Annotated in this window: 55 protein-coding genes, 2 tRNA genes and 1 rRNA gene; 1 reads left to right on the top strand and 57 read right to left on the bottom strand. The window is 41.5% G+C overall.

The window, feature by feature from the left end; all coding sequences use genetic code 11:
* Window positions 1-494 precede the first annotated feature (494 nt).
* The 46 genes from lysS to metG all read right to left on the bottom strand — a co-directional run bounded on the left by lysS (window position 495) and on the right by metG (window position 47,668).
* Window positions 495-1,988 (bottom strand): lysine--tRNA ligase, encoded by a 1,494-nt coding sequence (gene lysS, locus ACOT8F_RS19650; protein WP_421653631.1) that lies wholly within the window; start codon window positions 1,986-1,988, stop codon window positions 495-497.
* A 93-nt stretch (window positions 1,989-2,081) separates the two neighbouring features.
* On the bottom strand, window positions 2,082-3,083 hold the full coding sequence (dusB, locus tag ACOT8F_RS19645; protein WP_421653630.1) for a tRNA dihydrouridine synthase DusB: 1,002 nt from the start codon (window positions 3,081-3,083) through the stop codon (window positions 2,082-2,084).
* 114 nt (window positions 3,084-3,197) lie between these two features.
* Complete coding sequence (locus ACOT8F_RS19640) at window positions 3,198-3,407, bottom strand: helix-turn-helix domain-containing protein (RefSeq protein ID WP_421653629.1); 210 nt, start codon at window positions 3,405-3,407, stop codon at window positions 3,198-3,200.
* Window positions 3,359-3,886 (bottom strand): 2-amino-4-hydroxy-6-hydroxymethyldihydropteridine diphosphokinase, encoded by a 528-nt coding sequence (gene folK, locus ACOT8F_RS19635; protein ID WP_421653628.1) that lies wholly within the window; start codon window positions 3,884-3,886, stop codon window positions 3,359-3,361. The genes ACOT8F_RS19640 and folK overlap by 49 nt, the downstream gene beginning before the upstream one ends.
* Window positions 3,883-4,245: a dihydroneopterin aldolase gene (folB, locus tag ACOT8F_RS19630; protein WP_421653627.1), complete on the bottom strand. Its 363-nt coding sequence runs from the start codon at window positions 4,243-4,245 to the stop codon at window positions 3,883-3,885. Before folB ends, folK begins: the two co-directional genes overlap by 4 nt.
* Window positions 4,238-5,095 (bottom strand): dihydropteroate synthase, encoded by an 858-nt coding sequence (folP, locus tag ACOT8F_RS19625; protein WP_421653626.1) that lies wholly within the window; start codon window positions 5,093-5,095, stop codon window positions 4,238-4,240. Before folP ends, folB begins: the two co-directional genes overlap by 8 nt.
* 12 nt (window positions 5,096-5,107) lie before the next feature.
* The gene (pabC, locus tag ACOT8F_RS19620) at window positions 5,108-5,968 is read right to left on the bottom strand and encodes an aminodeoxychorismate lyase (protein WP_421653625.1); all 861 of its coding nucleotides are present in this window, start codon (window positions 5,966-5,968) and stop codon (window positions 5,108-5,110) included.
* 2 nt (window positions 5,969-5,970) lie between these two features.
* Window positions 5,971-6,558 carry an aminodeoxychorismate/anthranilate synthase component II gene (gene pabA, locus ACOT8F_RS19615; RefSeq protein ID WP_421653624.1) on the bottom strand — a complete coding sequence of 196 codons (588 nt, stop codon included), beginning with the start codon at window positions 6,556-6,558 and terminating at the stop codon, window positions 5,971-5,973.
* 18 nt (window positions 6,559-6,576) lie between these two features.
* On the bottom strand, window positions 6,577-7,986 hold the full coding sequence (locus ACOT8F_RS19610; RefSeq protein ID WP_421653623.1) for an anthranilate synthase component I family protein: 1,410 nt from the start codon (window positions 7,984-7,986) through the stop codon (window positions 6,577-6,579).
* Between the two features lie 161 nt (window positions 7,987-8,147).
* Complete coding sequence (cysK, locus tag ACOT8F_RS19605; protein ID WP_421653622.1) at window positions 8,148-9,071, bottom strand: cysteine synthase A; 924 nt, start codon at window positions 9,069-9,071, stop codon at window positions 8,148-8,150.
* Window positions 9,072-9,194: 123 nt separating this feature from the next.
* Window positions 9,195-10,076, bottom strand: coding sequence for an Hsp33 family molecular chaperone HslO (gene hslO / locus ACOT8F_RS19600; RefSeq protein WP_421653621.1), 882 nt, complete (start codon window positions 10,074-10,076; stop codon window positions 9,195-9,197).
* A gap of 17 nt (window positions 10,077-10,093) precedes the next feature.
* Complete coding sequence (locus ACOT8F_RS19595) at window positions 10,094-10,861, bottom strand: type III pantothenate kinase (protein WP_421653620.1); 768 nt, start codon at window positions 10,859-10,861, stop codon at window positions 10,094-10,096.
* A 206-nt stretch (window positions 10,862-11,067) separates the two neighbouring features.
* Window positions 11,068-13,005, bottom strand: coding sequence for an ATP-dependent zinc metalloprotease FtsH (ftsH, locus tag ACOT8F_RS19590; protein WP_421653619.1), 1,938 nt, complete (start codon window positions 13,003-13,005; stop codon window positions 11,068-11,070).
* A 96-nt stretch (window positions 13,006-13,101) separates the two neighbouring features.
* A complete protein-coding gene (gene hpt, locus ACOT8F_RS19585) occupies window positions 13,102-13,647 on the bottom strand; it encodes a hypoxanthine phosphoribosyltransferase (RefSeq protein WP_421653618.1) in 546 nt (181 codons plus the stop codon).
* Window positions 13,631-15,061 carry a tRNA lysidine(34) synthetase TilS gene (gene tilS, locus ACOT8F_RS19580; protein WP_421653617.1) on the bottom strand — a complete coding sequence of 477 codons (1,431 nt, stop codon included), beginning with the start codon at window positions 15,059-15,061 and terminating at the stop codon, window positions 13,631-13,633. The genes hpt and tilS overlap by 17 nt, the downstream gene beginning before the upstream one ends.
* A gap of 455 nt (window positions 15,062-15,516) precedes the next feature.
* On the bottom strand, window positions 15,517-16,536 hold the full coding sequence (locus tag ACOT8F_RS19575; protein WP_421653616.1) for a protein kinase domain-containing protein: 1,020 nt from the start codon (window positions 16,534-16,536) through the stop codon (window positions 15,517-15,519).
* Complete coding sequence (locus ACOT8F_RS19570) at window positions 16,502-17,239, bottom strand: VWA domain-containing protein (protein ID WP_421653615.1); 738 nt, start codon at window positions 17,237-17,239, stop codon at window positions 16,502-16,504. Before ACOT8F_RS19570 ends, ACOT8F_RS19575 begins: the two co-directional genes overlap by 35 nt.
* A gap of 85 nt (window positions 17,240-17,324) precedes the next feature.
* Window positions 17,325-19,811 carry a stage II sporulation protein E gene (gene spoIIE / locus ACOT8F_RS19565; RefSeq protein ID WP_421653614.1) on the bottom strand — a complete coding sequence of 829 codons (2,487 nt, stop codon included), beginning with the start codon at window positions 19,809-19,811 and terminating at the stop codon, window positions 17,325-17,327.
* A gap of 301 nt (window positions 19,812-20,112) precedes the next feature.
* Window positions 20,113-20,184: transfer RNA gene (locus ACOT8F_RS19560), tRNA-Glu, on the bottom strand.
* A 9-nt stretch (window positions 20,185-20,193) separates the two neighbouring features.
* A tRNA-Met gene (locus ACOT8F_RS19555) sits at window positions 20,194-20,270 on the bottom strand.
* 356 nt (window positions 20,271-20,626) lie between these two features.
* Complete coding sequence (locus tag ACOT8F_RS19550) at window positions 20,627-21,046, bottom strand: S1 domain-containing RNA-binding protein (RefSeq protein ID WP_421653613.1); 420 nt, start codon at window positions 21,044-21,046, stop codon at window positions 20,627-20,629.
* Between the two features lie 83 nt (window positions 21,047-21,129).
* On the bottom strand, window positions 21,130-21,504 hold the full coding sequence (locus ACOT8F_RS19545) for an FtsB family cell division protein (RefSeq protein ID WP_421653612.1): 375 nt from the start codon (window positions 21,502-21,504) through the stop codon (window positions 21,130-21,132).
* Window positions 21,505-21,522: 18 nt separating this feature from the next.
* Complete coding sequence (gene yabQ / locus ACOT8F_RS19540; RefSeq protein ID WP_421653611.1) at window positions 21,523-22,158, bottom strand: spore cortex biosynthesis protein YabQ; 636 nt, start codon at window positions 22,156-22,158, stop codon at window positions 21,523-21,525.
* A complete protein-coding gene (yabP, locus tag ACOT8F_RS19535) occupies window positions 22,155-22,457 on the bottom strand; it encodes a sporulation protein YabP (protein ID WP_421653610.1) in 303 nt (100 codons plus the stop codon). The genes yabQ and yabP overlap by 4 nt, the downstream gene beginning before the upstream one ends.
* Window positions 22,458-22,535: 78 nt before the next feature.
* Complete coding sequence (locus tag ACOT8F_RS19530) at window positions 22,536-22,799, bottom strand: RNA-binding S4 domain-containing protein (RefSeq protein WP_421653609.1); 264 nt, start codon at window positions 22,797-22,799, stop codon at window positions 22,536-22,538.
* Between the two features lie 60 nt (window positions 22,800-22,859).
* Window positions 22,860-24,320, bottom strand: coding sequence for a bifunctional methyltransferase/pyrophosphohydrolase YabN (gene yabN, locus ACOT8F_RS19525; protein WP_421653608.1), 1,461 nt, complete (start codon window positions 24,318-24,320; stop codon window positions 22,860-22,862).
* Window positions 24,317-25,930, bottom strand: coding sequence for a putative polysaccharide biosynthesis protein (locus ACOT8F_RS19520; protein WP_421653607.1), 1,614 nt, complete (start codon window positions 25,928-25,930; stop codon window positions 24,317-24,319). The genes yabN and ACOT8F_RS19520 overlap by 4 nt, the downstream gene beginning before the upstream one ends.
* Window positions 25,931-26,297: 367 nt before the next feature.
* Entirely contained in the window at window positions 26,298-26,834 is a 537-nt protein-coding gene (gene spoVT / locus ACOT8F_RS19515) for a stage V sporulation protein T (protein ID WP_421653606.1), read from the bottom strand.
* An 819-nt stretch (window positions 26,835-27,653) separates the two neighbouring features.
* On the bottom strand, window positions 27,654-31,184 hold the full coding sequence (mfd, locus tag ACOT8F_RS19510; RefSeq protein WP_421653605.1) for a transcription-repair coupling factor: 3,531 nt from the start codon (window positions 31,182-31,184) through the stop codon (window positions 27,654-27,656).
* Between the two features lie 58 nt (window positions 31,185-31,242).
* A complete protein-coding gene (gene fin / locus ACOT8F_RS19505; protein ID WP_421653604.1) occupies window positions 31,243-31,473 on the bottom strand; it encodes an anti-sigma-F factor Fin in 231 nt (76 codons plus the stop codon).
* 291 nt (window positions 31,474-31,764) lie between these two features.
* A complete protein-coding gene (pth, locus tag ACOT8F_RS19500; protein WP_421653603.1) occupies window positions 31,765-32,322 on the bottom strand; it encodes an aminoacyl-tRNA hydrolase in 558 nt (185 codons plus the stop codon).
* Between the two features lie 220 nt (window positions 32,323-32,542).
* Complete coding sequence (locus ACOT8F_RS19495; RefSeq protein ID WP_421653602.1) at window positions 32,543-33,178, bottom strand: 50S ribosomal protein L25/general stress protein Ctc; 636 nt, start codon at window positions 33,176-33,178, stop codon at window positions 32,543-32,545.
* Window positions 33,179-33,425: 247 nt separating this feature from the next.
* The gene (locus ACOT8F_RS19490) at window positions 33,426-34,379 is read right to left on the bottom strand and encodes a ribose-phosphate diphosphokinase (protein ID WP_421653601.1); all 954 of its coding nucleotides are present in this window, start codon (window positions 34,377-34,379) and stop codon (window positions 33,426-33,428) included.
* A 17-nt stretch (window positions 34,380-34,396) separates the two neighbouring features.
* Window positions 34,397-35,776, bottom strand: a complete 1,380-nt coding sequence (gene glmU, locus ACOT8F_RS19485) for a bifunctional UDP-N-acetylglucosamine diphosphorylase/glucosamine-1-phosphate N-acetyltransferase GlmU (RefSeq protein WP_421653600.1) — start codon at window positions 35,774-35,776, stop codon at window positions 34,397-34,399.
* Between the two features lie 219 nt (window positions 35,777-35,995).
* Window positions 35,996-36,289: a septation regulator SpoVG gene (spoVG, locus tag ACOT8F_RS19480; protein ID WP_421653599.1), complete on the bottom strand. Its 294-nt coding sequence runs from the start codon at window positions 36,287-36,289 to the stop codon at window positions 35,996-35,998.
* 140 nt (window positions 36,290-36,429) lie between these two features.
* Complete coding sequence (locus ACOT8F_RS19475) at window positions 36,430-36,804, bottom strand: RidA family protein (RefSeq protein ID WP_421653598.1); 375 nt, start codon at window positions 36,802-36,804, stop codon at window positions 36,430-36,432.
* Between the two features lie 372 nt (window positions 36,805-37,176).
* Window positions 37,177-38,004, bottom strand: a complete 828-nt coding sequence (purR, locus tag ACOT8F_RS19470; RefSeq protein ID WP_421653597.1) for a pur operon repressor — start codon at window positions 38,002-38,004, stop codon at window positions 37,177-37,179.
* A gap of 56 nt (window positions 38,005-38,060) precedes the next feature.
* Window positions 38,061-38,930: a 4-(cytidine 5'-diphospho)-2-C-methyl-D-erythritol kinase gene (gene ispE / locus ACOT8F_RS19465; RefSeq protein WP_421653596.1), complete on the bottom strand. Its 870-nt coding sequence runs from the start codon at window positions 38,928-38,930 to the stop codon at window positions 38,061-38,063.
* 294 nt (window positions 38,931-39,224) lie between these two features.
* Window positions 39,225-39,410 (bottom strand): small, acid-soluble spore protein, alpha/beta type, encoded by a 186-nt coding sequence (locus ACOT8F_RS19460; protein WP_421653595.1) that lies wholly within the window; start codon window positions 39,408-39,410, stop codon window positions 39,225-39,227.
* Between the two features lie 199 nt (window positions 39,411-39,609).
* Window positions 39,610-39,882: a biofilm formation stimulator Veg gene (veg, locus tag ACOT8F_RS19455; RefSeq protein WP_421653594.1), complete on the bottom strand. Its 273-nt coding sequence runs from the start codon at window positions 39,880-39,882 to the stop codon at window positions 39,610-39,612.
* A 272-nt stretch (window positions 39,883-40,154) separates the two neighbouring features.
* Complete coding sequence (gene yabG, locus ACOT8F_RS19450) at window positions 40,155-41,039, bottom strand: sporulation peptidase YabG (RefSeq protein ID WP_421653593.1); 885 nt, start codon at window positions 41,037-41,039, stop codon at window positions 40,155-40,157.
* A 298-nt stretch (window positions 41,040-41,337) separates the two neighbouring features.
* Window positions 41,338-42,213: a 16S rRNA (adenine(1518)-N(6)/adenine(1519)-N(6))-dimethyltransferase RsmA gene (gene rsmA, locus ACOT8F_RS19445; RefSeq protein ID WP_421653592.1), complete on the bottom strand. Its 876-nt coding sequence runs from the start codon at window positions 42,211-42,213 to the stop codon at window positions 41,338-41,340.
* Window positions 42,206-42,769: a ribonuclease M5 gene (gene rnmV, locus ACOT8F_RS19440; RefSeq protein ID WP_421653591.1), complete on the bottom strand. Its 564-nt coding sequence runs from the start codon at window positions 42,767-42,769 to the stop codon at window positions 42,206-42,208. The genes rsmA and rnmV overlap by 8 nt, the downstream gene beginning before the upstream one ends.
* 476 nt (window positions 42,770-43,245) lie before the next feature.
* Window positions 43,246-44,472, bottom strand: a complete 1,227-nt coding sequence (locus tag ACOT8F_RS19435; protein WP_421653633.1) for a ubiquitin-like domain-containing protein — start codon at window positions 44,470-44,472, stop codon at window positions 43,246-43,248.
* A 247-nt stretch (window positions 44,473-44,719) separates the two neighbouring features.
* Window positions 44,720-45,487, bottom strand: a complete 768-nt coding sequence (locus ACOT8F_RS19430; protein ID WP_421653590.1) for a TatD family hydrolase — start codon at window positions 45,485-45,487, stop codon at window positions 44,720-44,722.
* 201 nt (window positions 45,488-45,688) lie between these two features.
* Window positions 45,689-47,668, bottom strand: a complete 1,980-nt coding sequence (gene metG / locus ACOT8F_RS19425; protein ID WP_421653589.1) for a methionine--tRNA ligase — start codon at window positions 47,666-47,668, stop codon at window positions 45,689-45,691.
* 515 nt (window positions 47,669-48,183) lie between these two features.
* On the opposite strand from metG, the gene abrB reads away from it, so the two are divergent.
* Window positions 48,184-48,465: a transition state genes transcriptional regulator AbrB gene (abrB, locus tag ACOT8F_RS19420; RefSeq protein WP_421653588.1), complete on the top strand. Its 282-nt coding sequence runs from the start codon at window positions 48,184-48,186 to the stop codon at window positions 48,463-48,465.
* A 72-nt stretch (window positions 48,466-48,537) separates the two neighbouring features.
* Here abrB and rsmI read toward each other — a convergent pair whose 3' ends face one another.
* From rsmI to rrf, 11 genes are all read right to left on the bottom strand, one after another.
* Window positions 48,538-49,410 (bottom strand): 16S rRNA (cytidine(1402)-2'-O)-methyltransferase, encoded by an 873-nt coding sequence (rsmI, locus tag ACOT8F_RS19415; RefSeq protein ID WP_421653587.1) that lies wholly within the window; start codon window positions 49,408-49,410, stop codon window positions 48,538-48,540.
* Between the two features lie 39 nt (window positions 49,411-49,449).
* Complete coding sequence (locus tag ACOT8F_RS19410) at window positions 49,450-50,229, bottom strand: tRNA1(Val) (adenine(37)-N6)-methyltransferase (protein WP_421653586.1); 780 nt, start codon at window positions 50,227-50,229, stop codon at window positions 49,450-49,452.
* A gap of 81 nt (window positions 50,230-50,310) precedes the next feature.
* Complete coding sequence (gene yabA, locus ACOT8F_RS19405) at window positions 50,311-50,679, bottom strand: DNA replication initiation control protein YabA (RefSeq protein WP_421653585.1); 369 nt, start codon at window positions 50,677-50,679, stop codon at window positions 50,311-50,313.
* A gap of 10 nt (window positions 50,680-50,689) precedes the next feature.
* The gene (gene ricT, locus ACOT8F_RS19400; protein WP_421653584.1) at window positions 50,690-51,517 is read right to left on the bottom strand and encodes a competence/sporulation regulator complex protein RicT; all 828 of its coding nucleotides are present in this window, start codon (window positions 51,515-51,517) and stop codon (window positions 50,690-50,692) included.
* 2 nt (window positions 51,518-51,519) lie between these two features.
* The gene (holB, locus tag ACOT8F_RS19395; RefSeq protein ID WP_421653583.1) at window positions 51,520-52,512 is read right to left on the bottom strand and encodes a DNA polymerase III subunit delta'; all 993 of its coding nucleotides are present in this window, start codon (window positions 52,510-52,512) and stop codon (window positions 51,520-51,522) included.
* A gap of 12 nt (window positions 52,513-52,524) precedes the next feature.
* Window positions 52,525-52,962 (bottom strand): YaaR family protein, encoded by a 438-nt coding sequence (locus ACOT8F_RS19390; protein WP_421653582.1) that lies wholly within the window; start codon window positions 52,960-52,962, stop codon window positions 52,525-52,527.
* Between the two features lie 12 nt (window positions 52,963-52,974).
* Window positions 52,975-53,304: a cyclic di-AMP receptor DarA gene (locus tag ACOT8F_RS19385; protein ID WP_421653581.1), complete on the bottom strand. Its 330-nt coding sequence runs from the start codon at window positions 53,302-53,304 to the stop codon at window positions 52,975-52,977.
* A gap of 129 nt (window positions 53,305-53,433) precedes the next feature.
* Window positions 53,434-54,072, bottom strand: coding sequence for a dTMP kinase (tmk, locus tag ACOT8F_RS19380; RefSeq protein ID WP_421653580.1), 639 nt, complete (start codon window positions 54,070-54,072; stop codon window positions 53,434-53,436).
* A gap of 14 nt (window positions 54,073-54,086) precedes the next feature.
* The gene (locus tag ACOT8F_RS19375; RefSeq protein ID WP_421653579.1) at window positions 54,087-55,514 is read right to left on the bottom strand and encodes an aminotransferase class I/II-fold pyridoxal phosphate-dependent enzyme; all 1,428 of its coding nucleotides are present in this window, start codon (window positions 55,512-55,514) and stop codon (window positions 54,087-54,089) included.
* A 293-nt stretch (window positions 55,515-55,807) separates the two neighbouring features.
* Window positions 55,808-56,017, bottom strand: coding sequence for a sigma factor G inhibitor Gin (locus ACOT8F_RS19370; RefSeq protein ID WP_421653632.1), 210 nt, complete (start codon window positions 56,015-56,017; stop codon window positions 55,808-55,810).
* Window positions 56,018-56,215: 198 nt separating this feature from the next.
* Window positions 56,216-56,331: ribosomal RNA gene (rrf, locus tag ACOT8F_RS19365) — 5S ribosomal RNA — on the bottom strand.
* Window positions 56,332-56,500: the final 169 nt, after the last annotated feature.

Below are 56,500 nucleotides of genomic sequence, written 5' to 3'. Positions count from 1 at the left end.
TATTAGGCACGCCGCCAGCGTTCGTCCTGAGCCAGGATCAAACTCTCCAATAAAGTGTTTGATTAGCTCTTAAAAATAAAACTTGAATTAACGTTGGCATTTCGTTCTGTTTAGTTTTCAAAGATCAGTCTCGAAAAGAGAACTTTACTAGTATAACAATTATCAACTTAACTGTCAAGTATTTTTTCTCTTTTTCTTATTTCGTGCGATGCTGTTTTGCAGCAACGAATATTAATATACCACCGCCACAACAGTAAGGCAAGAGTTTTTTTCATTTTTTAAAAGATATTTTAATAAAGGTTCTTTTTTTAAACTTTGGTGCTCCTAACTCTAAATTTCTTTTAAACGGCCCCCGATTTGGCAAACCTTTAAGAAAAGATGCCCCGAAGCAAGTCAAAAGCGTGATTAGAATTTTCACGAATAGCAACAACCTCTGCGAAAACAGCCTGAATAAAATAAAATCTCCTTTCATAATGAAAGGAGATTTTAACAGATTAACGATGTCTCATTTGCGGGAAAAGAAGAACATCGCGGATTGATGGAGAGTTTGTCAAAAGCATAACAAGACGGTCTATGCCAATACCTAGCCCACCAGTGGGAGGCATGCCATATTCTAAAGCTTCTATGAAATCCTCATCCATCATATGCGCTTCATCATTACCCTTCTCACGTTCTTTCAGCTGGGCTTCAAAGCGCTCTTTCTGATCGATTGGATCATTTAGCTCTGTGAAGGCATTTGCATGTTCACGTGCTACGATAAAGAGCTCGAATCGGTCTGTGAAGCGCGGATCCTCTTCGTTCTTTTTCGCAAGCGGAGAGATTTCAACCGGATGGCCATAGATAAAAGTAGGCTGGATTAATTTTTCTTCAATTTTTTGCTCGAAGAATTCATTAATAATATGACCCACTGTCATATGTTCAGTAACTTCTACATTATGCTCTGCAGCAAAAGCTCTAGCTTCTTCTACACTCATTTCTTTCCAGAAGTCAACACCTGTTTCCTGCTTGATTGCATCAACCATATGAAGTCTTGTCCATTCCGGTTCAAGATTAACATGGTAATCCCCGTATTCTATCATTGTTGTTCCAAGTACTTCTTTTGCAATATGAGCAATGACATTTTCAGTCAGTTTCATAATATCATTGAAGTCAGCGTACGCTTCATAAAGCTCAATCATTGTAAATTCGGGGTTATGGCGTGTAGATACCCCTTCATTTCTGAAGACTCGTCCAATTTCATAAACCTTTTCCAAGCCTCCAACAATAAGGCGCTTTAAATGAAGCTCAATCGCAATGCGCATATATAACGGCATATCAAGCGCGTTATGATGAGTAATAAATGGACGGGCAGATGCACCGCCTGGTATGGAATGCATAGTTGGCGTTTCCACTTCAAGATAGCCATGGTCATCAAGATAACGGCGCATAGATTGAATAATTCTGCTGCGGGCGATGAATGTCTGTTTGCTCTCAGGATTCATGATCAAATCCAGATAACGCTGACGGTAGCGCTGTTCAACGTCTTTTAAACCATGATATTTATCAGGAAGCGGACGGAGAGATTTTGTAAGAAGCTCAAAAGAAGATACTTTAATTGATAATTCTCCAACTTTTGTTTTAAAGATATCACCAGTAATTCCGACGATGTCACCTAAATCAGCTGTATTGAAGATATCATATTGCGCTTCCCCTACAGCATCCCGGCGCACATAAATCTGCATTTGGCCAGACAGATCCTGAACGTGGGCAAAACCTGCTTTCCCTTTGCCGCGCTTCGTCATAATTCTTCCCGCTATTTTAACAGTGTTTTTGTTCTCATCTAGCTCTTCTTTTGTTAGAGAATCGTATTTTTTTAGCAAATCAGCTGTTTTGTCAGTTGTTTCAAACCTTTTTCCAAATGGATCAAGGCCCTTTTCTCTTAGAGTATGTAATTTCTCCCGCCTAACCTGCAGCTGGTCATTTAATTCTTCGTGATTTTGTTCACTCATGGTCCATCATCTCCAATTCAGGGTTTAATATAATAGCAGAAAAACTGCCAGCAAAAGCTGGCAGCATGAAATTTTAAAAATCAGCAAAAGTTTTTATCCTACTTGCGCACTTCCATCCTGCTTTGCTTCGATTTCTAAAACAAAGTCGCTTAACAGTTCTACCAATTCAGCTCTCGTATTGCATGTGTTGATTCCGTTGCGCACTTTTGCGTTGCCGCGGATGCTTTTTAGGTACCAGGCTGCATGCTTGCGCATTTCGCGAATCGCTATATTTTCGCCTTTCAATGCAATCAGGCGGTCTAAATGAAGCTTGCATACTTCGATTTTCTCTCTTGCTGTCGGTTCACCTGCAAGCTCTCCTGTTTCAAGATAGTTCACTGTCCGGTAGATCATCCAAGGGTTTCCTAGCGCTGCCCGGCCGATCATAACTCCGTCAACACCAGTTTCATCAAGCATGCGTTTTGCATCTTGGGGAGTTTGCACGTCCCCATTTCCGATAACAGGAATGTTAACTGATTGCTTAACTTCTTTAATGATATCCCAGTTTGCTGTTCCTTCATACATTTGTACACGGGTCCTTCCGTGAAGGGCAACAGCTTTACCGCCAGCCCGTTCTACAGCCTGTGCATTTTTCACCGCATAAATATGGTCTTCATCCCAGCCCATACGCATTTTAACTGTAACAGGCTTGTCTACAGCATCGACTACTGCCGAAACCATTTCGTAGATTTTATTCGGATCCAGCAGCCACTTAGCACCTGCATCACATTTTGTAATTTTAGGGACAGGACATCCCATGTTGATATCGATTATGTCAGCAGTGGTATTTTTTTCAACGAACTTCGCTGCTTCTACAAGAGTATCTTTTTCGCCGCCAAAGATTTGAAGGCTGAGCGGTTTTTCGCGCTCATCGATATATAGCATTCCCATCGTTTTTGCATTCTGATAAAGGATCGCTTTATCACTTACCATTTCAGCACAAACAAGACCTGCACCGAATTCTTTAACTGTCAAACGGAATGCTGCATTACAAACGCCGGCCATTGGTGCTAAAACAACCCGATTCTTTAATTCTATATCACCAATTTTAAACATTCGATATCCTCCTTCCTTTTTTAGGTATTTTCTATAAAAGAGGGCCGGTAAGACCTCCGTGATTCGATCCAAAAAAAGAAGAGTTACATATAGCAATACTGCGGATGGCCGGCTTTAATTTTCCTTTGGCACCAATTCCTCAACACTGATGTCCAATACTTCCGCCACTTCCTGAATAAAGTCCTCACTCGGGAAACGGTTCCCCCGTTCAACCTCTCCAAGCACGGAAACAGAAATGCCAAGGTCTTTGGCAAAGGACTCCTGTGTGTAGCCCTTCAGTTTTCTGTAGGCCCGAATGCGTCTTCCCCATTTTTCAGCTTCCATAGTCGTACCCCTTCTTTATCTGATAGTTGATCTATGATGACCGAAATCGGCTTTGAACAGTTGGGTATATTAACATGAGGATATACTTCTTTTAACGGAATCAGCACAAATGCCCGCTCACTCATTCTAGGGTGCGGAACAATTAGTTGCTCTGTTTCAATATTTTCATGATTATACAATAAAATGTCAAGGTCTAAAGTACGCGGTCCCCACTTTATATCCCTTTTTCTGCCCAATTTTTCTTCAATACTTCGAGTAACATCAAGCAATTCTTCCGGTTTCAAACTGGTAAAAACTTCTGCTGCCATATTTAAAAAAGGCTCTTGGTCCACATACCCCACAGGATCCGTTTCATATATGGAGGACAAACGGCCGACTTTTACGGCTGGCTCATTCTTTAGAGATTCGATGGCCATCTTCAAATAATTTTCCCGGTTTCCTATATTTGAACCAAGCCCCAGATAACAAGTATGTCTCATGCTCTTCCTCTGGTGATTTCAACAGCTACTGATTCATAATGACCCGGGATAGGAGGATCAGGTTTTATAATTTTTATCGTTGTTTGACAGATGTCAGGAAACTGATCAAGGATCGTTGTAGCGATCTTTTCCGCGAGAGATTCGACCAGCTTGTAAGGTTTCCCTTCCATGACCCCTTTGCAAAGGTTATATAACTCTCCGTAGTTAACGGTATATTCAAGTTCATCTGTTTGTCCGGCTTTTATTAAGTCCTTTTCAACAATGAGATTTACTCTGAACCGCTGGCCGAGCTTGTTTTCTTCTTTAAAGACACCATGGTATCCGTAAAATTCCATACCGTTTACAAAAATTTTATCCATGGTGAACTCCTTCTTTTCCAAGCATTGCATCCATCATTTTAGCCATCCTTGCCATCTCCCGAACATCATGGACCCTGATAATTTCGCATCCCTTTTCGATACCCATGCAGACAGTCGCACCAGTACCTTCCATCCTCTCATCAGGCGGAAGATCCAGCACCTTGCCGATGAAAGACTTTCTTGATGTTCCAAGCAGCACAGGATAACCAAGATGTGTGAACAAGTCTAAGTTTCGCATCACTTCAAGGTTGTCATCGAAATTTTTAGCAAAACCGATTCCCGGATCCAGAATAATGTGTTCTTCCGGAACCCCGGCTTCCTTTGCAATCACGATGCTTTCTCTAAGATCTGTAATCATATCAGAAGTCAAATGGGTGTAGCTCCGTTTCTCCCGGTTATGCATGAGAATAATAGGGACATGATATTCAGCTGCAACCTTCGCAATTTCAGGCTCGGCCTTAGCCCCCCATATATCATTAATGATGGTGGCACCAGCTTTTACCGCTTCTCTCGCTACCTTTGCTTTGTATGTATCTATTGAGATTGGCACACCGATTTCTCTGGACAGTCTCGATATTACAGGAACAACCCTTCTCAGCTCTTCTTCTTCTGGAACAAATTCAGCTCCCGGCCTTGTTGATTCCCCGCCTATATCAATAATATCCGCTCCGTCTGCAACCAATTGTCTGGCGTGCTTCAGTGCTTCTTCCACACTATCATACTTGCCGCCGTCAGAAAATGAATCAGGTGTTACATTTAAAATCCCCATAACAAGTGTTTTTTTGGAATAATCCAAATGAAACGGGCCGCATTCTAATGCTTTTTCTTTTTTAAACCCCGTGGCACTCATTGTTATCATCCTTTACAACTCATCCTTTGACCAAAGCTGGGTTCGGCAATTTGAGTAATTTTTCTTTAGCAATTCAGCTATCTCGCCTTCCATTCCTGGAAAGGATACTGACTCTATAATGGAAAACGGTATAATTTCCTGAACAGAATTTACTGCAAATACTTCATCCGCAGAGAGCATTTCAGAAACCTTATACAGTCCTTCCTCACAAGGAATGGACAGGCGATCTAAAAGTGTCAGGATAAATCGCCTTGTAATCCCGTCCAATATTCCTGTTTGAAGGGAGGGTGTGCAGACTTTTCTGTTTTTCACCCAAAAAAGGCTGGATACAATTCCTTCTGCAACATGCCCATCTTGTGTTAAAAATATTCCTTCTGCTCCAGGATGATTGCCGGTTTCTTTTTTTCCCATAAAATTATTCATATAGTGGTGGGATTTCATTCTGAATCGGCCCTCTGGCGTACTTCGCTTTGTTTGAAGCAAAACGCCTTTTTTTGCCTGGTTTGTTCCTGATGACAACTGTCTCATAAAGCAGAAAACAGTCGGATTTCCAAAAATCTGGTCAGCTAATATTTCTCCCCCGGCTCCGGCTGAAACATTAAATCGTATTGAAACATCTTCTTGCTGGAGGGAGTTTCGCTCAAGAAGGCCTTCGATAATTTCTTTAACATCTTCAAGTTTAACTAGATAATCGATCCCGAGTTCATCCAGAGATCGCTGAAGCCTTTTTAAATGATCCTTCAAAAGGAAGGGGTGCCCCTTGTAAACCCGAAACGTTTCAAAGACCCCAAGCCCATAAAGGAAGCCATGATCAAAGATGGAAATCTTGGCATCCTCTGCTTTCACGTACTCAGAATTCAAATAAATATACAAGATCAGATGCTCATTTCTGTTCGTTTATAGTATTGAATAAAGTTCTTTAAAAGATCTTTTCCAAATTCAGTCATAATCGATTCAGGGTGGAACTGAACTCCCTCAATAGGCAGTTCTTTATGGCGAATGGCCATGATTTCCTGTTCTTCTGTCCATGCCGACACTTCAAAGCATTCAGGAAGAGTTTCAGGCTTCACAATAAGTGAGTGATACCTGGTCGCTTCAAATGGCTGCTCCATATTTTCAAAAATCGACTTGCCATCATGGTGGATGTCGGAAACTTTACCGTGCATAAGCCGTTCTGCCCTAACCACATCACCTCCAAAAACCTGAGCAATGGATTGATGGCCGAGGCATACGCCAAATATAGGAATAACTCCAGCAAAAGCCTTGATTGCCTCCATACTGATTCCTGCTTCATTCGGACTGCATGGTCCAGGAGATATCATTAAATATTCAGGGTTCAGCTCTTTAATCTCTGCAATCGTAATTTCGTCATTGCGCTTCACCAGCAGCTCTTCCCCAAGCTCTCCTAAATATTGAACAAGGTTGTACGTAAAAGAATCGTAGTTATCAATCATTAATATCACTCTGCTCACCTCATCTTTTTATTTGCTTTGCTCTGCTTTGCTCACCTCGGCTGCTTTTTTTACAGCCATGGCCTTCTTTAATGATTCCTTATATTCATGCCGTGGATTGGAATCAATCACAATTCCTGCACCTGCTTGAATATAACCCTTCCCCTCTTTTGCAAAAAGAGTCCGGATAATAATATTCAACTCCAAATCTCCGCTAAAATCAATCCATCCGATTGAACCAGTGTAAATTCCTCTTCTTGCAGGTTCTAGTTCTTCAATGATTTCCATCGTCCTTACCTTTGGCGCACCTGTAATGGTTCCGCCTGGGAAGACAGATTCAATTATTTCATCAAAACCTGCTCCTTCCCTCAGCAAGCCTTTGACATTTGAAACGATATGCATGACATGCGAGTATTTTTCAACTGCCATAAATTCATCAACTTCTACAGTCCCGTATTCGCACACTCTTCCAAGATCGTTTCTTTCTAAGTCAACGAGCATAATATGTTCTGCGCGCTCTTTCTCATTCTGAATCAATTCCTGAACAAGAGAAAAGTCCTCTTCATCGTCTTTTCCTCTTGAGCGTGTTCCAGCAATAGGCCTGGTGCTTGCCATATTGCCCTTCTTTTTGACAAGTAGCTCTGGTGAGCCGCACACGATTTGAAAATCCGGAGTCTGCATATAAGCCATATAGGGAGAAGGATTAATTCTCCTTAGCTCTCCGTATATATCAATCGGATGAACCGAAAGAAGAACTTCCTGCCTGACAGACAAATTCACTTGAAAAACATCGCCTTGAGAAATATAATCCCTGATTTTTTCTACTGCTTCCATAAAGGCCTGCTCACTAAAATGCGGCTTTGAAGAATGATAATCTGCGATCTCGAATGAGTATTCAGGATCTGAAGCGTCTTTTGTCCATAGCATTCTCATATGCTCCAGCCTGTCAAAAGCCTCTTGCTGTTCTTCTTTATCCCCAAGATGCGTTATCAGCCAAAGTTCTTTCAATTGATGATCATAAACAGCCACATCATTGAAAATAAGAAAGTATAGTTCTGGTGTTTGAAGATCATCTTCTGCAAATGAAGGAAGCTTTTCAAACATCCGAACTGCATCATAGCTGATAAAACCTATCGCACCTCCCTGATAATCAGGAAGTTCTGGATTTCTCGGTCTTTCAAATCGGTTTAACCATTCCTTGAACATTCGCAGCGGGTGACCTTCCTTTGTTTCAGTCGATCCATTTTCCTCAATGGAAAGCTTGCCATCCTTTCCGGAAATAATGGCCCAAGGATGAATTCCTGCAATGCTGTATCTTCCGCCTTTTCCGCTTTCAAGAAAAATATGGCGCTGTTCATTCTTTGCAATCATTTTGTATACGTGAAAAAAATTCTCGTAATATGGAATTTTTATATAAACAGGCTCGGCTTTTTTGGTCATGGGAATAATTCTCCTAAATAGAATGCTTATCTCTATTTTACATAAAGATGAGCAGATGACCATGTCTATTTCTTTATCAAATATTGGAACTGATGATCAGCCTGCTGCATAACAACCCGAAATAAAAAAACAGTCCGAAGACTGTTTTTAGAATTTCTTTATTATTCGAATTGATAAAGCGGAGTACTTAAATAGCGTTCTCCATTACTTGGAATGATCGCCAGAACTTTTTTGCCTTTGCCAAGCTGTTTCGCAACCTTTAAAGCTGCGCTGATGGCTGCTCCTGAAGAAATACCACCAAGCAATCCTTCTTCTCTAGCAGCTCTGCGAGCATATTCAAAGGCTTCTTCGTTCTGAACCTTAATAATCTCGTCATAAATTTCAGTATCAAGAGTATCAGGCAAAAAACCAGCCCCGATGCCCTGAATTTTATGAGGACCTGGCTTACCTCCCGAAAGAACTGGAGAGTCAGATGGTTCTACCGCATAAATTTTAATATCAGGGTATTTCTCTTTTAAAACTTTTCCTGCCCCTGTGATCGTTCCGCCAGTACCGATTCCTGCGATAAAAGCGTCAAGCTGTTCACCCATTTGACGGACAATTTCAGGCCCTGTTGTTAAACGGTGAATTTCAGGGTTTGCTTCATTTTTAAACTGCTGCGGCATAAAATAGCCATTTTCCTTAGCCAATTCCTCAGCTTTGCGAATCGCGCCGCCCATGCCTTCAGCTCCTGGTGTCAAAACAAGCTCTGCACCATAAGCTTTAAGCAGATTCCTGCGTTCCATACTCATTGTATCAGGCATAACAAGTATAGCTTTTATCCCTTTAGCTGCAGCTACCATCGCAAGCCCGATACCAGTATTTCCGCTTGTCGGCTCAATAATCGTATTCCCGGGTTTTAAGCTTCCATCTTTTTCAGCCGCTTCAATCATCGCGACAGCAATACGGTCTTTTACGCTGCTCCCTGGATTCATGAATTCAAGCTTTAGATAAACATCGGCACTATCATCTTCTACAAGTCGGTTTAGCTTCAATATTGGTGTTTCTCCAACTAATTCATGTATGGAATTAGCTACACGTGACATCGTATCCACCTCATATTCCGAGTATTTGTATAGGTATTAACTCGAATTTATCAATTATATTCGGAATTGTCAATCATAAGGCATCGAGTTTAAGATGTTTTTAAAACCTGAGTTTTTGAATTGTTATTGGGCAGAACCTGCTTTCAGTTCTTCCAAATCTTCTTTAGAAAATTGATACAGCTCATTGCAAAAATGGCATTGAGCTTCTGCTCCGCCATCTTCATCAATCATACTTTGAATTTCTTCATTTCCAAGACTGATGATGGCACTAGCAATTCTTTCTCTAGAACATTGGCACTTAAAGCCTACAGGCATTTTCTCAAGAATTTTTACATTACCTTCGCCTAAAACCTCATTGAGAATTTCTTCCGGAGTAAGTCCTTTCTCAATCATTTTGGAAATAGGTTCTATTGCACTAAGTCTGCTTTCTATATGGCTGATCGTTTGATTGTCTGTTCCCGGCATAAGCTGAATAACGAAGCCTCCTGATGCTAAAATGGAGTTATCAGGATTCACCAACACTCCTACGCCAACAGAAGAAGGGATTTGTTCTGATGAAACAAGATAATAAGTAAAGTCCTCACCAAGCTCGCCAGAAACAATCGGTACCTGCCCTGTAAAATGTTCTTTCATCCCGAGGTCTTTAACGATTGTCAGCGACCCGGTTGTTCCTACAGCACGTGCCACATCAAGTTTCCCGTACTGGTTTAAGTCAAAATGGGTTTGAGGGTTCGTAACATATCCGCGCACTTCGCCCTTTGCATTGGCATCAACAAGGATGGCTCCAAGAGGCCCTCCTCCTTCAACCTTAATCGTCAGTTTATTTTCTCCTTTCAGCATTGCCCCAAGCATCAAGCCTGCTGTAAGAGATCTGCCAAGAGCAGCAGAAGCGGTCGGCCATGTCTGATGCCTTTTCTGCGCTTCACCCGCTGTATCGGTTGTATCAGCAGCATACGCACGGACTTGGCCGTTGTATGCAATAGCTTTAATTAAATAATCCATCATTTATCTCCTTTCGGATATTAACTCATATTGCGTTCATAGATCAGCTGCAGACCTTTTAATGTTAAGAATGGATCCACAATATCTATGATCGTTGATTCATTTGCAATCAGAGATGCAAGCCCTCCTGTTGCAATGACCTTAGAATGCTGACCGGTCTGCTCCCGCATTCTGCTCACAATTCCCTCAACTTGGCCAACATAGCCATATAATATTCCTGATTGCATAGCACCCACGGTATTTTTGCCAACAATATGATCCGGTCTGGCAATTTCAATTCGCGGAAGTTTTGCAGCTCTCGAATACAGAGCCTCAGTTGATATATTAATTCCTGGAGCAATAGCTCCGCCCATATACTGCTTGTCCTCATTGATATAGCAATAAGTTGTTGCTGTACCAAAATCTACAATAATTAAGGGGCTGCCATATAAATGAATACCGGCAACAGCATTCACTATTCGGTCGGCGCCAACTTCCTTTGGATTATCATATTTAATATTCAAGCCTGTCTTGATCCCCGGGCCTACTACCAGCGGATTGATACTAAAGTATTTGGAGCACATTCTTTCAAGTGCGAACATTATAGGAGGAACAACTGAAGATATAATAATACCTCGAATGTCTTGAAAATGTATTCCCACATGCTCAAAAAGAGATTTAAAAATCATGCCATACTCATCTTCTGTTTTGTTTCTGCTCGTCTCTATTCTCCAATGGTGTTTTAAACGATCATTTTCGTACACACCAATGACTGTATTTGTATTTCCTACATCCAATACTAATATCATTCTTCTCACCACTTTTATAGTTTCTCTAATGCAGTGCATACCATTCTGCCAATATCATATCACAAAGTCTAAAATCAATCAGTACAGCCTTCTCTCTAAATGAACCTTAAGAACAACAGCAAATAATTTGCTTAAAACTCGGCCAATAAAAAGGTTTACTTCCGTAAAATAAAAAAGCCGCCAGCAATTGCACTGGCGGCTTGGTATTAGTCTTTATGCGGAGGATCAATCGGTTCTGAAAGCTGACTAGGCTCATCCTTTTTCGGTTGGATATTCACCTTTACATCAGATTCATTCAGCTCTTCAACCGGACGGTCTGGGAGTCTGCCGTGATCCACAAGGTGTTTGATTTGATTGGCATCAAGAGTCTCAACATCAAGCAGGGTTTTGGCAATAAGCTCAAGCTTATCCCTGTTTTCAGTAAGAATCGTTTTAGCACGTTCATAACTTTGTTTAACAAAGCTTTGAATTTCAGTATCAATTTGGTGGGCGATCGCATCACTGTAGTTCTGCTCGTTGTGAATATCCCGGCCAAGGAACACCTGTCCTTGTGACTGTCCAAATTGAAGCGGTCCAAGTTTGTCAGACATCCCAAACTCTGTAACCATTCTTCTGGCAATGCCTGTAGCTCTCTGGAAGTCATTAGATGCGCCTGTACTTACCTCTCCAAAGATAATTTCTTCAGAAACACGCCCTCCAAGCAATCCAGTAATTTTGTCAAGAAGCTCTGGCTTTGTCATGAAATAACGGTCTTCCTTAGGCAGCATAACGGCATAGCCTCCAGCCTGGCCGCGCGGAACAATCGTCACTTTGTGAACCATTTCAGCTTCATCAAGCACAAGGCCGATAACGGTATGGCCTGCTTCATGGTAAGCCACAATATTTCTTTCTTTTTTGGAAATAACACGGCTTTTCTTAGCTGGTCCTGCAATAACTCTGTCAGTAGCTTCGTCAATATCAGTCATATCGACTTTCTTTTTGTTATGACGAGCGGCGACAAGAGCTGCTTCATTAAGCAGGTTTTCAAGATCTGCACCAGAGAAACCTGGTGTTCTCATTGCAATAGATTTTAAATCAACGCTTGAATCAAGCGGTTTATTTCTTGCATGAACTCTAAGTACTGCTTCTCGGCCTTTTACATCAGGTCTGTCAACCGTAATCTGACGGTCAAAACGTCCCGGACGCAATAGTGCCGGGTCAAGAATATCAGGGCGGTTTGTGGCAGCAACGATGATGATTCCTTCGTTAGCACTGAAGCCATCCATTTCAACAAGAAGCTGATTGAGGGTTTGTTCTCTTTCATCATGTCCCCCGCCTAAACCAGCTCCGCGCTGGCGGCCTACAGCATCAATTTCATCGATAAAGATAATACAAGGAGCATTCTTTTTCGCATTTTCAAACAAGTCACGTACACGGGATGCACCGACACCAACGAACATTTCAACAAAATCAGATCCGCTGATTGAGAAGAAAGGTACGCCTGCTTCTCCGGCAGCTGCACGGGCAAGAAGGGTTTTACCTGTTCCAGGAGGTCCTACAAGAAGAACGCCTTTTGGAATTCTTGCACCAAGCTCGGTGAACTTGCGCGGATCCTTCAGGAATTCTACAACCTCAACTAATTCCTGTTTCTCTTCATCGGCTCCTGCTACGTCTTTAAACTTAACTTTTTTCTTCTCTTCACTGTATAGCTTAGCTTTGCTTTTACCGAAGTTCATAACACGGCTTCCGCCGCCTTGAGCCTGGTTAAGCAAGAAGAAGAAGAGAATAAAGATAATGACAAAAGGTATGATGGATGTAAAGAATGTGACCCATCCGCTTGTTTCTTCAGCAGGCTGGAATTCTGTGCTGATATTTTTTACTTTTGCCGCATTATCAACTCTTTGCAGACCGATTTGGTCCGGTATATGAGTCATAAAATATTGATCTTTATTGTAGCCTTTCAATTGTCCTTTTACTTCATAAACGCCGCGGACTGGCTGAATGGATATACTTTTAACATCCCCCTTTTCTTCCAAATGAGAAATGAAGGTGTTATAGGTCATTTGTTCAGGCTTGCCATTATTGCCGTTAAAAAAGCTGACAACCCCAATAACAACAAGAAATATTAGTAAATAAAAAACGGTATTTCGGAAGATTCGACTCATTCCTTACCTCCTCCCACAGTAGGCACAATTATCTTAAATAGTATCATAGAAAATCATTCCAATACAAACAATATGGCAACTCTCTTTAGACAATTCCTACTCGTTTTTTTGGTAAACTTCAGGTTTTAACACACCGATATAAGGCAGGTTACGGTAGCGCTGGATATAGTCAAGACCATACCCCACAACAAAAGCATCAGGCACTTCAAAACATACATAATCTGCCTGAATATCTGCTTTTCTTCCGCTCGGCTTGTCAAGCAGTGTGACAATCTTGATTGATTTTGCTTTGCGGTAGCGAAATAATTCAACTAAATAGCTCAGCGTCAAACCGCTGTCAATAATATCTTCAATGATCAAAATATCCCGGCCTTCAACAGATGTATCAAGGTCTTTTAGAATCTTAACCTCACCTGATGAAACAGTTGAAGCACCATAGCTCGAAACATCCATAAAGTCCATTTCTAGATATGTATCAATGTGCTTGATCAGATCTGCCATGAACGGCATTGCACCTTTCAGCACTCCAATCACGAGCGGAAAGCGATCATTATACTCATTGGATAGTAGTGTTCCCAATTCTTTTACTTTTTTTTGAATTTCTTCTTCTGTAATCAGAATTTTTTCAATGTCTTTTTTCATTTTCGCATTGCCCCCTAGAAGATCCTTGCTCATGATATTGTAATACAATGTACTCACCGTCAGTTGCTTCCATTTCCTCTAAGGCTGATTTCTTAAGCCCCGGCAGCCACATGATGTTGCCTCTTCCATCTTCTACAACGGGCCATTTATCCCTTAAGCTCAAGGGGATTTTAGCGTCAATAAATATATCTTTGACCTTTTTGGAGCCATTCATGCCCTTCACTGTCATTTTATCCCCAGTGGTTCTGGATCTAACAGCAAGAGGAAATTTAACACATGCCTTGTTTACGACAAAGGAATGATTGTTTACTGGCACTTCTGCTGTGTTCTTTGTAATAAATGCGCTTATAAAACACCCATTTGGGAGATTTAACATTCCAGGAGGAAAAAATTCCAGACGAAATGGGGAATGTTCTTCATGCTCAAAGGTAAACAAACAGCTGTCATAAGATTTTGTTACCTTTAAACCACTTGGGTAATCAAGCGATCCTGAAGGATGTGTCTGGGAGAGCAGCTGAAGCAGACTCTCGATATGTAAAGAAGAGAAAGATGATGGAACATCTTTATAGAGATAGTTTAATATTAGTTGAATACCCCGCCTTTGTAAAGGCAAAGGCAACCTTTTAAACGCATCAATTTCTATCTCTGCAAGATTGTGTTCCTTTCTTATCCATACTCTATTCATTTCAGTGATTGTTAATTCCTGGAGCAGCTGATCATCTTCAAGCTGCAGCTCGCTGAAATTCTGAAATCTTTCATGAGCAAGCGGGTTTTCTTCCTTTATAAACGGAAGTACATGCATGCGAAAGCGATTTCTTGTATACTTCTCTGATGCATTGCTAGGATCAAATCTCGGTTCAAGATTGTATTGTTCGTTATACGCTAGGATCTCCTTTTTGGAAACCCCAAGAAGCGGCCTGATAATAAAACCTTCGCCGAAAGGCCTTTTTGCCTGAATTCCAGCTGCTGATTTTCCAGCGGCTCCTCTGACAAGCCTCATCATAATCGTTTCTACTTGATCATCTCCATGATGTGCGAGCGCAAGATAGCCAGCATGGTTCTCTCTCATGACTTCACTAAAAAAACCATAGCGGCATTCTCTTGCAGCCATCTGTGAACTTAAATGATGTTTCATTCCATAAGCTGCTGCATCAATCTGTTTGGAAGCAAACGGAATAGCGCGTTTTTTACAGAAAGATTCTACGAATTTCATTTCTTCTTCAGATTCTGCCCCTCGGAACATGTGATCTACATGGGCTGCAATAACCTTAAGATCAAATGCTTCTCTCATATTATGAAGAAGATGCAGAAGCGCAAGGGAATCCGGTCCGCCAGAAACGCCTGCTACGATGATAGAAGAAGGCTCAATAAGCCGATGTTTTTTGATAAAAGCATAAAAACGTTCCAAAGCCATACCCTCTTTGGCAATCGCTCTTTCCTTACCTTTTTTGCACCCAGCTGCAAATCGGTTTAAAAATAGCGCCTGCCTTGTTTAAAGTTATAAATATCCTACCATTTTTGTTTATAATCCTGCAAAAAAGAAGCTATTGTTCACACATTGCTCATATTTACCTTTAGCTGTTTTCATGAAAGATTATTTTAATACGTAATACGTCTGAAAATAATTTTCGTTTCAACTTTTTTAAATCACTATTGTATTTCTGTTCTGAACCAATCAATAGGAACTTAAAAACGAAAAGGGTTAAGAAAAACTGTTTTCGCAAAGATTGCTGCTATTCGTATAGGATTAGAACACCCATAAAAATTAGCCTCGTGGTATCTTTTCTTAGAATAATTCACAGATGTACTCCTGCTCTGAACTCACTTATATAGATGAAAAACAACAAAGTCAAGAAAAGAGCCTTTTCTTTAAGGGAGCAAAAAATGGTAAATATAAAGCATGTATAGAACAAAGAGGCCTGTAAGAACCAGCACTGCATCCAAAAATCCTGTTATTCGCTTCCTTTTTCGTTTTTGAGCACGCCTTTTTGGAGCTGCAGAATGATTGCTTTGCGCCGGACTTGTTTGCTTATTCACTGATACTTGCTTTTTAACCGGAGCTCTTACAGTCTTTTCTTCATATTTTAAATTCCTGATCAAGTCGACTCTCATTTCCTCCGCATTTATGTATTCCCCACATAACGCTTTTTGTAACAGCCTTTTGTGCTTTTTTAAATATGGGTGCTCTTCAATCTTTCGAAATAGGAGCTGCTTTCCCTCTCCGTTTCTGGAAAACCGTTTTGGGTAGGCTGAGTTAATGATGATCATCGCAACCGCAAATAGGTCATAGCCCGCGTCTGCTTTCCGGTTTCCCATTCCCCAGTATCCTCTGTCAAAAAAGTCCGTGAATTCCTTTATAGCTCTTCCTTTTTGAGTCGTACCTCCAACATCCACAAACCGAAGCTTTACAGGGGAAGAAGAAACAATCAGATTATCAGGCTTCAGGTCACCAAAAATCCACCCGCCCATATGAAGCTGTTCGAGACTTGAGAGAAGTTGGATTACAAGGACGCTAATCCATTCACTGCCTTTGCCTTTTATAAAATCAAGATACGCCGGCCCTTGAATATATTCCATGGCATAAAACGCAATAGCGCTGCTCCGGCCTGGTTTCAGCCAATCATCTACATCATGCAAAAAAGGCCCAAGTGAGGAATCCCGGACCTTCGAAAAGTGTTTTAAAACATTTACTTCTGAAGTGATAGACATGCTATTTTCACTTAGCTTCAATGCTGAATAGCCTGCTTTTCCTTTAGCGAGGTAAACGACGCCGTTTGCCCCATGTCCGAGAGGTTTAATAATCTGATACTGATTGCCGTGCCACTTCCCGGAAATAATAGTGCCAGGAGGAACCTTACATTCCTGGTTCGCTGTAGTACTGTTCATCATCAGCCAGTCCGCCCCTCAAAGAACGTTCGTTCCCGAATGATTTGATGGCCGCTCTGATTGCTGGCCCTGTGGGAGTCATTCCGCCTGTAAGAAGCTTCGGAAAGATAGATGACAGCGTCTCAAGCTTAGGTGTCCAATCAAGGACTTTTTCTGTTTCACTATTTTTCCCGGGAAATATATTAATAGAAAACTGGTTATTGCCGATTCTTGAATTCAGACTGATTGATAGATCAAGCAATGATTCCTTAACAGTTGGAATCTTTGGTTTCATGCTTGCGCTTGCATCAACAAGGACAAGTAATTTCAGGGAAACCGTCTCACCCAGCTCATCAACCACCTCCATAATCTCCCCTCTTTTTTCTGGAGGAAGCTCGTCCATTGAAATCTTTTTGCCAAGGATCTCCTGCAGCTCCTTGTTTACGACCCCTTGAAGTGTTTGAGTCATTGCCTGTCTTGTTACCATTTGTACAGTATGGGATAGCTGCTGCGCATAGACGATCTGGCTTACGCCTCCGCCAGAGGAAGCAATCCCTTCTATTTCTCTTATTGCCTCATGATCGATAATGCTCTCATCCACCACTCCTATCACATTTACCGTTATTCCCTGTTCCTTAGCGAGTGCCGCCATGGCAACAGGATCTTCTCCATGATTTGAACAACCGTCTGTAATTAACAGTATTTGCCGCAAATTGCCTCTATTCATTCAACTCACTCCTCTGGAGGATTTCTATTTTGGTTACTATCATCCTCGCCAAGAGCCAGTAGGTTTATACGAAATTTCCGCTTATTCACGATACAACAGTATCCTTTTTATAGTACCGCGAAGATGGAATGGAAGCCCACTTAGGGGAATTGTGATCAAGTTTAGCTACCACGATTGTCATGTCATCTTCTATTTTTCCTGACCTCGTGCGGATCACTTCCTCCATAATTAAATCTGCCACCTCCTGCGGATCATCTGTACGGAGCTCCGATATCTTCCGCTTCATCCACAAATCATGGTTCTCTACATGCTTTGGACCTTCAAAAATTCCATCACTCATCATAATCAGGAGATCTCCTGCTTTCAGCTGCTCCCCTACAATGTCGACCTCGAGCTCGTCAATGATGCCCATCGGCAGATTTGATGCCTGCACTTTCATCACCTTTTCCCCTCTTTTAAGAAAGCTTGGTGTGGAACCGATTTTCAGGAATTTGCAATGAGCATCCTGAAGATCGACTATTGCAAGGTCAAGCGTTGAAAACATTTCATCTGTTGTCCGTAAAGATAGAATTGAATTAACCGTTTTAATAGCTACCTTTTCGTCTATTCCTGATTGGAGAATTTTTTCAAGCAATTTGATGGTTTCATTGCTTTCAAAGTGAGCTCTGACCCCATTTCCCATTCCATCACTTATGGCAATGGCATATTTACCGACCCCCAAATCGATCATAGAATAGCTGTCGCCCGAAACCAGGCCCCCTCCTTTTGCAGCATGAGCTGCACCTGTTTCAATTTTATAGGTTTTGGATGAACCGAGTGAAACGTGGCAAAAGCCATTAGGATAAAGAGCACATTCCTCGTGCTTCACTATAATTGGTTCTTCTAATATATCTGAAAGCATAGGCGCTATTATTTTTTCACATTCTCCATGGCCCTGACAGTAAGGGATACTCATTTCAATATCCACATTTCCCTGCTCAAGACTATATATATCCACATTTGTTATCTCAACCCCGAAGTTTTGGAGAGCTTCCAGTATCTGTTCTTCCTGATGAAAATGATTTTCTCGTTCTCTCTTAATTTCTTTTGAAAAGTCTTCCATTACCTGCGAAACACCCATAAGCTGTTCTGCTACAAGTCTTCTGCTTTCCTGAACCTGCTGTTTCAGCTTTTGATTAGCCTGAAAAATGCTGATTTCCTGGTCTATCGCCTCCTCTACCTGTTTTGGCTTGGAGCAGTGCTTCTGCAGTTCCTTCTTCAGTTTTCTGTTTGTCTGGTATTTATTTTTTGTTGTTTCCGTCATGATCTGGCTCATCAGATCATAGGTTGTACTAAAGTTTTGGACCCAGCATTTCTCCTTTTTGTAGCAGTTTTGGCATGTTTTTTCGGTTACCGTGCTTAAAAACATATCTATTTCATGCTGCTCATCCCCTTCATCATTTTTTTCAAAGAAAGTGGCAAAGCTTTCTGACAAGGCTAAAAAAACCTTTGAAAATTGATCAACTCGATTGGCGGTCACATCCCTTACTTTTCTGGCATAGAGCTGCTGTTCCTGAGCATGCTCATTTGTGCCTGGTATATGTTTGCTTAAAGAGCTTGTGATTTTCTTAGGTGTGATAAAAAAGAGGAAAATAGCAATTAAAGATTCACCCAGTGTTGTCATTAAATCAGCTGAACCCTCTCCATATAAGGAAAGAAGCATACTGCCAACAATCAGACCTATGGCAGCGCCAATTTTTTTCCCTTCCTTCAGAAGCCCTCCGAGAAGCCCGGAAAATGCCAGCAAACTCATTTGGTACAGATTGCCGACGTTCGCCAGGCCTAAAATCAGCCCGGTAACCACCCCCACTGTACAACCAATACTTGATCCCCCTATAAAAGCAAAGAGCAGCACCATATATCTTGAGAAAATATGCTCGGCCTGATAGTGCATATAAGAAACACCAACAAACCCAGTCATAACGGAGGCAATAAGAATCATAAGACATATAATTTCTTCTACTTTCAATGTTTGTTTATATTTATTCGCTGTGATGAGCGGAATGCTCTGAAGAAAGATAAGCGTAAGAATGAAGGAAAGCCCTGATTCTACACCGGCCATTAAACCGCTGTAAGGGGTGATGGCACCTTCTAAAACAAATGAGAAGGCGAGTCTTGATGAGAGCACCGATAAAAAGATAAGAAGCGGGAGAATCTTGATCTGCTCTTTTATAAAGAAGGAGAAAATCTTGTGATAGATGAAAAACAAGAAGACATTTGCCGCGACAAAGATCGAAGTTTCGAGCGATACGGTTACTCCACCCGCAACCAGTGCAGCTGCTCCGATAAATGCCTTGTCCTTTTTGATCAGCATCAGGACACCAAAATAAGGAAGGGCAAAAGGAAGGATCTCTGCGAGAATAACAGCTCGTCCAAGTAAAAATCCGATAAATATATAAAGGAGGCCGACGTTGAATAATACAGACTGAAAGTTCGCCCCGAATTTCTGAACCATCCTTTGGAAAGCTTGCTGTGTTTTTTCAAAGTTTATTCCTGCTGCAGGCTCCATCATTCTTCTTTCTGCTTTTTCCATATTCATACCCCCAACTTGTACTAGTTGATTGTTATTATAGCGAAGCCTTTTTATAGAATTTGTCAGAAAAAGGATGCCTGCTCTAAGAAACGTTCGACTATATCTGTTGGCAGATTCAAAAATACTCCCCTATGCGCAGAATTTTTTCACCATTACCCTGATTTTTTTGTTGAGGAAGGGGCAGTCTCCCATTATTTTGGAAATTATTTGCAGGAATAAATTTTAAAAAGCTGGTTATATGCTGCTTGTTTTTATAAATAACAAAAAAACGGCTTTCCTTATGGAAAACCGTTTTTGCGTATGACCCGTACGGGATTCGAACCCGTGTTACCGCCGTGAAAGGGCGGTGTCTTAACCGCTTGACCAACGGGCCTAAATAATATGGTAGCGGCGGAGGGGATCGAACCCCCGACCTTACGGGTATGAACCGTACGCTCTAGCCAGCTGAGCTACACCGCCAAGTATTGTTTGTCTGCTTGTTAAGAAGCACAAGATATATCATACAAAGAATTATGCCGTTCGTCAATGAAATTTTAAAAAAGCTGCTTACGCAAAGATTTTTGTTTTTCGGTATGACTCAGAACAAGAAAAAGGTTCTTTACTGCCTTTAAAGGTCAAGGCTCTTTTCTTAAACTTTGTTGCTTTTTCATCTCAATAAATGAATTCTGAACAAGTATCACCTTCGAATTTTAAGAAAAGATGCCGCGGGCTAATCTTCAAGCGTGTTCTGAAAACGAAAACAGCCAAAGTCAAAAAGAAAAACACCCTGTAAAAAGGGTGCTTTTTATCCGAACATTTATATTGAAAGCAGCAAGTTATCCTCTTCTTGCTCCGCGTCCGCCGCGCTTTGATTCCGTATTTCTCTTAAGGGAAGACAAACGGTCTTCGCTGTCTTTAAGAAAACGGCTCATCTTTTGTTCAAAGTTTTCTGTTCTCGGACGGAAATCGTTTCTGCCTCTTTGAGGACGGTCCTGGCGAGGGCGCTCTGTACGCTCTGGACGATCTTTCGCTTTTTTGATTGATAGACCAATTTTCCCATCATTTTCCACATTGATCACTTTTACTTCTACTTCATCTCCGACCTTCAAGTGATCGTTGATGTCTTTAACGTAACTGTCTGCGACCTCGCTAATGTGAACCAAACCAGTTGAGCCTCCTGGCAGTTCAACAAACGCCCCAAATTTTGTAATGCCAGTTACTTTACCTTGTAACTTGCTGCCAACTTCAATCGACATAAAAAGAATGCTCCTCCTTAGAAACTTATAAAAAATCACTTTTGCTTAATTATACCCAAAAAAAAAATCAGTTGCAATAAAGTCTACTTTTTATCTGGCACATTGAAGATGATTTCATCTTTACCTGATAAGAAATAGTCTCTTCTGGCAATCTTAGCAATATAATCGTCGTCATTTAGATTTGAGATTTCCTGCTGAAGCATTTTTTGTTCCTTTTTCATTTCTGAAAGCTGTCCTGAAAGCTTGTCTTTTTCTTTCGCCTTCTTGCTTAACTCATTGGATTGAGTAATAAAGGTGAAAACAATTGAAATAGTGATAATGGCAGCAACGATGCCAAACAAGCTCAGCCTTCTGATAAGCCCTCTTTTTCGGCGCTTCAAAATCTGCTCCTGGCGCTCCTGCTGCTGCATGTATTGTGACTGTAACGGTGTTACTTTACGAGTGCGCTTGTTCATCATTTCTTTAAACGGTCCTCCTTACTTCCTAAAGATCCGTTTCCCCCACATTATTGCTTTACCGACTATATTCTTTATTATATTAGAAACTCCTTTAAGCCTGCTGAAAAACTTTTTGATTTTGGTCCTCAAACTGGAAGGGATCATTTTCCATAACAAAATAAGCAGCCATCTAAAAGGTGCTAATAAGATTTTAACGAAAAAGTAGATAAGTTGGGAAGCCCATTTTATGATTTTCCAAATAATATTTAAAATCCCTGCCACAATCAAGAAAAGTAAATGCAATAAACCTGTTATCGGTTTAATCAGAATAAAATTGCCTGTTTTCATGAGAAACATGGTAAACATAACAACCGTATTGATAAAAAAGTTCAATAGCTTTCTGTAAACCTCTTTTAACAGCCCTTGATAAAACGCGTAGCCGCAAAGGATCGCCAGAAACAAATAAAGCCTGAGTTCGCCTTCGTTAACAAGAAGCAAAACATAAAAAAAGCAAAGTCCCTGTAAAACCCAAAAGACAACGTCATTCAGGAATACAAACCACCTTGCTCTCGTTGACCGTTTCAAAAAACGCCCATACGTATCAAGAGCTGCTCCGAGCCATCCCCCCATGCCGATCATAGCAAGCATTGTATAGAACTGGGTGGTCAAGGTCATTTGAACAACTTGCTAAAAAATCCTTTAGCTTTTTCCCCTTCTTGATCGTCCAAGTAAACAATATCAAATATTCTTCCCTTTATGGAGACAATGCCTCTGTCGACATCAAGATTTTTCATCTGCAGATTTTCCCCTCTGATCGCCATTGCTCCCATGACTGTATCGAGGAGGAATTCCTCATTATCAAAGCTCTCAACCTGTTTAACACCTGAAATGTCCAGCAGCTTGCGCCCTTTCATGGTGATGTCATGATCCGGCACGGTTGTCTTCTGTGCTGAATGATCCTCATAATAATTCATATAAGTCCCCCGCAATCTTCAGAGATTTCTTTATCTATCTCTATGAGTGCAAGGGACAAATTAGAACAAGCCCTGTAATTAACTTTCGCTTAGTTTTTCTTCTTTAACGATCCGATAAAGGCTTGCTGAATCTTCTTTTTTTGTCGTTTCTTTTAAATCCTCTATTTGCACGGTGATCAGCTTTTGACCGAATCTTACAGTGAGCTCATCTCCGATTTTTACGTTAGAACTTGCTTTGGCAGGAACTCCATTAATTGAGATCCGCCCTTGATCCGCGACCTCTTTGGCAAGTGTTCTTCTTTTAATCAGTCTTGAAACCTTTAAAAATTTATCGAGTCTCAATTCTTTCCCCTTCTTTCTCTATAGCTGACAAGATATTTTAAGAAACTTTTTCTTACCTATTTACTCCTTGGTTTTAGCTTCTTCCCAGTACATGTCCATTTCTTCAAGCGTCATCTCTTCAAGCTCCTTGCCGGATTGGACAGCCTGCTTTTCTATATATTGAAAACGCGAAGTAAACTTGTGGTTTGTTGATGTGAGCGCTTCTTCAGGCTCAATTTTATAGAACCTTGCAATGTTTACAAAAGCAAATAGAATATCACCGAATTCTTTCAGCATTTTTTTGCTGTCCGTTTCTTTTGCCTGCAGTTCTTCTTCAAATTCGTGAAGTTCCTCTTTCAGCTTAAGCCATGCACCGCTTGGATCCGGCCAGTCAAAGCCGGCTTTTGCCGCCTTTTTTTGCAAATGGAATGCTTTTGAAAGCGCCGGAAGGGAAGAAGCAACAGAACCGAGACGGGATTCTTCCTTATACTTCCCTTCCTGCTTTTTAATTTCCTCCCAATTGGATAAAACAGCTTCCGAATTTTCAAGCATGACATCCCCAAAAACATGAGGATGTCTGCGGATCATTTTCTCTGTAACAGTCCGGATCACGTCATCTACCGTGAACATGCCTTCATCTTCACCGATCTGGGAATGAAGAACAACCTGCAGCAAAACATCGCCAAGTTCTTCAATCATATGTTCAATGTCTTCATTTTCAATCGCTTCGAGAAGCTCATAGCATTCTTCAATAAGATATCTTTTTAATGTTTCATGAGTCTGTTCCATGTCCCAAGGACATCCGCCAGGAGCCCTTAGCGCTTTGATCACTTTGCGGAATTCTGTAAATTGATGGTACTTCAGGCTTTCTTTTGTTACCGGCGGAACATAAAGACTTGTCAGATTGCTTAGTTCAACTACCCTGTCCAGTTCGTAAAGCGGAACCTTTTTGATCTGCTCATTTGCTCCTCCCGCTTCTGTTACGACAACGATTTCATAATCATCAGGATACTCTTCCATCAGCGTCAGTTTTGCTTCAGAAGCAACCATTTGATCATAAACCTGGCAAATAATCATGTGCTGGTTTAATTGCAGATCCTCCCTCTTCATTGTGAGAGCATCTAAAAATTGAAAGCCTTCAATCGGATCAATATGAAGGGCAGCAAAGGTTGGATCCAGGAAGCTTTGCCCTCCTAGAATTTCTACTTCAGCCTGACCATTATCAGCAGCTTCGAGCAAGAGCTGAACGGTCTTTTCCGCTACCATCGGATGGCCAGGAACGGCATAAATGATATTTTCCTCTGCTGCATTTATGAGAAGAGTCTGGACAATTTCCTTATAGACCTCTTCAAATTGATCATGCTTTTCATAGATCCCGTCAAATGCAGTATAAGCCGGAAGTTCGCCGGAAAGCTCATTTAATACCGGATGATCTACCGTCCGTACATAAAGCGGTGCTCCTGAAGTAATCAGCCTGTAAACACCGAGCGGAAGCTGTGCTGCATCACTTGACCCGAGGCCTACGATTGATATTTTGTTCATTTTCTCTCTCCCCTTTCCGAACGGCTGAAAAGCTTCTTAATTTTATTGCCTAATGGGACAATATCAAGCTCTTCATCTGTAAACACATTTGCTTTTACGATAAGGATTAAATAAATGGCTGCTCCAATGGCCGCTCCTGACAATCCTTCAACGGTGGCATCAGCTCTGCTTGCGGGACCTGCCAGAAATTCAAATCCTGCCATGTAAGCCTTTAACAGAAGAACCATGCCTGCTGCAGCTAAAAATATTTTTCCGATACTTCTATATTCCTTCAGTCTAAACCGAATTCTGCCCAAATACCAAATATTTAAAAGGGCTGCTGTCATAAAAGCAAGTACAGATGCCCATGCAGCACCTTCCGTTGAATAAAGAGGAATCAAGTAATAGTTGAGCACAAGTTTCAGCCCAACAGCAAGCAGAACGGAAATGGCAGGAAAAACGGTATGATTCAGCCCCTGAAGGATTGCTGAAATCGTCATGGAGAGCGAAGTAAACAAAATAGATAAGCTTAAAACGAAAAGAATATCCGAACCGGAATTGTTTCTGAATAGCATGACATTTACTTGGTCTACAATGACCATTAATCCTGCTGTTGCTCCCGCTCCAACCGCAAGACAAACCTTAACCGAAAGATTGATTTTATTTTCTATAAATGCTTTGTCATTCCGCTTTTTCGCACTGGAAATCAGAGGAACGAGTGATAAAGCGAGCGAAGATGCAACAACCGTTCCAAGCTGAATCAAAGGCTGTCCCCTGTCATAGATTCCCTTAAGCTGCTTTGCTGCATTGGATGGAATATCACTCGCGGTGAGCAGGGAATAGAGATTAAGAGCATCAATCATCTGGATAAAGATCAATAAAAGACTAGTGATGCATATTGTCAGGCTGTAAAGCATCAGCGTCTTAATAATTTTTCTAGAAGAAACTTCTGACTTCTCTGAATGAGCGCTTGTCCAAACGCTATTGCGCCGTTTTAGAAAAAAGACAGCAAGAACGATGGCAGCAGCGGCACCACCAGTAAGCGAACCGAAAAGGGCACCTGCCCCCGTTTCATAGAGAGTATGTCCCTGTGAAAGCAGTATGTATGAAAAGATCAGGATTGTCATGACACGAAAACTTTGTTCGACAACCTGTGAAAGGGCTGTAGGCAGCATAATATGAAGCCCTTGAAAGTAACCCCTAAGAAGCGAGACAAACGGCAAAATAAGAAATGAAAAAGAAATAACCTGGATCAATCCTGTTAAATGAATATCTCCCATAAACGATGCAATAGAAGAAGAACCTAAAAACAAGCTTAAAAAAAAGACAATCCCTGTTACAGTCAGAAAGAAAAGACTCACCTTCCATACTTTCACAAGATCTGAAGGCCGATTGTCATCTCCATATTCGGCAAAAAGCTTTGAAACAATGACTGGAAAGCCTGAGGTAGCAAGCATGATAGAGATTCCGTAAAAAGGATAAACCTGCTGATATATATAAAATCCAATATCTCCTACAATGTTTTGATAAGGCACTCTGTACGCAGCGCTTAGAATCTTCGTTAATATCCCCGCAATGGTCAGAACAATTGCACCCTGCCAAAGATTATTTTGCTTGGACGGAGCACTCATCGTCCATTCTCCTCCCGGTAGATAAGTAAGCCTCTTTTCTTAAACTTTGTTGTTTCTCGCCTAAATAAATGAATTTTAAGCAATTATACACCTGCTCATTTTAAGAAAAGATGCCACGAAGCTTATCTTGATGCGTTTTCTTAACATATACGAGCAGCAACAATCTTTGCGAAAACAGCTTTTTGTAAAAAAGACATACATTGACCCATTATATCACATATGCTTCAGGCAGATTTTATGGAAAAAAGCACTCATTTCAACATAAAAAAGCAGCGGCTCCGCTGCTTTTTAAGATAATAAATAATACCGGATGACTGGATAAAAGAAGGCTTGTCCCATTTTTCCAAATGACTCTAAAAAATAATGATTATTGCTCCATTTGACGAGCAAGGAAGCCTGCAGCTGTTTCCACCGCTTTTTGCTCAACTTCACCCAGTGAGCTGTCCTTTGAAAAAATAACGACTGCTCCGATTGGATCTCCGTTTGCTACGATCGGTCCAATCGTATAAGCTTTTACATCTTCTTTCACATTTTCCAAAAGCTCCATCTGACCGCCATCTGTATTCAGGACGGAGTTTCTTTCTTCCATAATCTTTTCAACCTGTTCACTAATATTTCGGTTCATGTATTCCTTTTTAGAACCACCGGATACCGCAATAAAAGCATCACGGTCACAAATCAAGACCGGATGGCCCATACTATCATATAGAGCATCTGCATACTCTCTTGCAAAATCACCCAGCTCACTGATCGGAGAGTATTTTTTCAGGATAACTTCTCCTTCTCTGTCTACAAAAATCTCGAGAGGATCCCCTTCACGTATACGTAAAGTCCTGCGGATTTCTTTCGGAATAACGACGCGGCCCAAATCATCAATTCGACGAACAATACCAGTTGCTTTCATCTAATGCTGCCTCACTTTCATCTGACGAATAGTTACCTCGGCGATTGCTGAAATTGTCCTCTTTTTGCAACAAACACCATTTGTTGAAATTAGTATCACTCACAAAAGAAGTAATATACGTTTCGCAAACGAAAATTTTATATGGGGGAATAAGAAATGCGGAAGCGCCTGGTCAGCCCCGACAAGCGCTGGAGGAAAATCGGTAAAAGTCCGGTTTTGACTTTTTCCGATTTTCTGAAGCGACCTCGAGGGGCTGGGCGCTGCAGCTGGACAATAAAGAAAAGCGGAGCCGACTGTTCAGTTCCGACAAGCGCTGGAGGGAAAAACCGAAAAGTCCGGGTTTGACTTTTTGGTTTTTCCTGAAGCGACTCGAGGGGCTAGGAGGCGGAGCTGGACAATAAAGAAAAGCGGAAACGTCCGTTTAGCCCAGACAATGAAAGGAAAGTCATGAAATTCCGAAGTGATTCAAAATTAAGCTGTTGCAACTAAAAAATCGTAAAAAATCTAGTGTTTTTTTCAAATAAACCATTGTTTTTTAAGCTATATCCCTTAAAAACAAACTGATTTCTTACGAAAAACACCTCAGCTTACTAGTCGAAATCCATCTTACTGTCCGAATCCCTCATCCTACTGACCAAAACCCCTGTTAACAAGCCAAACTCCCCTTTGTACTGCAGAACCCCCTTCTTACGAGCCAAACAGGGTCTGTTACAAGCCGCGCCTTTCCGCCGTGTTCCTTTGCCAGTCGTATAAAAGATTCAGCAGCAAAAAAATCCCTTGTTAGGTCATTCAATGACTTCAAGGGATCTTTAAATATCATCAGCTGGCTGATATTTCTTCTTTTTTGGCCTTTTTCAATCCGCTGAGCAGCTTTAGAATAACCATCAGCCACTCGTCTGTCTTCATATCCTTTATTAGGAGAGAAATTTTAAGCTTTCCGCCATCCATTCCAAGTCCTACGTTTCGTCCAAACAGATTGCTCAGTTCAAACAGCTTTTGGCCGTCTATGGCATTGCTGGCTTCAGCTGCCATCACCATCGTTACCGTATTCTTCACCTGCTTGATGCTTTCAATTTTTTCCCTGAGAGAACGGGCTTTCATCTCTGCTGCTTTAAACAGATAATCCACTTCTTTAGGGAAATCTCCGAACCGGTCGATCATTTCCTCCTGAAGCTCATCTATTTCTTTAAGTGATTTTATCGCTCTAAAACGTTTGTACATATCAATTTTCTGGCTTCCGTCATTAATATAGGCTTCTGGAATATAGGCATCGAGTTCAAGATCAATTTCGACTTCAAATGCAGCTTCTTTCGGCACGTCTCCTTTTCGTTCCTCAATGGCCTCTTTCAGCATCTGGCTGTAGAGATCAAATCCGACGGAATCAATGAATCCATGCTGCTGGGCTCCGAGAAGATTTCCCGCTCCCCTGATAGATAAATCGCGCATAGCAATTTTGAAACCGGAACCAAGCTCAGTAAATTCTTTGATTGCCTGCAGACGTCTTTCTGCAACTTCAGTAAGCACTTTATCTTTTCTGTAAGTAAAGTAGGCATAGGCAATTCTATTGGAACGGCCAACCCTTCCTCTAAGCTGATAAAGCTGGGATAAGCCCATTTTATCAGCATCAATAACTATCAGTGTATTAACATTTGGAATGTCTACGCCAGTTTCTATGATTGTTGTACTGACAAGGACATCCGCTTCGCCTTCTAAAAAGTTCAGCATAGCAGACTCAAGTTCATTTTCAGTCATCTTCCCGTGGGCATAAACCACCTTTGCGTCAGGGACAAGCATTGAGATTTCTTCTGCCTTGCGGTCAATGTCTTCAACGCGGTTGTATAAAACGTATATTTGTCCGCCCCTGGCAAGTTCCCGTTCAATCGATTCCCTGACAAGCGCACCGTTATATTCCACAACATATGTCTGTACTGGAAAACGGTTCTCCGGGGGTGTCTCAATAACCGACAAATCCCTGACCCCAAGCATGGACATATGCAAGGTCCTGGGAATTGGCGTAGCAGTCAGTGTCAGAACATCAACGTTTGCTTTCAGCTGTTTAATTTTTTCCTTATGGGTTACACCAAAGCGCTGCTCTTCATCAATAATCAAAAGACCAAGATCTTTATATTTCACATCTTTTGAAAGAAGACGATGTGTCCCGATCACGATGTCAACTGTTCCATTTTCAAGGCCTTTCGTTGTTTCATTCATTTCCTTGCGGGTACGGAAGCGGCTCAGCAGCCCAATGGTAATCGGGAAATCCTGGTACCGTTCTCGAATGGTTTCATAATGCTGCTGGGCAAGAATTGTAGTCGGAACGAGCAAAGCAACCTGCTTGCCGTCTGCTATTGCTTTGAATGCAGCACGTATGGCAACCTCTGTTTTTCCGTAGCCCACATCTCCGCAAAGCAAGCGGTCCATCGGCCGTTCTCTTTCCATATCCTTTTTAATTTCATGAATAGAACGGATTTGGTCCTCTGTCTCCTGATAAGGGAATGCTGCTTCAAAGTCTCTTTGCATTTCTCCATCAGGGGAGAAAGAGTGGCCTCTGCTTGCTTCCCGCTCTGCATACAATTTAATTAAATCATCCGCAATATCCTGTACAGAGGATTCAACCTTTTTCTTCACTCTGCGCCAGTCGCTGCCGCCTAGTTTATATATTTTCGGCTCTTTTCCCTCAGAACCGACATATTTCTGTACCTGGTCAATTTGCTCTACAGGAACATAAAGCTGATCCGTTCCCTGATAGCGAATATTCAGGTAGTCTTTATGAATTCCGTTAATTTCGAGGGTTTCAATACCTAGATACTTTCCGATCCCGTGGTTTACGTGTACCACGTAGTCTCCCGTTTCAAGCTCTGAATAGCTTTTGATCCGCTCTGCATTGGTAAGCTTCTGTCTTCTCGGCTGCTTTTTGACCCTTTTCTTAAATAGCTCTTCTTCTGTAATAACAGCTATTTTCTGAAGAGGTATTTCGTAGCCTGTCTGCAGATCCCCTTCCAGAATGTAGATATGGCCCGGAAGAAGCTCTGTTTCCTTTTTTGCAATAGAAGCTATAATTTCATAATCGTTTAAAACCTGATCCAGCTTCTTGACTCTTTCTTCATCCGCTCCAAGGAAAACCACTGTCTGTTTCCCCTTTTTCCAGCGTTCAAGCTCACCCTTCAAAAGGTGCATCTGCCCATGAAAATTCTGCATTTGTTTGCATGAAACGTTTAAGATATTTTGAGGGTTTGTATGCGGAACATGCCTTAAGAATAAAGAAAGATACACAATCGGGTGCCTATGCTTATTAAATACCTCTGAATAAGGATGGGATATAGTGACATCATGAACAATCTTCCCTGTTTCAAGAAGGCTTGTGTACCATTCTGCCTCTTCTTTTTCCAGCTGCTCATACATTTCCTGCACACGGCTGATCTCATCGACAACCATGATGGCATTGGCCGAAAAATAGTCTAGCAAACTAGCAGGCTTGTCATAGAAGAAGGAAAGGTATCTGTACATTTCCTCATTTAGCTGACTGTTCCGGAGCAGCTCCATATCATACTGTGCCTGTTCGAGGATCATTTCCTTTTGCTTCGGATCCTTCGACCTTTTCAGACTTTTGGCTAAGGCGTCCTCAAGCTTCCCGAGGCTTGATATGATGTGTTCTTTTTTTATTACCATTTCCTTTGCTGGTCCTACCGAAATGCTTTTAAGCTTCTGAATAGAACGCTGATCAGCAATATCAAACTGCCTGATGGAATCCACTTCAATATCGAATAATTCAATTCTGACAGGATATTCTTCAGTAAGAGGATAGAGATCAATCAATCCGCCTCTTATACTGAATTCCCCAGGGGCAGAAACCATATCCGTCCGTTCATATCCGCTTGTTACAAGCCAGTCCATCAGAGCATCCGGTTCAACCTCATCTCCAACACTTAGGGATCTTTGACAGTCCTTCCATAGCTCCTTTGGCGGCAAAAGGCGTCTCACTGCTGCAGCAGGAGCTACAACAATGGCTTTTTCCCCTGCTGAAAGCTTATTAAGCACTTCAATACGCTGGGCTTTCAGTTCAGGGCTTGCTACAGCAATTTCAGAGGCAATCAATTCATTTACAGGGTATAAATAAACCTTTTCCCCAAGCAAATTGGCTAAATCCTCATAAATCTTTTGCGCCTGCAGAAGGTTATGCGTTACAACAAGCATTGGCGCGTTCATTTCATTAAACAAAGCAGAAGTAAATACAGATCTTGCCGAACCGGACAGCCCGGCGACCAGCTGTTCGTTCAGTCCCCCCTGTATCCCGCTTACAACTGTTTTAAAATCCTGATTGCCATAAAAATAAGAGTGCAGACTTTTCAAGCTGTTTCCTCCCCTCTATGAAAACAGAAAAATGCTTTGGATCCTTACCCAAAGCTTCTTACTGTATGAATGTCTCCACTTCATGAAACTCAGGATGTCGATCCAGAGCTTCCTGACAGTCTTCGCATATTGTCTTTACTATCATATCACCATTCTCTAAAGAGGTGAGCATTTCCTGTCTCTCATCGTTTGTTAACAACTGAAATCCTAGACGGCTTGTTTCGATCATTTCCTGATCGATCGTGCCGATTTTATGGCCGCAATGGCGGCAGGTATAGTGAAGGGCCATAAGAGCCTCCCTTAAGCAGGTTTTTCCCTTAGTATAACCCGCTAAAGAAACCTTATACTTTTCCCAGCCTTTTATGCCGTTTTTAACAAAGGCTCTTTTCTTAAACTTTTTTGTTCGTGACCCAATATTTAGTTTTCGAAACCATTGGGATGGCAAAAACTTTAAGAAAAGATGCCCCGATGCTAGTCTTAATGCGTGATATAACATGTACGAAAAACAACAATCTCTTAACAAAAAATCTTTTGTTAGTAGCGATTGATATCTGCTTTTTTAAAAATTTCCAGAGGTTTTCTAATTGAATTCGTTCATCACTTGAAGAAAAGGCTGTTTCAGCCAAGATTCGCAAGCATCTGCGGAAAGAGAAATGGCATCTTGGATCGGCTGCTGTTCATCTGGAGTAAACCGGCCAAGGACATAGTCAGGTACCTTCATTCCTGCAGGCGGTCTGTCGATCCCAATTCTTATCCTGTTAAAGACTTGAGTGCCAAGATGCAGGATAGTGGATTTAATTCCATTATGCCCTCCTGCACTTCCTTTTGTTCTTAAGCGGATTTTTCCAGCCGGCAAATCAAGGTCATCATAAATAACAACAAGATCTTCATCCTGAAGATCATAGAAATCCATTAACGGCCTGATGCATTCACCTGATAAATTCATATAGGTTAGAGGCTTTACTAATAACACTTTCTCGCCTCCTGCGAACCCCATGCCATAAACGCCGTTAAATTTGGATTTATCAAGAGGAATGCCTAATCGGTCAGACAGTTCATCAATGACTAAAAACCCCGCATTATGCCGGGTCCTTTCATACTGTTTTCCCGGATTTCCGAGACCAACAATCATTTTCAAGAAGCTTCCCACCTTTTTCGTATGGGCCTTTTCTAAAATTGGCTGCATTCAGTAAAAGAAGCAGGTACATTTTGCAGTTTAACTCTGCACCTAAAACTATTCTTAACAGCATTTTTAACGAAAATGGCCTTTCTTAAAGAAGTATCAACTAGTCACAAATATAACACAAAAGACGCAACCAGCAAGTGGTTACGCCCTAAATGTTGTGTTATTTTTATTCCTATTCGCTTTCTTCTGTGCTGTCTGCACCGTCTGCTGTTTCTGGATCATCTGATTCCTGCTGCTCACCAGAATCAATGACCTCTTCTTTCCGAGGTGGAAGAACGGATGCGATTAATTCATCGTCTTCATGGCTAATTGTATACTTGCGGCTTTCTTTTAAGTCGCCGACTGTCAATGTATCATTTATATCCATTTCAGAAACATCTACATCAATGGATTGGGGAAGATCTGCCGGCTTCGCTTTCACAGTCAGCTCAAAATGCGGCTGCTGCAGAACGCCTCCCTCTTTAACCCCTTTAGCTTCACCTGTCAAATGAACAGGAACCTGTGCTTCAAGTTCATCATCCATGTTGACAACAATGAAATCTGCATGGATAATTTCATTTTTCATAAAATCCTTTTGAAGTTCATTCAGCATAACAGAATGTTTTTTTCCATCCAATTCAATATTAATAACGGCATTACGGCCTTCTTCACGAATCGTTTTTAATAATTCCAGACCATCCAGGGCAACGGCTTTGCTGTCAACTGATTTTCCATAAATAATAGCTGGAACTCTACCCTCTAATCGAATGTGTCTTTTTGCAGAACTTGTAAATTCTTTTCTTTCTTTCGCTTGTAATGTTGCACTCATAAGTAACACCATCCTAATTTATGTTATTAATATTGTTTACCCATTACACGATTGTTATAAACAAGCAGGCGGCTTCCGTTTAAAAAAAGACTCCTTTTGCATAGTTTTTTGTATGACGCAATGCCATGATAATAAACTTCATAGCTCCTGAAATGACTAATTTGAGTGAAAAAGCAGCAAAATTTAAAAAGGGCCTTAAAAAAAGAATAGACCCCTTTTTAGGGCCCTATTCTTTCACATTTTATTCTCAGTCAAACAGCATGCTGATTGATTGATCTTCGTGCACGCGGATTATGGCTTCACCAATAAGAGGTGCAACGGAAAGTTCAATAATTTTGTCGATCTTTTTCTCTTCAGGAAGACAGATGGAGTTCGTAATAACCAATTCCTTGATCTGTGACTTCTGAATCCGCTCAATGGCAGGGCCAGATAATACCGGATGCGTACAGCAGGCATACACGTCCGTTGCTCCATTTTCCACAAGTGCATTGGCTGCAAGTGTAATGGTGCCGGCTGTATCGATGATGTCATCAATTAAAATGGCTGTTCTTCCTTCAATGTTACCAACAATGTTCATTACTTCAGATACGTTTGGTCTAGGACGCCTTTTATCAATAATGGCAATCGGTGCCTTCAGACGGTCAGCAAGCCTTCTTGCTCTCGTAACACCGCCATGATCAGGCGAAACAATAACGATATCTTTTAGATTCTTTTTGCTGAAATAATCACCAAGAATTGGAACACCCATTAAGTGGTCGATCGGCATATCAAAGAATCCCTGAATTTGCGGTGCGTGAAGATCAAGCGTAATAACCCTAGTAGCTCCTGCCGTTTCCAGAAGGTTTGCTACAAGCTTCGCTGTAATCGGCTCGCGCGCACGGGCTTTACGGTCCTGACGGGCATAACCGTAGTAAGGCATAACGATATTGATGGTTTTTGATGATGCACGTTTTAATGCATCAATCATGATTAAAAGCTCCATCAAATGCTCGTTTACAGGGTCGCTCGTAGACTGAATGATATAACAATCACAGCCGCGGATGCTTTCTTCGATATTAATCTGTATTTCTCCGTCACTGAAATGCTGTACAGAACATTTTCCGAGTTCTACCCCTACTACATTGGCAATTTCCTCTGCCAATGGGCGGTTCGAATTCAGGGTGAATATTTTTAAATTAGAATCTCCATATCGATTGGACATTTAAGAGAAACCCTCCATTAGGAATTTTTATTCATGCTTAGGCGTTCCACGTAGTTCTCTTTATTTACCTGTCTTGCACGAGCGATTGAAAGCCCGTTGCCTGGAACATTTTCTGTTATGGTTGAACCTGCTGCAACATAAGCTCCTTTGCCCACAGTTACAGGGGCAACCAGGTTGGAATTGCATCCAATAAACGCGCCGTCTTCTACTTTGGTTAAAAATTTGTTTTTGCCATCATAGTTTACTGTGATAGAACCGCAGCCAAGATTTACATCTGCACCAATCTCCGCATCACCGATATAGCTTAAATGGGAAGCCTTGCTGCCTGCTCCCATAGATGTTTTCTTAATTTCTACAAAATTACCGATCTTAACTTCATCGCTAATTGCGGATTTAGGACGAATATGGGCAAATGGGCCTATTTTTACTTCATTTCCTACAGAACTGCTGTGAACAACTGATTGGCGTATCACTGTTCGGTCACCGACAGAGCTGTCCTTGATTTCAGAGTTCGGTCCGATTTCACAATCTTCCCCAATGGATGCATTACCTGAAAGAATGGTTCCAGGATAAAGTATCGTATCACGTCCAATAACTGCATCTGCAGATATGTAGGTGTTTTCCGGATCAATGATCGTAACCCCGTTTCTCATGTGTGCTGTGTTGATGCGTTTTTTCATCCACGCCTCAGCCTGTGAAAGAGCCACTCGGTCATTTATCCCGATTGTTTCCTCAAAAGAGGAAGTTTGATAGGCAGATACAATTTCGCCGCCATTTTTCAATATTTCTATAACGTCAGGCAAATAATACTCTCCCTGCACATTATCATTGGATACTTTTGATAACGTCTCAAAAAGGGCTTTGTTATCAAAGCAATAGGTGCCTGTATTGATTTCAGTGATTTTGCGTTCTTCTTCACTGGCATCTTTATGCTCAACGATTTTTTCAACATGGCCTTCCTGATTGCGGACAATACGGCCGTAACCTGTCGGATCTTCTGCACCAGCTGTAAGGATCGTTGCTTTTGCATGCATTTCTTCATGATGGGTAAGCAAAGCTTCCATCGTTTCTGCTGTGATAAGCGGCGTATCTCCGCAAATGACAACGGTTGTGCCTTCTTTATCTTCAAGAAAATCTTTTGCTTGAATAACGGCATGGGCTGTTCCTAACTGCTCTTCCTGGATTGCATACTCGCTTTTATCCCCCAGCTGCGCCTGAACATCCTCTGCTCCATGGCCGACGATTGTTACAATTTTATTCAGGTTAAGTTTAGAAGCTTCGTCAAAAACGTGCTGTACCATTGGTTTACCGCAAACAGAATGCAGCACTTTATAAAGTTTGGACTTCATTCTCGTGCCTTTTCCAGCAGCTAATATTACTGCATAACGATTTTCCATTATGTAAGCCTCCAGTATTCCCTATTTATCCATAAAAAATATATCTTAAAAACGAGGCTTTTTCAAGGAAACGAATAAAAGTACAAGATTTTTCTAATTTTGGGAAACAGGAAAAGAGGAATATTTTCACGGGGATAAATGCCTCTTTTAAGGAGAAAAGGAGAGGATAAGGCATAAATAAAGCCTTGCAGCAGATTGCGGCAAGGCTGGTTTCATATCTTAGGAAGCTCCTGCTTCTTCAAATTCTTCTTCAACGACTTCGCCTAAGCGATGGTATTCTGCAAGGACTGCCTCTTGGATTTTTCCGCGAGTGCCTGAATTGATTGGATGGGCTATATCACGAAATTCCCCATCAGGAGTTCTCTTGCTTGGCATTGCAACGAATAGGCCATTATTGCCGTCAATGACACGAATATCGTGAACAACAAATTCATGATCAAGCGTAATCGATGCAATCGCTCTCATACGTCCCTCGGTGTTAACGCGGCGTAATCTTACGTCTGTTACTTCCATTCTGCTCACCACCTTTTCCCTAGATGAAAAAACTTTAATTAAGTAATTCAACGGGAAATTCCCTTTTCCTGCAAAGCGAAAAAATTTTTTTGCAAAAAAAGGCAGTGGTAGTAAACTTTTCATATTGACAATTACCGCAATTATTTAATTAGGGCAATAACCTCAATTTCGACAAGAGCATCCTTGGGCAATTTGGCCACCTCAACACAAGATCGGGCTGGTTTATGAGTATGAAAGTACTCCCCGTAAACCTCATTGAAATCAGAGAAATCATTCATGTCCTTTATAAAGACAGTTGCCTTTACAACCGTTTCAAGAGAAGCCCCTGCTTCTTCGATAACCGCTTTTAAATTTGCAAATACTTGATGTGTCTGAGACCGTATCTCTTCTCCAGCCATCACACCCTCTGGCGTCAGCGGAATTTGTCCCGAGCTGTAAACTAAATTGTTTACGACAATCGCCTGGGAATATGGACCTATAGCTTTAGGTGCTTTGGAAGTTTGAATGTTTCTCATCTGATCAGGCTCCTTTTAATCATTTTTAGGATGGCTCTTTTCGTTGTTCTTGCGCATTGCGAAAACAGCCTTATTTTATAAGCTCTGTTAAACCTTAGAGCCGCCTTGGCGCTATGCGTCTGCGGGGTCTCCCTTGATCCGCTTTTCTAAGCAGGAGTCCCGCGCCTTCCGCTTAACCATCAGGGTGCCAAAATCAACCTTTAGCTTAAACTGAGTCATTCTATAAGGCTCTTTCTTAAACTTTGTTGTTTCTCATCAAAATAAATGAATTCCAAACTAAATTTTAAGAAAAGATGCCATGAAGCTTATCTTCTTGCGTGTTGATTTACGAATAGCAACATTCTTTACAAAAACAGCCTTCTATAAAAATTTTTATGACTTGGAAAAATCGAAATAATTGCCTTCTTTTAAATGAATGTGCTTTTCCCTGATATCTACTTCTGTCAATTTAACCAATGAAATATATTCATCCACAAGCCGCTCTTCAACGCCTTCGGTCTCAACAAGAACTCCAATGCCGGCCACTGTAGCATTAAACTCTTCCAGAAGGCTGATCATCCCATTAATCGTTCCGCCCGCTTTCATAAAATCATCAATAATCAGGACGTTTGAACCTTCTTCAAGGCTTCGCTTGGCAAGCAGCATCGTTTGAATCCTTTTGGAAGAACCGGATACATAGTTAATGCTGACGGTGGAACCTTCTGTCACCTTGCTGTCCTTTCTGACAATAACAACAGGAACATTTAGATCTCTTGCAACGGCATAAGCAAGTGGAATGCCTTTTGTAGCTACCGTCATCACAACATCTATTTTTCGATCTGCAAAAACGGAAGCAAACAGCCTGCCAATTTTATTAACAAGCAAAGGATTCCCCAAAATATCTGTTAAGTACAAGTAGCCGCCAGGCAATACCCGTTCAGGCTTTGCCATCCACTCACACAATTCTGCAATCGTCTCTTTCGCTTCTTTGGGACGGATTCCCGGAATGTATTTTACCCCGCCAGCTGCACCTGGAACAGTCAGCAAGGAACCCGCGCCCTGTTCTTCAAAGGTCTGCTTAATGATGGTCAGATCCTCGCTTATAGATGACTTGGCAGATTGATATCGCTCAGAAAAAAGGGTTAGGGGAACAAGGGAATGCGGGTGAGCAAGCAAATAATTCGTCATATCGACAAGCCGACCGCTGCGGCGTAGCTTCATCAAAATACCTCCAAAACCGAATATTGTTATCATTAATATAACGTTATATACGGTATTTAATCAAGGTCCTGACAATCGCCAAGCATTCTGACAGCAAATACCTGATCACAAAATCCCCTTAATCCATTGTACACCCGGTGTATTTTAGACTCGTATTGCACAAATCCGAAAACAGTCGGTCCGCTTCCGCTCATTAAAACAGCGTCTGCTCCGAACCGTTTCATTTGGTCTTTAATCATGGCAACTTCCGGATACATTTTAAGGGTAACATCCTCCAGAACATTTCCAAGATTTTCACAAATCCCTGTATAGCTTTTATCCTTAATTGCTTGGACCATCGCATCTACATTTGGGTGAGCGACAGATTTTAAATTAAGGTTCCTGTAAACATCTGCGGTGGATACACCAATGGTAGGCTTTGCTAAAATAACCCAGCAATGAGGGGGAGGATCAATCAGCTGAATTTTTTCCCCGCGGCCTGTCGCGATCGCTGTTCCGCCATATATGCAAAATGAGACATCTGAACCGATTGCTGCTCCAATTTCAGCCAGCTCATGAAGAGTGAGCCCGAGATTCCACAGCCTATTCAGCCCTCTGAGGGTTGCAGCAGCATCACTGCTGCCTCCAGCAAGTCCTGCCGCAACAGGTATGCTTTTCGTAATGCTGATGGACACGCCCTTCTGAATATTGTATCGCTCTTTCAAAACCTTTGCTGCCTGATAAGCAAGGTTACGATGGTCATCTGGAACAAATCGGTTATGAGACATAATCCGGATTTCATTTTCCTCTAGCTCAGTGAGCTCAATATGGTCAGCAAGGTCAATAGTCGTCATAATCATTTGAACCTCATGGTAACCATCTTTCCTTTTATGTAAAACGTCCAGCGATAAATTTATTTTCGCGGGTGCCTTCTCTAAAACACGCACAACCTCTCACCTACTTTAAACGAACTCAAATGTATCAACATTGTATCATAATTATAAAGGGTTTATCGTTCTTTTACGACAAGCACAAGAGAAAGGGAGCTGTTTCCCTTTCAATGGCCTTTAAAAGGCTTCCTAAGCTGTTACAAACGGTATTATCCTGATTTTTTCAATTTTCCTTATTCATGTCAAATGGTTTACCCCTGCCAAAAAACACAATCCCCTTAATAATTGCCTAGTTCATGGAAATGAATAAAAAAAGCCGAAACGAATGATTCCGCTTCGGCTCAGGTTATGCTACTCTTGGCGATGACTTTCAGCAAGCTGCTGCTGCGCCATTTCAATAGCTCTTTTCGTCATGTTTCCGGCATCTCGGGCACGTATAGCTCCCCAGCCTTCATTTTTGACAGTCTCATAAAAGCCAAGATCCTTTGCCAATTCATATTTAAAGCTCTCAGACATGATTCCACGGCGTCGACCCAATATAAATGACTCCCTTCAAGGCGCTTTAATGAGGTTAAGCCCGGTTTTATTACACCGGTGCCTCTATAGTATGTACCGGATAAGACATCAGCTAAACGTTTCAAAATATGTAAAAAGCTCCAATCAGGAGGCATAATGCCAACCTTCATGGAGCTATACAATGATATGTTCAGGAAATAAAAAAGCAGCAAACCTGTGTCTACTGCCCGCTTAATGCGATAGAACCTGAATGATCATGTTCTGAAAAAGTTAATTGAACTGTTTCGGTGAGAACATCGGCATAGCTGTAGGAAACTCTTTCAAAAGCATTTTCTTCCTGATCAAGCTCAATGACGAATACTGCTGGGTAGGTTTCGGCCAAGACCCCGGAACGCTCGATCGTTTTCTTGCGACCTCCGTTGGCTTTTAAAGTCAATCGTTTGCCAAGATTTAAATCTAAAACCTTTTTTATATCAGACAAAGTTTTAGCCACTGCATCCACCTCACTATAGCTAGTATACAACTTTTCGTTATGTAAGTCAAATAAAATCTAAATTATAACAGCAAGAAAAGTTAGTTGTCAACATAATAATTTCAACAAAATCCCCTTTACTTCAACATTATTTTAAACCAATTTGTTTACAATTATGTAACAGCCATGAAAAAAATTTCAGAAAATCTACGTGGATAATACTGTCAAATAAAGGGGTACTTTTTAAATCTCCTTCCTGTTTTTCCGAAACAAAAAACCGCTAAAGGAAGCGGTTATTGTTCTATATTTATTCGTTTGTAAGGCATGCCAGTTCTCAGCACACCCTTTGTTTCAATGCCTCCAAGGCCTTTCTGCCGGGTTAGCGTGTTCTTCAATATTTCCCACACATTTATTCTTTCAATAAAGGGAGTGAAACTGATTTTCGCTACAATATAAACTGGGTCAAGAGCATGGATATTAACTCTTGACGGGGAACTGGCAAAATTGGCCCCTGCATGGATAAGGGATTCAAAATGAGATTGGCATGCTCCTGCAAAAATAACAAGCTGATCCAGATTAGGGATTTTTTTTCGTGCATTCAATACTGTCTGCACAAAATGTTTTGAGTGTCTGTAAGCATTTATGTCGCTAACTTCTCCCTTTACTTTTGAATAAGCGTCATGGCCTGTAATCACCAGAATGTCCGGCCGGTACTTATCCATAAGATCTGCAACCTTTTGAGGCATATCTTTTTCAGGACAGTGCACACCGTAAACAGGGACTCCGATCTTTTCATAAAGTGTCATGCACTTTTGGAGATATAATGCATCTCCATCCATATGAAGCACTCTGCCGGGTATATGAAAAAAATCCTCCTGATGGTTATAGCTGTCTGTGGCATAAAACTCTTCTTTTTCACGCAATAGGTGATAATCCTGGGTGAGCAAGTATAAGGACTGCTCAAGCTTTTCTTTTTCTACGGCCTGCCGGCTGTTCTGCTCGCGCTCATTCACGACCAGCAGATCTGTACAAGGGGCATCGGCAACGAGCCTGAATTCTTCTCCATACAATACGGCAGCCAAAGTGCCAAGATGCGTCTGTTTAATATCAATAACCCTAAACAGCATATCAAGCTGATAGGATTTTCTGGCCACAATATCTCCAATTTTTATCTGCATTCTTTTCACTCCAAAATATCAATTTTGGATCACCTGTATTCATGAATAACTTCCTTTTTCAGCCTATGAAGGAAAAAGGAAATGGTGTTTGTTCATCAGGAATGAATAACATTACTTAAAAGGCTCTTTTCTTAAATTATTGCTGCTCCTCCCTCTTTTTCTTGAATATACATGTAATCTAGAGGGAAATTTCAAGAAAAGATGTGCCGAAGCATTTCTTCATACGTTTTTGAAACCTATAAGAATTGCAGCATTGCGAAAGCAGCCTCATAAAAAAACACCTGAAATTATTCAGGTGCTAAAGCATTGTTCTTAGCTTTTCGCTGAGAACAGCAAATTCTTTTATAGAAAGGGTTTCCCCTCTTCTTCTTGGATCAATCCCTGCTTCCTCAAGAGCCTTCTCGATCAGCTCCTTTTGAAGCTTGCCTGACGGCAGTGTGTGAGTCAAATTATTTAAAATGGTTTTTCTTCTTTGGGCAAAGCTAGCCCTGACCACATGAAAGAAAAAATCCTCATCATCTACTTCAACCTGAGGCTTCTCCCTTGTCAAAAGGCGAATCACAGCGGAATCTACATTCGGCTGCGGCACAAATACCGTTTTAGGAACCGTCATCACCGTCTTGGCTTCTGTGTAGTACTGTACAGCGATTGAAAGGGAACCGTAGTCCTTTGTAGAAGGATTTGCTGCAATACGGTCGGCTACTTCCTTCTGAAGCATAACAACAATCCCTCTTAATGGGAGCCTGTCCTCAAGGAGCTTCATAATAATAGGGGTTGTCACATAATAAGGCAGGTTTGCTGCTACAACAATGTCTTTGCACTCTGCAAATTCCTCTAGAATTACTGATTTAACATCAGCTTTTAAAATATCCTGGTGTATAACTTTCACATTCGGGTATGGTGATAAAGTATCCTCTAAAATCGGCAGGAGTCTTTGATCAATTTCATAGGCCACAACCTTTTTTGCCCTCTTTGCCAGCTGCTCAGTCAGTGCACCGATTCCTGGACCAATTTCAATCACGCCTGTTTCTTCTGTAATTTCTGCGTGATCTGCAATCCGGTGAAGAATATTTGTATCAATCAAGAAGTTTTGTCCAAGACTCTTTTTAAACGAAAAGCCGTGCTTATCAAGAATTCCTCTTGTTCTGGCAGGCGTGGCGATATCTTTAATCATTTTTTGCTTCCTCCTGCAGTATTTCTTTAAGAGCCAATCCAAATGCTTCGCGTGTTATTTGAAACATATGCAGCCTTTTTTGCAGCTGTTTGCCATTGGCATATCCGATTTTCAAAATGGAACCAAGCTTTTCTCTTCTAGACTTTGCAAGCGGGTGGCCTAGAAGCCCTGCTGTCAAAAGATCCTCTGCACTGATTTCAGCAGGAGCATCAGCCATTTCTTCCTTAACGGCAAGCAAGGCTTCCCTGATTGCTGCAGATGATGCGTGCTCAACACCGATCCCCCTGCCGTTTTTAGGCCTTGCCTCATCCTTCGGAATAAAAGCGTGCTTACAGCCCGGTATAGCTTCAGAAATGGTCTTCCGGATTTTTTCTCCCGGAAAATCAGGATCCGTAAAAATGATAACCCCTCTTGATTGTTTAGCAAGGCGGATTTGATCTAATACTGTCTCTCCGATGGCAGAACCGTTTGTCTCAATAGTATCAGCCTGAACAGCTCTTTTTACAGCAGCAGTATCATCTCTTCCTTCCACCACAATAATTTCTTTTATTTTCATTATTTCCTCCAAAAGTGAAACATTAACAGATAAAACCGTCGAATCTATAAGTAATGAAAAACAATTTTTATTGAATAAAAGCTACCAACTTTAGTGTCAACTGAAAAAGTCAAAACCGGACTTCCCGATTTTTTCCTCCAGTGCTTGTCGGGGCTGACCAAGGCGCTTCCGCTTTTCTTTATTGTCCAGCTCCGCCTCCTAGCCCCTCGAGTCGCTTCTGGAAAAACCAAAAAGTCAAAACCGGACTTTTCGGTTTTTCCCTCCAGCGCTTGTCGGGGCTGGACAGTCGGCTCCGCTTTTCTTTATTGTCCAGCTGCAGCGCCTAGCCCGATCTGAGGTCACTTCAGAAAAAATCAAAAAGTCAAAAGCGGACTTTTCGATTTTTTCTTCCAGTGCTTGTCGGGGCTGACCAGGCGCTTCCGCTTTTATTATTATAACGCAAAAAAACAGAGGGGATAAAACCCTCTGTGAAAAGTTTAATTCAGGATTTTGATTTTCACTCTTTTGTTTCCCCATTTATAAGCAGAAGAATTGTCTGGGAAGAAGACATCAATTTTATGGCCGTTAATAGCCGAACCGGTGTCTGCTGCAACTGCATAGCCGTATCCTTCTACATACACCTTTGTACCTAAAGGAATAACGTCTGGATCTACTGCGATGACTTTTGCATTCGGGTTGGCTTTCAGATTAACTCCAGTTGCTGTCTTTCCTGAACAACCGCTGCAGCTTGCTGTATAAGCTGTAGAATTTACATACATTTCTTTTGAAACGGATTGGTTTCCGCGTGAGACATTTCTTGGTTTGCTATCTGATTTCGAAGCTACTGGAGTTGCTTTTGGAGCTGGCGGGGCTTTCGTTCCAATGGCAACAACGCGATCAGAGCTTTCCTGAAGAGTGCTGATGCTGATTAATTTTCTGCCGACTTCCTTGCCGTTTTTCCTGACAACTAAAAAGTTTTTAGTCTGTTTGCCCTTTTCTCCTGGTTCCACCACTTTTTGCTCTCCGCGGTCCAGATTGCTGTCATTCTTTGTGACAACGGCAAACCTTAAAGGTTCTTCCACTACATCGGTGACTTTTTCTACACGCAGCACGCTTACGGTTTCATTCTTCCGCAAGGTATGGTCCATTCCAGGCTCAACTTGATCATGATCATTGAGCTTGATGTTCCGATCTTTCAAAAAGTCAGCGACAGTAGTCGAAGTGGTCCAAACTTGTTCCTTTTTACCACCATTATTCAGTGTCAGCTGAAATGCACGGTCAATTGTCAAGGCTGTATCTTTACCGATTTTGGTTTCAAGAGATGGGCTAACCTTATCGAACTTAGATAATTTTATGTGCTCTTCCTTCAGCACATCCCCTACCGTTCGGGCAGTCGTCATAACAGTTGACGTTTTTCCGCCGCTTGTAACCGTAACGGGTTTCGCATCCTGAAACACAATTTTCATGTTACTCTTTATCCTGGTGTTCTCAGGATGTGACAGCTTATCATGACTGTCTGGATCTATATTTAATTCCCGAAGCAAATTACCTACCGTCTCAGCATGTGTTCTGATTTTTTCCTGTTTGCCGTTGATATCTACTGAGACATCTTGCTTTGATCCCTCGTATGTACCAAATGCTGTACCAGTTCCTAGCACTAGTAAGCTAGCGGCAGAAAGAATAATCTTGTTTTTATTCATTCTTTCGGAAAATAGCTTTTTCATATTTTTTATCAAAATAAAAAAACGCCTCCTTATCCTCCGGTGATTATATAGAGTATATTTCCACCTGTCAACCGTCACCACTTCTTTCTTGTATTTGTAACACGTGACACTATTATGCTAAAAAACTAGCAAAAAAGAAAGAAATAGTTATCGACAAAGTTATCCTATGTGAGAAAGAAGAAGCATAGAACAAATCATTTTGGAAGCCTGATAGACAGGCTTCCTGAGCTTTCGACAGATTATTTTATCAAGAAATGCCGAAAAATTTCTTGGCATTTTCCGTTGTCTGCCTGCCTACCTCTTCAACTGTGATGCCCCTTAATTTGGCAATTTCCTCCGCTACATATCTTACATAGCCCGGTTCATTCCGTTTTCCCCTGAAGGGATGCGGTGTTAAATAAGGGCAGTCCGTCTCAATGAGCAGTCTCTCCATTGGAACCTCTGCAGCAACTTCCTTTGGTTTTTTTGCATTTTTGAAGGTAACCGGCCCTCCAAGAGAAATATAGAAGTTCATATCAATGCATTGCATGGCTATTTCGATGCTTCCTGTAAAACAATGCATAATGCCTCCTACTTCCTCGGCACCTTCACTTTGAAGTATTTCCAGTACGTCTGCTGTGGCATCTCTGTTATGTATAATAATTGGCAGCTTTACTTCTTTTGCTAGAGCGATTTGTTTCTTGAAGACTTCCTTTTGCACATCTTTCGGAGACTTGTCCCAGTGGTAGTCAAGGCCCATCTCTCCTATTGCGACCACCTTTGGATGAGAGGAAAGCTCGCGGATCCAATTCAAATCCTCATCTGTCATGTCAATGGCATCTACCGGATGCCAGCCGATTGCTGCATAGATAAATTCGTATTGCTCTATGAGCTCCATTGCTCTCATAATGGTTTCACGATCAAAACCGACGACAACGATCTTTTCGACCCCTTCTTCTTTTGCTCTATTTATAACCTCTATTAAATCATCTTCGTACTGAACCGCATTTAAATGGGCGTGGGTATCAAAAAGCATGTAAAAAATCTCCTTTCAGTTTCATTTTTTACAGGTGAACCGAAGTTTATTCCTGTTTGCTTAAACGATTCTTTTTTGCTTTTATGCGCCTGTGTATCAAACTAGGTTTCTATTCACGAGTCTCTGACAAAAATCTTTTAAAAAGGCTAAAAAAAAGAGGTGTTCAGCAAAATGTTACACGTGAAACACCTCTTTCGACAATTATTTGATTCGGGTACCGTTGGCGAGTGTCTGATCAACTGAAGCAAGAGAAAGAATTCCGTTCTCTTCTCCAGCGAGAATCATCCCCTGGGATAGTTCGCCCCTAAGCTTGACTGGCTTAAGGTTTGCTACACAAATGACTTTTCTTCCTACAAGCTGTTCAGGCTCATAAAATTTCGCTATTCCAGATACAACCTGCCGTTTTTCATAGCCAAGGTCCAGCTGAAGTTTTAAAAGCTTATCTGCTTTTTTTACAGGTTCACAAGCGAGTACTTCTGCTACCCTTAAATCAACTTTAAAAAAGTCATCGATGGTGATTTCAGGTTCTTCTGGCTGAGCTTCTTCCTTTGGCAATTCTTCAACAGGAGCACTGCCCTTCATTTGCCCTTTGATGTACTCGACTTCTTCCTCCATATCAAGACGAGGGAAAAGAGGTTCAGATTGACCCACTTTTGTTTCGCCGAGACTTCCAAATGTTTTAAGACTTTCCCATGTTTTTAAGGCGTCATCTTCTACACCTAGCTGTGCAAAGATTTTCTCAGGTGCAATTGTAAGGAATGGCTTAAGCAAAATGGCCACTCTTCTTAGTGATTCAGCAAGATGGTACATGATGGACTGAAGATCCTCCGTTTTGGATGGATCCTTAGCTACTGCCCAAGGCTGTGTTTCATCAATGTATTTGTTCGTACGGCTGACAAGCTGCCATACAGCTGAAAGCGCGACAGAGAATTCCATTTTTTCCATTGCTTCTTCATAGCGCTCAACAGTACCTTGATTCATTTCAGCAAGAGACTTATCAAACTCTGTTATTGAGCCGCTGTAATTCGGAATCTTTCCGTCAAAATATTTCTGAATCATTGCTACCGTTCTATTAAGAAGGTTGCCAAGGTCATTTGCCAGGTCGTAGTTCAACCGCTCAACAAATCCTTCAGGTGTAAACACACCATCAGAACCAAATGGTACTTCGCGAAGCAAATAATAGCGAAGAGCATCAAGGCCGTACCGGTCGATTAATGTAACAGGATCCACTACATTGCCTTTTGATTTGGACATTTTTCCATCCTTCATCAAGAGCCAGCCATGGGCAAACACTTTTTTTGGAAGCGGCAGGTCGAGCGCCATCAGCATGATCGGCCAATAAATTGTATGGAAACGGACAATTTCTTTACTCATTAAATGGACATCTGCCGGCCAATACGTACGGAATTTTTCATCCTGATCTGTCCCGTACCCAAGAGCTGTGATGTAGTTAGACAAGGCATCAATCCAAACATAAACAACATGCTTGGGATCTCCAGGAACCTTCACTCCCCAGTCAAAGGATGTTCTGGAAACAGCAAGGTCTTCTAAGCCTGGTTTAATAAAGTTATTAATCATTTCATTTTTACGGGATTCAGGCTGAATGAATTCAGGATTTTCTTCGTAAAACTTCAAAAGGCGGTCAGCATATTTCCCCATGCGGAAGAAATAGGACTGTTCTTTTACCAATTCAACCGGATGTCCGCTGTCAGGGCTCTTACCGCCCACTACTTTTCCGCCTTCCATGATCGGATCTGCAAGCTGATGGACCGTATAATAGGTTTCATCAGGAACAGAGTACCAGCCTTCATATTCATCAAGGTAAATATCTCCTTGATCCAAAAGCCGTTTAAAAATTTTATCTACTGCTGTTTTATGACGCTCCTCTGTTGTACGGATAAAATCATCATAAGAAATTTCCATCATGTTCCACAGCTCTTTAATTCCGGAAACAATTCCATCTACGTATTCTTGAGGACTAATCCCTTGTTCTTCTGCTTTTCTTTGTATTTTCTGCCCATGCTCGTCAGTGCCTGTTAAGTACATGACATCAAAGCCGCGCATGCGCTTATACCGCGCCATTGCATCGCCAGCCGTTGTTGTATAGGCATGGCCAATATGTAAGTTCCCACTTGGATAATAAATTGGAGTCGTAATGTAAAAAGTTTTCCGACTTTCCATGAATTTCCCTCCCTGCAACAAATTAGAAGAAAAGCCCCCGCCCCAAAGGACGAGAGCGCTTTGGCTTTCTCGCATCTATACATTATGATAACATCTTGGCCTTTAATATCAAGAAATTATACCAATCAATGGACAAAAAATTCAATCGGCTAAAGAATAATATATTGCTGCCAAAATAACCAATTGCTCCCTTTTGTCGAAAGGGTGTTGAAATATGTCGAATATTGTTTATAATTGGCTTGTATTTATTTAAAGAAAAGTTAGCATTTTCATGTTTAATATTTACCTTTTTTTAGGTTTATTTGCCTATTTTTGCGGGTACTTGTTATGGTAAACCCACTACTATCAAGGTCTTTCTTAACTTCAGATATTCGTCAACTGACAAATTCGCATAAAATGATTGACGTATTTTGGAAACATTGATATGCTAATGTAGCAATTAATTTTTGTCGAATAATGACGAAGTTAAGAGATAAACCACATAGAGAAGGTTAAATTGGGAGGAGAATGAATCGATGAAATCTACAGGTATTGTACGTAAAGTTGATGAATTAGGCCGCGTGGTAATTCCAATCGAATTGCGCCGTACTTTAGGCATTGCAGAGAAGGATGCTCTAGAAATTTATGTTGATGATGAAAGAATCATTTTGAAAAAATACAAACCAAACATGACTTGCCAAGTAACTGGTGAAGTTTCTGATGACAACTTGTCATTGGCTAACGGCAAATTGGTTCTTAGCCGCGAAGGTGCAGAACAAATCATTAAAGAAATTCAAAACCAGTTCCAAACAAAATAAGCACGGTTTATTTAAAACCCTCCAGCTCAGCTGGAGGGTTTTTTATTGGCTTATTATTTCTTAATAGCTTCTTCAGTCAATATGGTAGGCCTGATAAACTTCGCGCTTTTGCAAACCGCGGTCTGCTGCAGCAAGCTTAATGGCTTCCTTCGAGGTGTGGCCTTTTTCAATATAATATTCAACATGCTGCTGCAGCGTCCATTCATCCCAAACGTTTTCTTCTGGTGTCCTGTTTTCTTCTTTACTTCCTTCAACAATGAGGCAGAATTCCCCTCTGGCCTCATTTTGGCTGGCCCAGTCTGAAACCTCCTGAAGGGTTCCCCGAATAAATTCCTCGAATTTTTTCGTGAGCTCCCGGCAAATCGAGATTTTTCTATTCCCAAAATAGTCCTGCATGAGAAGAAGAGTTTCCTTTAATCGATGCGGAGATTCATAAAAAATGAGTGTTTCCTTATATTGCTTTAACTCCTCTAGCTCCTTCTTCTTCTCTTTTTTCTGTCTATCGAGAAATCCATAAAACAAAAAGGGCTGCGGGGAAATTCCAGAAGCAATTAGTGCCGTAAGGGCAGCGTTTGCTCCGGGGAGAGGGATCACATTGATCCCTTCCGCAACAGCTGCTTTTACTAACTCACTTCCCGGATCCGAAATCGTGGGCATACCCGCATCACTGACGATGGCAATGGTTTTCCCTTCCTTTAGAAGACTTAGGAGCTTATAGCTGCTGCTTTCCTTATTATGTTCGTGATGGCTTGTCAGGGGAGTTTCTATTTCAAAATAGTGACAAAGCTTTTTCGTCTGTCTTGTATCTTCTGCAGCGATTAAATCAGCTTCTTTTAAAATGTTAATAGCCCGAAAGGTCATGTCCTCCAAATTTCCTATTGGAGTAGGGACCAGATACAGGCTGCCTGTTTCAGTGCTTTCCTTAAAGCTTTGCTGCACCCGCATATATTTTCCTCCTTATTGCCTAAAATGATATTGATCCGCTTAATCCTCATGTTTAATCTCGGCATCCAATCTTGAAGGCTTATCTCCATATAGAATTTTACGGACCTCCTCTGTATATTCCCCGCCCTCATTATAGACAAAGAGCGGCGGGAGAATCTTAAGATCAGGCTGTCCGTTTTTTATTCCTTCTATTAATAAAGTGTTTGCTTCCTTGCCATGTTTCGGATAGACAAATTGAATTCTTTTCGGCTCAAGCTTATACTTTCTCATTAATTCTACAATTTCAAGTAACCGGCCTGGCCTATGAACAAATGCCGCTTTCCCTCCCATTTTCAGAAGCTGGCTGCTCACCTTTACAACATCCTCAAGGGTGCAATATATCTCATGGCGCGCAATGGCGAAGTATTCATTTTCATTCATCTCCCTCTTTTGGGGAGTTTTGAAATAAGGCGGATTGCATGTGACCACATCAAACTTGCCGTGTCCGAGCTGCTTGGGCATCTCTTTAATATCACCATGAACCATTTTTATCTGTTCATTTAATTGATTATATTCGATGCTTTTTTCTGCCATTTGATAAAGTCTTTCCTGCAGTTCGACCCCGGTAATTTCAGCATGGGTCCTTGTGCTTAATAATAACGGTATGACACCATTGCCTGTACAAAGATCAAGGATTCTCCCTTTTCGAATCGGCAAATAAGCGAACTTGGAAAGCAATACAGCATCAAGGGAAAAGGAGAAAACGGAGGGACTCTGAATAATCCTCAGATCTTCTGCGAGCAAATAATCCAATCTTTCATCACCTGTTAATTCAATCATGTCCGGTTACCCTTTCTTTGGAAATTGATAAAGCTCTTAAAAAGTGAAAAAAGCTTCCTGATGGAAAAGGAAGCCAATTTACTACTTCTTATTCAAAAATGAAAGGCAGAAGAGACAGTCTCCATCCTTACGGAGACTACCGTAATGAATATTGCAAATGTGGAAGCCTTCCTGGTAAAGACGAGCCAAATTGTCATAGCCTTCGCCAACATCCATGGCAGCATTTTTCTGATCCTCGTCTTTTTCCTTGTCCTTGTTTTGGCCGGAAGTCTTGGATAAGGGTGCCATTGCATCCATTCTGCGTCTTAAATTTTGATTTTCAAGTGTAAGATGATGATTTTCTTCGATAAGTTCAGCAATATGCTGTTTTAATTCACCCAGCTGTCCATAGAGGGAACCAATTTGTTCTTCCATACTGCTGACAGATTCGAAGATTTCTTTTTTATCCAAGATTTCCACCTCATTCTGTGGATTGCATTGGAACGGCGCCTTCTTGCTTTAATTCTTCCCAGTTAAATTCAACCACATGATCCTTGTCCAACAGTTGAACTTGAAGAATTCGCTCCAGAATATTTAAGCCGACAACTTTCCCTGATCCATTAGGTGTCGCAATCATTTCCCCAACATCAGGAAGAAGTTCTTTGGCAGACTCATATTCATCATTTTCATATTTCAGGCAGCACATAAGTCTTCCGCACAGTCCTGAAATTTTTGTGGGATTAAGAGAAAGATTCTGATCCTTCGCCATTTTAATCGAAACCGGCTCAAAGTCTCCGAGAAAGGTCGAGCAGCAAAGCATGCGGCCACATGGTCCTATACCTCCAAGCATTTTCGCCTCATCCCTTACACCAATTTGCCTAAGCTCAATCCGTGTTTTGAAAATGGAAGCCAAGTCTTTTACAAGCTCTCGGAAATCAACACGCCCATCTGCTGTGAAATAGAAAATGACTTTATTCCGGTCAAATGTATATTCTACATCGACAAGCTTCATTTCAAGCCCGTGCTGCATCACTTTCTGCTGGCAAACTTCATAAGCATCATTGGCAGCCTGATGGTTCTCCTCTACAATCATACGGTCTTTTGCATCGGCGACTCTTAATACTTTTTTCAGCGGAAGAACAACGTCATGTTCACCAACTTGCTTCTCGCTGATCACTACTTTCCCGAACTCAATGCCTCTTACTGTTTCGACGATGACAAAATCGCCGTCTTCTATATGAAACCCATTAGGATCGAAATAATAAATTTTGCCCGCTTTTTTGAAGCGAACGCCTACAACTTTATACAAAGTTATCCCTCCTGCAACGTTAAAACCAATTGCTCCATCAAGAGTTGCGGATTGACATTGGACTGCAGCCTTTTTTTCGCTTCCAATATTGAGGTGATTTTGTCAGCAGCTCCGAGCTGTGTCATTTGCAGAGCATGCTGGCGCAAAGATTCGTTGAGATCCTTAAATACGATTGTCTCCTCTTTTCCAATTTGAATGGAAATCACGTCTTTATATAAAAACAAAAGCAAATCCAACCCGCATTCTTGAAGTTCTTTATCTGTAAAAAACGGCATCCATTGTGTGTGGACAAAAATGATTGCCTGATCTTTGCGTGAAGTTAATGCTTCATATAATTTTATCACTTTCGCTCTAGCTTCTGCAAACCAATCATTTCGACTTAATTCGATGGCATCATCCAGATTATTGGTCATTTGGGCAGCGATTCCAGCAAGATGAGGTGCAACCTGATTTTTTTCAAGCTCCAGCCGAATGGCTGCCGGAGGAATTGGATGAAAAGAAAGCGTTTGGCACCTGGAGAGAATGGTATTAAGAATTTGATGAACCTGTTCTGTCATAAGAATCGCCATCGTTTCACGATTTGGTTCTTCTAAAAATTTCAGCAGACTGTTGGCCGCATTGGTAGTCATTTTATCAGCCTGGGAAATGATATAGACCTTTTTATTTGATTCGAGTCCTGTTTTTGAAAATTCTTCTTGAAGCTCCTGTATTTGCTTCTTTTTGATTGACAGCCCGTCAGGCTCAATGAGGTGGACGTCTGGGTGATTTCCTGAATCAATGCGTCTGCAGTTGCGGCAATGGCCGCAAGGTTTAAACTCCTGCAGGTTCTCACAAAAATAGCTTTTCGCGAGCAGCATGCTTACTTCCATTTTTCCCGTCCCTTTTTTCCCTTCAAAAAGATAAGCATGTGCCAAACGGTTTTTCACAATACTGTTCGCGAGGAGCTTTAATACTCTTGGCTGATAGTCAGCAAGTTCATCCCAAGTTTTATTCATTGCCATCACTCTCTAAGTATATAAGTTAACAAGCAGCCCTTTAATTTCGCCTACACTTGCCAGGATATCGAGATTGCTTTTCTCTTTATTGACAACTTCGTCCGTTAAATCAATCAGCTTTCTGTCTACCTGCTGGACAACGTTCAGGGAGCGGCCATTGCCGCTGAAATCCCAGCTTCGGGACTGCTTCAGGTTAAGTCCATAGTCTACGGCTTCATTTATAAAACGCTTTACAATTCCTTTGAATTTAGCAAGATCGTTAAAATTTCTTGATTTGGAAAGCCTTGTGCCAGCTTCCTGCAAATCGCCAATCATCTTATTAAGCTGCTCGATTTGCAGCTTGTTCTCCTGTTTATGAACCGTTTCCTGAAACCCTTTGGAAGAAACGGTAACTTCCTTCTGGGCTATCCTCGAATCGATATTCGTCCGAAGATCCTGGTTTATCTTCATTTCATCTCACCTTTAAAATTGATGAAAGTGCTCTACTGGAACGACAAATACCGTTGCCCCGCCCACTTCCACTTCTATTGGGTACGGTACATAGGAATCGGCATTTCCGCCCATAGGGGAAACAGGCGCAACCATTTGTTCCCTTGACTCACAGTTTTCCTTGATCAGTTCTAATGCTTTATCAACACGGATATCTTCTGTACCAATCATGAAAGTGGTATTTCCTGAACGGAGAAATCCTCCTGTAGTAGCCAATTTCGTTACACGGAAATTATGTTCTGTCAAACTGCTTAATAAATGATGGCTATCTTGGTCCTGTACTACAGCAATGATAAGTTTCATAGCGAACTGCCTCCTATTTATTGTCACATTTCTCTTATTGTAAAAACCCTTTTTCTATACATCGGCGGCTTCCGAAGATCCTTTTATGGTTATACAGAATCATCTTCCTGAAAACAGCCATTTTAGAACTTATTTTGATAACAGATCGATCTTATTTGCTAAAATATTCATAACATCCTGTGTTACCTTTTCAATAGAACCACTTGCATCAATGGTTACAATGCGTTCAGGAAACATGCTTAATACCTTTTTATATCCTTCCTGAACTTTATAATGAAAATCGATCTCTTCAAGATCCAGCCGATTTACTTCCCTGCTGTCATTTTTATTAATCCTTTGCATGCCCGCTTCGGGATGGAGGTCAAAATAGACCGTTAAGTCAGGCATCACATGGTTTGTAGCAAACATGTTAATACCTAGCACTTCTTCAATGCCAAGACCTCTTGCATATCCCTGATAAGCAAGTGAACTGTCAATAAAACGGTCGCAAAGAACGATTCTCCCCTCATCTAAAGCGGGGATGACTTTTTCAGCCATGTGCTGGCGTCTTGCAGCTGCATAAAGCAAAGCTTCTGTACGGGCATCCATCTCTGTGTTTTCTTTATCTAAAATAACAGAGCGGATTTGTTCGGCAATTTTAATACCGCCAGGCTCCCTTGTTGCAAGAACGTTAATGCCCTTTTCTTTCAAAAGGTCTACTGCTTTTTGCAGAATGGTTGTTTTTCCTGCGCCCTCAGGACCTTCAAATGTAATAAAACAGCCGCTCAAACGAATCACCTTTTCTATTTATATACTGCTAACGTTCCCAGATGTAATTGTCTTCCGCCATGGAACCTTGTCCCATGGGCAATCATGGATTGAATCTGATCCAGATGAAACTGTGCGATCCTCTCCCCTGCAGCAAGCAGAGGTATTCCAGGAGGATAGGGAATAACAGCTTCAGCACTCAAAGAGCCAATTGCCTTTTTAAAAGAAACAGAATGGATTTCTCTCTTTTTCAAACTGGCATATGATACCGGAAGCCTTGCGATGGGCTCGTATTCCAAAGCTGGAATGGTATGTGAGCTCTTTTCTCCATCTTTAGACTCCGATAGGTTTTCCCATAGTATACCATACCTCTCGGCAAAAGGATTCCACTCATTCAAAGCCAGAACGAGCAAAAAGTGCTTATGATCTGCCAGCTCTCCAAAAAAGCCGCTTTTTTCAAAAATCCTTTGCAGTTCAAAGCCGCTCACCCCTTTTTCAGAACAAACCGTCACTTTCAGCGGATCAACCTTTGAAACAGGATTTGACGGGCTCATTATTTTAATCCCAGGCAGGTTTGAGAGATCTTTCTTTGTTTGTTCAGCGGCTTTCAATATGCCTTGAAGCCGGCCTTTTTCCGCAATATCCTGCAGATACGCTCTGGCCAGATCCAATGAGGCCATAATCGGATAAGAAGGACTGCTGCTCTGCAAGACCGATAAATAATGCTCTACTTTTTCCCGGTCAACGAGTGAGCTGTTGAAATGAAGATATGATCCCATTGTCATTGCTGGCAGCGTCTTGTGAGCGGAATGAATGACAATGTCTGAACCAGCCTCAATGGCTGATGCAGGAAAAGGAGCGCCTAGAGAAAAGTGAGCCCCATGTGCTTCATCAATCAGAACAGGTATGCCTTTACTATGGGCTTTTTTGACAGCCCAGCTTAAATCCCCTGCTAAACCGTAATAGTTGGGGCTTGTTAAAACGAGAGCGTTCGCATCCGGATACTGCTCAATGGCTTTTTCAATGACAGTTTGGGGTACATGGGAAGGAACCTGCAGCCCCTCCTCAAAACCGGGTCCAAGAAAAACCGGTATAGCTCCTGCAAGTTCTATAGCATTTATGATGGACTTATGGCTGTTTCGCTGCACAAGAACAAGGTCATCTGTACCGCAGCAGGAAAGGATCATGGCCAGGTTCCCTGCGGTCGAACCATTTACAAGGAAATAGGTCTGCTGTACACCATAATAATGTGCGGCGAGCTCCATGGCCTCTGCAATAGGTCCCTCGGGTTCATGCAAATCATCCAGACCGGTAATTTCCGTTGCATCAATTTGCAGGATATTTTGAAAAAAGGCCCGGCCCTCATAAGGAAACACTTCTCCATTTTTATGGCCTGGTACATGGAAGGAAACAGGCTGATTGGAACTGTGCTTGACTAAAGCTGAAAACAAAGGAGTATTCAAAGTGACATCTCCAATCTATTAGTATGTTAAACTCTTGCGTAAGAATTCTCGCTAAAGCTTTGGACTGAAAATAAAGGAAACAAACATCTAAAGAATTTTAGTTTTGGCTGCAGCAAATACTCTAATGTTGATTATATCAAGGCTCGGCCGATCTTATCTCTTATAAATTTTTACTTATTTTGTGGGAATGCCAACAAGATTCGAAAGACTGATGCATGCACCACGAATAGCCTAAAATAAAAAGACCCTCTATAGGGCCTCTCTCTGTGCGCAGCGGGCTATCAAACTATGTCTCAGGAATAGAGCGGAGGCGTCTTAACCCTTTTCAACTTATCAATAAAATATTGGTACTTCGGTTCATTTGTTTCCGTTCCGATCATTTCTGCTTCACATTCGCAGCAAATAAAACTTGTATACAGATGAATGCCTTCTGTTTTCTTCCCCTCACAAACAATACAAGTCTTTAATGGTTTTTCCGTCTGATGATTATCCAAACTCTCCACCTCCATACCGTCTATTTTCTCCCGAATCGGTTAATTGTATACAAAATTTAGAATACACGGGATAAATGCCCATACCTCAATGTATGAACAGTACAATATCTCCGTGTATGTCTGAAAAAATTACACTGGCTTTAAGAGATGAGCAGCTGAAAAAGCACAAAAAAAGAACAGCTGATTTGCTCAGCTGTTCTTTCGGATGCCCGGCAATGTCCTACTCTCACAGGGGGAAACCCCCAACTACCATCGGCGCTGAAGAGCTTAACTTCCGTGTTCGGTATGGGAACGGGTGTGGCCTCTTCGCCATCATTACCAGACAAATATAGAAGAGATTGCTCTCTCAAAACCAGATAACACAGTCACACGTTTCACAGGAGAACACTTCCGTGTTCCTTCTTTTGGGTATCACATTAGGTTAAGTCCTCGATCGATTAGTATCCGTCAGCTCCACGTGTCACCACGCTTCCACCTCGGACCTATCTACCT

Origin of the sequence: Chryseobacillus diguaensis, from assembly GCF_049220665.1 — a bacterium.
In the GTDB taxonomy this organism is placed as follows: Bacteria; Bacillota; Bacilli; order Bacillales; family Bacillaceae; genus Metabacillus_B.
The sequence above is the reverse complement of the archived record's forward strand: the minus strand, read 5'-3'. Positions and strand labels throughout refer to the sequence as shown.

Excerpts from the sequence above, each read along its gene's own strand:
- ACOT8F_RS19430 (WP_421653590.1), bottom strand. The coding sequence starts at position 45,487 with ATGCTTTTTGATACCCACGCCCATTTAAATGCGGTTCAGTACGAAGAT.
- ACOT8F_RS19390 (WP_421653582.1), bottom strand. The coding sequence starts at position 52,962 with ATGAAGATAAACCAGGATCTTCGGACGAATATCGATTCGAGGATAGCC.
- hpt (WP_421653618.1), bottom strand. The coding sequence starts at position 13,647 with ATGAAAAAAGACATTGAAAAAATTCTGATTACAGAAGAAGAAATTCAA.
- folK (WP_421653628.1), bottom strand. The coding sequence starts at position 3,886 with ATGAGACATACTTGTTATCTGGGGCTTGGTTCAAATATAGGAAACCGG.
- yabP (WP_421653610.1), bottom strand. The coding sequence starts at position 22,457 with ATGAATTATTATGAGGATCATTCAGCACAGAAGACAACCGTGCCGGAT.
- ACOT8F_RS19545 (WP_421653612.1), bottom strand. The coding sequence starts at position 21,504 with ATGATGAACAAGCGCACTCGTAAAGTAACACCGTTACAGTCACAATAC.
- glmU (WP_421653600.1), bottom strand. The coding sequence starts at position 35,776 with ATGGAAAATCGTTATGCAGTAATATTAGCTGCTGGAAAAGGCACGAGA.
- ACOT8F_RS19410 (WP_421653586.1), bottom strand. The coding sequence starts at position 50,229 with ATGATTGAATTAACAGGTGATGAAAGATTGGATTATTTGCTCGCAGAA.
- lysS (WP_421653631.1), bottom strand. The coding sequence starts at position 1,988 with ATGAGTGAACAAAATCACGAAGAATTAAATGACCAGCTGCAGGTTAGG.
- ACOT8F_RS19570 (WP_421653615.1), bottom strand. The coding sequence starts at position 17,239 with ATGAATAGAGGCAATTTGCGGCAAATACTGTTAATTACAGACGGTTGT.
- hslO (WP_421653621.1), bottom strand. The coding sequence starts at position 10,076 with ATGATGGATTATTTAATTAAAGCTATTGCATACAACGGCCAAGTCCGT.
- rnmV (WP_421653591.1), bottom strand. The coding sequence starts at position 42,769 with ATGAAAATAAAAGAAATTATTGTGGTGGAAGGAAGAGATGATACTGCT.
- holB (WP_421653583.1), bottom strand. The coding sequence starts at position 52,512 with ATGAATAAAACTTGGGATGAACTTGCTGACTATCAGCCAAGAGTATTA.
- yabQ (WP_421653611.1), bottom strand. The coding sequence starts at position 22,158 with ATGACCTTGACCACCCAGTTCTATACAATGCTTGCTATGATCGGCATG.
- abrB (WP_421653588.1), top strand. The coding sequence starts at position 48,184 with ATGAAATCTACAGGTATTGTACGTAAAGTTGATGAATTAGGCCGCGTG.
- ACOT8F_RS19475 (WP_421653598.1), bottom strand. The coding sequence starts at position 36,804 with ATGAGAAACATTCAAACTTCCAAAGCACCTAAAGCTATAGGTCCATAT.
- ACOT8F_RS19520 (WP_421653607.1), bottom strand. The coding sequence starts at position 25,930 with ATGAGTGCTCCGTCCAAGCAAAATAATCTTTGGCAGGGTGCAATTGTT.
- ACOT8F_RS19595 (WP_421653620.1), bottom strand. The coding sequence starts at position 10,861 with ATGATATTAGTATTGGATGTAGGAAATACAAATACAGTCATTGGTGTG.
- ftsH (WP_421653619.1), bottom strand. The coding sequence starts at position 13,005 with ATGAGTCGAATCTTCCGAAATACCGTTTTTTATTTACTAATATTTCTT.
- ACOT8F_RS19495 (WP_421653602.1), bottom strand. The coding sequence starts at position 33,178 with ATGAGTGCAACATTACAAGCGAAAGAAAGAAAAGAATTTACAAGTTCT.
- ACOT8F_RS19575 (WP_421653616.1), bottom strand. The coding sequence starts at position 16,536 with ATGATGAACAGTACTACAGCGAACCAGGAATGTAAGGTTCCTCCTGGC.
- spoVG (WP_421653599.1), bottom strand. The coding sequence starts at position 36,289 with ATGGAAGTAACAGACGTAAGATTACGCCGCGTTAACACCGAGGGACGT.
- rsmI (WP_421653587.1), bottom strand. The coding sequence starts at position 49,410 with ATGCGGGTGCAGCAAAGCTTTAAGGAAAGCACTGAAACAGGCAGCCTG.
- purR (WP_421653597.1), bottom strand. The coding sequence starts at position 38,004 with ATGAAGCTACGCCGCAGCGGTCGGCTTGTCGATATGACGAATTATTTG.
- spoIIE (WP_421653614.1), bottom strand. The coding sequence starts at position 19,811 with ATGGAAAAAGCAGAAAGAAGAATGATGGAGCCTGCAGCAGGAATAAAC.
- dusB (WP_421653630.1), bottom strand. The coding sequence starts at position 3,083 with ATGTTTAAAATTGGTGATATAGAATTAAAGAATCGGGTTGTTTTAGCA.
- ACOT8F_RS19490 (WP_421653601.1), bottom strand. The coding sequence starts at position 34,379 with ATGTCCAATCGATATGGAGATTCTAATTTAAAAATATTCACCCTGAAT.
- yabN (WP_421653608.1), bottom strand. The coding sequence starts at position 24,320 with ATGAACAAAATATCAATCGTAGGCCTCGGGTCAAGTGATGCAGCACAG.
- folB (WP_421653627.1), bottom strand. The coding sequence starts at position 4,245 with ATGGATAAAATTTTTGTAAACGGTATGGAATTTTACGGATACCATGGT.
- ACOT8F_RS19435 (WP_421653633.1), bottom strand. The coding sequence starts at position 44,472 with ATGAAAAAGCTATTTTCCGAAAGAATGAATAAAAACAAGATTATTCTT.
- folP (WP_421653626.1), bottom strand. The coding sequence starts at position 5,095 with ATGAGTGCCACGGGGTTTAAAAAAGAAAAAGCATTAGAATGCGGCCCG.
- ACOT8F_RS19610 (WP_421653623.1), bottom strand. The coding sequence starts at position 7,986 with ATGACCAAAAAAGCCGAGCCTGTTTATATAAAAATTCCATATTACGAG.
- tilS (WP_421653617.1), bottom strand. The coding sequence starts at position 15,061 with ATGGCTTTGGAACGTTTTTATGCTTTTATCAAAAAACATCGGCTTATT.
- rsmA (WP_421653592.1), bottom strand. The coding sequence starts at position 42,213 with ATGATTAAAGATATCGCCACGCCTGCCAGAACAAGAGGAATTCTTGAT.
- yabG (WP_421653593.1), bottom strand. The coding sequence starts at position 41,039 with ATGCAGATAAAAATTGGAGATATTGTGGCCAGAAAATCCTATCAGCTT.
- metG (WP_421653589.1), bottom strand. The coding sequence starts at position 47,668 with ATGGAAAGTCGGAAAACTTTTTACATTACGACTCCAATTTATTATCCA.
- ACOT8F_RS19385 (WP_421653581.1), bottom strand. The coding sequence starts at position 53,304 with ATGAAACTTATCATTGCTGTAGTACAGGACCAAGATAGCCATCATTTA.
- ACOT8F_RS19550 (WP_421653613.1), bottom strand. The coding sequence starts at position 21,046 with ATGTCGATTGAAGTTGGCAGCAAGTTACAAGGTAAAGTAACTGGCATT.
- ACOT8F_RS19640 (WP_421653629.1), bottom strand. The coding sequence starts at position 3,407 with ATGGAAGCTGAAAAATGGGGAAGACGCATTCGGGCCTACAGAAAACTG.
- fin (WP_421653604.1), bottom strand. The coding sequence starts at position 31,473 with ATGGCCCTTCACTATACCTGCCGCCATTGCGGCCATAAAATCGGCACG.
- spoVT (WP_421653606.1), bottom strand. The coding sequence starts at position 26,834 with ATGAAAGCAACTGGTATTGTTCGTCGAATTGATGATTTGGGCCGCGTC.
- cysK (WP_421653622.1), bottom strand. The coding sequence starts at position 9,071 with ATGTCACGTGTAGCTAATTCCATACATGAATTAGTTGGAGAAACACCA.